Annotated in this window: 51 protein-coding genes and 1 pseudogene (2 of these 52 cut by a window edge); 23 read left to right on the plus strand and 29 right to left on the minus strand. The window is 45.9% G+C overall.

What is annotated here, in order from left to right; translation table 11 throughout:
- Positions 1-86, plus strand: the final stretch of a protein-coding gene (locus MHM99_RS07785; RefSeq protein ID WP_014947823.1) for a multidrug efflux SMR transporter. Its footprint begins 232 nt before the window's first position; 86 of the gene's 318 nt are visible here — the last part of the coding sequence; the start codon falls outside the window, past its left edge; its stop codon occupies positions 84-86.
- Positions 87-117: 31 nt separating this feature from the next.
- Here MHM99_RS07785 and MHM99_RS07790 read toward each other — a convergent pair.
- Positions 118-342 (minus strand): annotated as a pseudogene (locus MHM99_RS07790) (DUF1499 domain-containing protein); the annotation flags it as partial.
- 197 nt (positions 343-539) lie between these two features.
- Here MHM99_RS07790 and MHM99_RS07795 point away from each other — a divergent pair.
- From MHM99_RS07795 to MHM99_RS07820, 6 genes are all read left to right on the plus strand, one after another.
- Positions 540-1238: a DNA-J related domain-containing protein gene (locus MHM99_RS07795; protein WP_239218816.1), complete on the plus strand. Its 699-nt coding sequence runs from the start codon at positions 540-542 to the stop codon at positions 1236-1238.
- Positions 1239-1554: 316 nt separating this feature from the next.
- Complete coding sequence (locus MHM99_RS07800; RefSeq protein WP_014947826.1) at positions 1555-2700, plus strand: efflux RND transporter periplasmic adaptor subunit; 1146 nt, start codon at positions 1555-1557, stop codon at positions 2698-2700.
- Positions 2701-2721: 21 nt separating this feature from the next.
- The gene (locus tag MHM99_RS07805) at positions 2722-5820 is read left to right on the plus strand and encodes an efflux RND transporter permease subunit (RefSeq protein WP_239218818.1); all 3099 of its coding nucleotides are present in this window, start codon (positions 2722-2724) and stop codon (positions 5818-5820) included.
- 56 nt (positions 5821-5876) lie between these two features.
- Positions 5877-6374 (plus strand): alpha/beta hydrolase, encoded by a 498-nt coding sequence (locus MHM99_RS07810; protein ID WP_014947828.1) that lies wholly within the window; start codon positions 5877-5879, stop codon positions 6372-6374.
- Positions 6375-6487: 113 nt separating this feature from the next.
- Positions 6488-8329 (plus strand): bifunctional acetyl-CoA hydrolase/transferase family protein/GNAT family N-acetyltransferase, encoded by a 1842-nt coding sequence (locus tag MHM99_RS07815; protein ID WP_014947829.1) that lies wholly within the window; start codon positions 6488-6490, stop codon positions 8327-8329.
- On the plus strand, positions 8326-9306 hold the full coding sequence (locus MHM99_RS07820) for a histone deacetylase family protein (protein WP_168462698.1): 981 nt from the start codon (positions 8326-8328) through the stop codon (positions 9304-9306). Before MHM99_RS07815 ends, MHM99_RS07820 begins: the two co-directional genes overlap by 4 nt.
- A 95-nt stretch (positions 9307-9401) precedes the next feature.
- Here the strand turns inward: MHM99_RS07820 and MHM99_RS07825 are convergent, their stop codons facing one another.
- The 3 genes from MHM99_RS07825 to MHM99_RS07835 form a co-directional block, all read right to left on the minus strand.
- Complete coding sequence (locus MHM99_RS07825) at positions 9402-10142, minus strand: glutaredoxin (protein ID WP_069943519.1); 741 nt, start codon at positions 10140-10142, stop codon at positions 9402-9404.
- Between the two features lie 122 nt (positions 10143-10264).
- Positions 10265-10783: a DUF6436 domain-containing protein gene (locus MHM99_RS07830; protein WP_168462699.1), complete on the minus strand. Its 519-nt coding sequence runs from the start codon at positions 10781-10783 to the stop codon at positions 10265-10267.
- 36 nt (positions 10784-10819) lie between these two features.
- Entirely contained in the window at positions 10820-12301 is a 1482-nt protein-coding gene (locus tag MHM99_RS07835; RefSeq protein WP_049587106.1) for a methyl-accepting chemotaxis protein, read from the minus strand.
- A 173-nt stretch (positions 12302-12474) separates the two neighbouring features.
- Here MHM99_RS07835 and MHM99_RS07840 point away from each other — a divergent pair, with 173 nt between their 5' ends.
- Complete coding sequence (locus MHM99_RS07840; protein ID WP_049587105.1) at positions 12475-13347, plus strand: hypothetical protein; 873 nt, start codon at positions 12475-12477, stop codon at positions 13345-13347.
- 81 nt (positions 13348-13428) lie between these two features.
- On the opposite strand, the gene MHM99_RS07845 is transcribed toward MHM99_RS07840, so the two are convergent.
- The 4 genes from MHM99_RS07845 to MHM99_RS07860 all read right to left on the minus strand — a co-directional run bounded on the left by MHM99_RS07845 (position 13429) and on the right by MHM99_RS07860 (position 19006).
- The gene (locus MHM99_RS07845) at positions 13429-14871 is read right to left on the minus strand and encodes a DUF3300 domain-containing protein (RefSeq protein WP_049587104.1); all 1443 of its coding nucleotides are present in this window, start codon (positions 14869-14871) and stop codon (positions 13429-13431) included.
- A gap of 135 nt (positions 14872-15006) precedes the next feature.
- On the minus strand, positions 15007-15621 hold the full coding sequence (ribA, locus tag MHM99_RS07850) for a GTP cyclohydrolase II (RefSeq protein WP_049587102.1): 615 nt from the start codon (positions 15619-15621) through the stop codon (positions 15007-15009).
- Positions 15622-15753: 132 nt separating this feature from the next.
- Entirely contained in the window at positions 15754-18600 is a 2847-nt protein-coding gene (locus MHM99_RS07855) for an EAL domain-containing protein (protein WP_231514229.1), read from the minus strand.
- 88 nt (positions 18601-18688) lie between these two features.
- Complete coding sequence (locus tag MHM99_RS07860; RefSeq protein ID WP_014975341.1) at positions 18689-19006, minus strand: hypothetical protein; 318 nt, start codon at positions 19004-19006, stop codon at positions 18689-18691.
- Between the two features lie 105 nt (positions 19007-19111).
- Here MHM99_RS07860 and MHM99_RS07865 point away from each other — a divergent pair, with 105 nt between their 5' ends.
- Positions 19112-19780: a glutathione S-transferase gene (locus tag MHM99_RS07865; protein WP_014975342.1), complete on the plus strand. Its 669-nt coding sequence runs from the start codon at positions 19112-19114 to the stop codon at positions 19778-19780.
- 85 nt (positions 19781-19865) lie between these two features.
- Here the strand turns inward: MHM99_RS07865 and recQ are convergent, their stop codons facing one another.
- Positions 19866-21707, minus strand: coding sequence for a DNA helicase RecQ (gene recQ, locus MHM99_RS07870; protein ID WP_049587101.1), 1842 nt, complete (start codon positions 21705-21707; stop codon positions 19866-19868).
- A 213-nt stretch (positions 21708-21920) separates the two neighbouring features.
- On the opposite strand from recQ, the gene MHM99_RS07875 reads away from it, so the two are divergent.
- From MHM99_RS07875 to rarD, 3 genes are all read left to right on the plus strand, one after another.
- Positions 21921-22433: a thioesterase family protein gene (locus MHM99_RS07875; RefSeq protein ID WP_049587099.1), complete on the plus strand. Its 513-nt coding sequence runs from the start codon at positions 21921-21923 to the stop codon at positions 22431-22433.
- 86 nt (positions 22434-22519) lie between these two features.
- A complete protein-coding gene (locus tag MHM99_RS07880; protein ID WP_014977961.1) occupies positions 22520-23857 on the plus strand; it encodes a magnesium transporter in 1338 nt (445 codons plus the stop codon).
- 229 nt (positions 23858-24086) lie between these two features.
- Positions 24087-25001, plus strand: coding sequence for an EamA family transporter RarD (gene rarD, locus MHM99_RS07885; protein ID WP_014977962.1), 915 nt, complete (start codon positions 24087-24089; stop codon positions 24999-25001).
- A gap of 66 nt (positions 25002-25067) precedes the next feature.
- On the opposite strand, the gene MHM99_RS07890 is transcribed toward rarD, so the two are convergent.
- Together MHM99_RS07890 and uvrD are read right to left on the minus strand one after the other, a co-directional pair.
- The gene (locus tag MHM99_RS07890; RefSeq protein WP_014977963.1) at positions 25068-26345 is read right to left on the minus strand and encodes a diguanylate cyclase; all 1278 of its coding nucleotides are present in this window, start codon (positions 26343-26345) and stop codon (positions 25068-25070) included.
- Positions 26346-26387: 42 nt separating this feature from the next.
- Entirely contained in the window at positions 26388-28559 is a 2172-nt protein-coding gene (uvrD, locus tag MHM99_RS07895; RefSeq protein WP_014977964.1) for a DNA helicase II, read from the minus strand.
- A gap of 463 nt (positions 28560-29022) precedes the next feature.
- Here uvrD and cysE point away from each other — a divergent pair, with 463 nt between their 5' ends.
- The gene (gene cysE / locus MHM99_RS07900) at positions 29023-29835 is read left to right on the plus strand and encodes a serine O-acetyltransferase (RefSeq protein WP_049587097.1); all 813 of its coding nucleotides are present in this window, start codon (positions 29023-29025) and stop codon (positions 29833-29835) included.
- On the opposite strand, the gene MHM99_RS07905 is transcribed toward cysE, so the two are convergent.
- The 9 genes from MHM99_RS07905 to MHM99_RS07945 form a co-directional block, all read right to left on the minus strand.
- Entirely contained in the window at positions 29828-31336 is a 1509-nt protein-coding gene (locus MHM99_RS07905; protein ID WP_049587095.1) for a diguanylate cyclase, read from the minus strand. The two genes, cysE and MHM99_RS07905, sit on opposite strands and share 8 nt — an antisense overlap.
- 168 nt (positions 31337-31504) lie before the next feature.
- Positions 31505-32245 carry an HAD-IA family hydrolase gene (locus MHM99_RS07910; protein ID WP_239218820.1) on the minus strand — a complete coding sequence of 247 codons (741 nt, stop codon included), beginning with the start codon at positions 32243-32245 and terminating at the stop codon, positions 31505-31507.
- Positions 32246-32265: 20 nt separating this feature from the next.
- Positions 32266-33186 carry a tyrosine recombinase XerC gene (gene xerC / locus MHM99_RS07915; RefSeq protein WP_049587093.1) on the minus strand — a complete coding sequence of 307 codons (921 nt, stop codon included), beginning with the start codon at positions 33184-33186 and terminating at the stop codon, positions 32266-32268.
- Between the two features lie 5 nt (positions 33187-33191).
- On the minus strand, positions 33192-33887 hold the full coding sequence (locus MHM99_RS07920; protein WP_049587092.1) for a DUF484 family protein: 696 nt from the start codon (positions 33885-33887) through the stop codon (positions 33192-33194).
- Complete coding sequence (gene dapF, locus MHM99_RS07925) at positions 33884-34714, minus strand: diaminopimelate epimerase (protein ID WP_049587091.1); 831 nt, start codon at positions 34712-34714, stop codon at positions 33884-33886. Before dapF ends, MHM99_RS07920 begins: the two co-directional genes overlap by 4 nt.
- 35 nt (positions 34715-34749) lie before the next feature.
- Positions 34750-36000 carry a diaminopimelate decarboxylase gene (lysA, locus tag MHM99_RS07930; RefSeq protein WP_039226879.1) on the minus strand — a complete coding sequence of 417 codons (1251 nt, stop codon included), beginning with the start codon at positions 35998-36000 and terminating at the stop codon, positions 34750-34752.
- Positions 36000-36236, minus strand: a complete 237-nt coding sequence (locus MHM99_RS07935) for a lipoprotein (RefSeq protein ID WP_275445463.1) — start codon at positions 36234-36236, stop codon at positions 36000-36002. The genes lysA and MHM99_RS07935 overlap by 1 nt, the downstream gene beginning before the upstream one ends.
- A 12-nt stretch (positions 36237-36248) precedes the next feature.
- On the minus strand, positions 36249-37316 hold the full coding sequence (locus MHM99_RS07940) for an MJ1255/VC2487 family glycosyltransferase (protein WP_014947853.1): 1068 nt from the start codon (positions 37314-37316) through the stop codon (positions 36249-36251).
- A gap of 1 nt (position 37317) precedes the next feature.
- Positions 37318-37836: a phosphatase PAP2 family protein gene (locus tag MHM99_RS07945; protein ID WP_014947854.1), complete on the minus strand. Its 519-nt coding sequence runs from the start codon at positions 37834-37836 to the stop codon at positions 37318-37320.
- 351 nt (positions 37837-38187) lie between these two features.
- Between MHM99_RS07945 and rraA the strand changes: the two genes are divergently transcribed.
- Positions 38188-38673, plus strand: a complete 486-nt coding sequence (rraA, locus tag MHM99_RS07950; protein WP_014947855.1) for a ribonuclease E activity regulator RraA — start codon at positions 38188-38190, stop codon at positions 38671-38673.
- A 117-nt stretch (positions 38674-38790) separates the two neighbouring features.
- Here rraA and MHM99_RS07955 read toward each other — a convergent pair whose 3' ends face one another.
- From MHM99_RS07955 to mpl, 3 genes are all read right to left on the minus strand, one after another.
- Complete coding sequence (locus MHM99_RS07955; protein WP_239218822.1) at positions 38791-39600, minus strand: S1/P1 nuclease; 810 nt, start codon at positions 39598-39600, stop codon at positions 38791-38793.
- A 2-nt stretch (positions 39601-39602) separates the two neighbouring features.
- Positions 39603-40235, minus strand: a complete 633-nt coding sequence (locus tag MHM99_RS07960) for a flavin prenyltransferase UbiX (protein ID WP_239218824.1) — start codon at positions 40233-40235, stop codon at positions 39603-39605.
- A gap of 71 nt (positions 40236-40306) precedes the next feature.
- Positions 40307-41665, minus strand: a complete 1359-nt coding sequence (gene mpl, locus MHM99_RS07965; RefSeq protein ID WP_239218826.1) for a UDP-N-acetylmuramate:L-alanyl-gamma-D-glutamyl-meso-diaminopimelate ligase — start codon at positions 41663-41665, stop codon at positions 40307-40309.
- Between the two features lie 311 nt (positions 41666-41976).
- On the opposite strand from mpl, the gene MHM99_RS07970 reads away from it, so the two are divergent.
- From MHM99_RS07970 to MHM99_RS07985, 4 genes are all read left to right on the plus strand, one after another.
- The gene (locus tag MHM99_RS07970; protein WP_014947860.1) at positions 41977-42954 is read left to right on the plus strand and encodes a class 1 fructose-bisphosphatase; all 978 of its coding nucleotides are present in this window, start codon (positions 41977-41979) and stop codon (positions 42952-42954) included.
- Positions 42955-43084: 130 nt separating this feature from the next.
- Positions 43085-43615 (plus strand): inorganic diphosphatase, encoded by a 531-nt coding sequence (ppa, locus tag MHM99_RS07975; protein WP_014947861.1) that lies wholly within the window; start codon positions 43085-43087, stop codon positions 43613-43615.
- A 141-nt stretch (positions 43616-43756) separates the two neighbouring features.
- Positions 43757-44242 (plus strand): DUF3299 domain-containing protein, encoded by a 486-nt coding sequence (locus MHM99_RS07980; protein ID WP_014947862.1) that lies wholly within the window; start codon positions 43757-43759, stop codon positions 44240-44242.
- 27 nt (positions 44243-44269) lie between these two features.
- Positions 44270-45217, plus strand: coding sequence for a dihydrodipicolinate synthase family protein (locus tag MHM99_RS07985; protein ID WP_168533014.1), 948 nt, complete (start codon positions 44270-44272; stop codon positions 45215-45217).
- On the opposite strand, the gene MHM99_RS07990 is transcribed toward MHM99_RS07985, so the two are convergent.
- Both MHM99_RS07990 and MHM99_RS07995 read right to left on the minus strand, forming a co-directional pair.
- Positions 45214-45912 carry a 2OG-Fe(II) oxygenase gene (locus tag MHM99_RS07990; RefSeq protein WP_039236833.1) on the minus strand — a complete coding sequence of 233 codons (699 nt, stop codon included), beginning with the start codon at positions 45910-45912 and terminating at the stop codon, positions 45214-45216. The genes MHM99_RS07985 and MHM99_RS07990 overlap by 4 nt on opposite strands.
- Positions 45913-45934: 22 nt before the next feature.
- Positions 45935-46354, minus strand: coding sequence for a thioesterase family protein (locus MHM99_RS07995; protein ID WP_014947865.1), 420 nt, complete (start codon positions 46352-46354; stop codon positions 45935-45937).
- Positions 46355-46566: 212 nt separating this feature from the next.
- Between MHM99_RS07995 and MHM99_RS08000 the strand changes: the two genes are divergently transcribed.
- The 3 genes from MHM99_RS08000 (at position 46567) to MHM99_RS08010 (ending at position 49869) form a co-directional block, all read left to right on the plus strand.
- Entirely contained in the window at positions 46567-47043 is a 477-nt protein-coding gene (locus tag MHM99_RS08000; RefSeq protein ID WP_014947866.1) for a hypothetical protein, read from the plus strand.
- A gap of 11 nt (positions 47044-47054) precedes the next feature.
- Positions 47055-48290 carry a S41 family peptidase gene (locus MHM99_RS08005; RefSeq protein WP_239218828.1) on the plus strand — a complete coding sequence of 412 codons (1236 nt, stop codon included), beginning with the start codon at positions 47055-47057 and terminating at the stop codon, positions 48288-48290.
- A gap of 76 nt (positions 48291-48366) precedes the next feature.
- The gene (locus MHM99_RS08010) at positions 48367-49869 is read left to right on the plus strand and encodes an Hsp70 family protein (protein ID WP_239218830.1); all 1503 of its coding nucleotides are present in this window, start codon (positions 48367-48369) and stop codon (positions 49867-49869) included.
- A gap of 77 nt (positions 49870-49946) precedes the next feature.
- Here the strand turns inward: MHM99_RS08010 and MHM99_RS08015 are convergent, their stop codons facing one another.
- Entirely contained in the window at positions 49947-50114 is a 168-nt protein-coding gene (locus MHM99_RS08015) for a hypothetical protein (RefSeq protein ID WP_012516741.1), read from the minus strand.
- 203 nt (positions 50115-50317) lie between these two features.
- Positions 50318-53149 (minus strand): excinuclease ABC subunit UvrA, encoded by a 2832-nt coding sequence (gene uvrA / locus MHM99_RS08020; RefSeq protein WP_049587075.1) that lies wholly within the window; start codon positions 53147-53149, stop codon positions 50318-50320.
- A gap of 368 nt (positions 53150-53517) precedes the next feature.
- Between uvrA and MHM99_RS08025 the strand changes: the two genes are divergently transcribed.
- Entirely contained in the window at positions 53518-54855 is a 1338-nt protein-coding gene (locus MHM99_RS08025; RefSeq protein WP_239218832.1) for an MFS transporter, read from the plus strand.
- A gap of 10 nt (positions 54856-54865) precedes the next feature.
- On the opposite strand, the gene MHM99_RS08030 is transcribed toward MHM99_RS08025, so the two are convergent.
- Positions 54866-55480, minus strand: a complete 615-nt coding sequence (locus MHM99_RS08030) for a hypothetical protein (RefSeq protein WP_230633747.1) — start codon at positions 55478-55480, stop codon at positions 54866-54868.
- Between the two features lie 232 nt (positions 55481-55712).
- Here MHM99_RS08030 and MHM99_RS08035 point away from each other — a divergent pair, with 232 nt between their 5' ends.
- Positions 55713-56576, plus strand: coding sequence for an alpha/beta hydrolase (locus MHM99_RS08035; RefSeq protein WP_239218834.1), 864 nt, complete (start codon positions 55713-55715; stop codon positions 56574-56576).
- Between the two features lie 411 nt (positions 56577-56987).
- Here the strand turns inward: MHM99_RS08035 and MHM99_RS08040 are convergent, their stop codons facing one another.
- Positions 56988-57671: the 3' portion of a LacI family DNA-binding transcriptional regulator gene (locus tag MHM99_RS08040; RefSeq protein ID WP_014947876.1), read on the minus strand. It continues 318 nt past the right edge of the window; only the last 684 of its 1002 coding nucleotides appear in the window; the start codon falls outside the window, past its right edge; it ends in the stop codon at positions 56988-56990.

Raw genomic sequence — 57671 nt, forward strand, 5'->3', positions numbered from 1 at the left:
TTTATGGCGACCCCTCGTCATTGGCACGATATTTCGGCGTAGCACTTATTGTTGCAGGAGTCGTTGTCTTAAAGTTGGCCCACTAAAGTTAGGTCCAATTACAAAAAAGCCCGTTAGCTTAGTGACTTCACCGCCTTCATAAGCGATGGAGTTAGGCGCACCTTCGCATAGCGGTGTAATTGCAACGAATTCCGGCGGATTAGTGACATCGGTAGTAATGTTATGGATTGGAGGAACTGCGCTGGCTTTGCTCATCATGCTCACCGGCATACTGGTAAAGGGGGCCGGGTAGAACAACATAAGAAACCCGACAATGCTGGTGAGGGCAATGAGTGCTTTCAAGTGGGCTCCAAAGTTATTATTTTATTTTTACTAAGCTACTTTAACCGTGAACGTTGCGTTTTGGATTACTTCCTAGCAATAAAGTCGGTACTAGGCCAATATTTAACATGTTTGTACACTAGGGCCTGCTGGTCTTTAACGTACATCAATGACCAGCGAGCCCTGGATGAACCCTATTTAAAGCAAGGTAATTGGTTTTGCAAAATCAGCCTGATGCCAGCGAAGTTTACGTGCTTCAAGCCGAACTACTTGTTGATACGTTATCGACACAAAAGCCGCTTTTTCAACGTGGTGTAAGCGAGTATGAGCTCATTGAAATTCTGAAAAAAGCGCCATATCAATTTTTTGATGACGCTTCGTTACGAGAGCCTTTAATGCTCTTTAAAACCCATTTCATTGTGTTTCACGCCCTTTATCAACTTAAACGTCGTTGGATAGAGCAGGGCGAAGGCGTGCTAGACATTCATACTCTTAATATTAAGCTAAACCAAGAAAGTGCCCACAGCGACAAAAATAGTACCCACGGCGACAATTATAAAGATAAAGAAAGTCAGGATAAGGTTGGAGCAATAACCGAAGCTGATGCCTTAGCTGAATACTACTTGGACTGGGGCAATTTTGAGAAGGCCGACAGAAAAAGTGTAGATGCACTGCTCAATGCGTTTTGGCATCGCATGGCCTCAGGAAACGCGCACACCTTTGAGCAGGAAGATATTGCTGATGCCCACGCGCTTCTGGGCCTGCCCCAAGATGAACATGTTTCTTTGTCGGTACTAAAACGAGTATATAAAAAAGCCCTGCAGTTGGTTCACCCTGATAAGGGAGGAACGCAACAGGAAGCCCAAGACGTCATTCACGCCTACCAGTTATTGCTGGGTTATTATTCGTTAAAATAGAACGTTAAGTGCGCTTTGATTTCGCTTTATTCGTATAACGTATACACGCTCAGGTATTTGACCGACAACTTCAGTAATTTCAACTTCATTGACTTTTATTATCATCTATAAATGCGCACAATATGACCTATAAGAGCGTAGATCCGTATCAATGATCGCTTAACTATGCCACTTCAAAACCAATTATCGCAGTTTCAGGCTTTGAAATGCGCTAGATAATTCGGTGCACCGGAAGCAATAAGCTTTAATTTTAATATTGGATATGCAGAGCAAAGGCCGTGTTCTGTACAAAAAGTTATTGGGAAATAGAAAATTTATGAGTCGCATTTTTTATGTTACTGCAGCATTAATAACCCTTGTCGGCGTTATTGGGTGTTCGAATGAAGGCGAGCAAGCACAGCAAGGTGCTCAGCAAGGTATGCCTGCACCCTCAGTATCGGTAGTTACACTGAAACAAGAACCTGTAGTACATGAAATGGTGTTACCGGGCCGAGTAAGCCCGTCTCGTCAATCTCAGGTGCGTCCTCAGGTAGATGGTGTTATTACGGAGCGCTTGTTTGAAGAAGGCGCACATGTAGAAAAAGGACAGCAGCTTTATCAAATTGACGAAGCCCGTTATCTAGCACAGTTAAATAGCGCAAAAGCCGATTTGAAAAGTGTTCAAGCGAACCTTAAAACGTTGGAAGCAAAGGCGCGACGCTATGACGACCTTGTTGCGCAAAACGCGGTAAGCAAACAAGAATATGACGACGTAATTGCTCAGAAAGATCAAGCGCAAGCGGCAATCAGCGTAGCTGAGGCTGCTGTTGACGTAGCGAAGGTTAACATGGGTTACACCAAAGTGTACGCCCCAATCAGCGGGCGTATTAGCCGCTCTTTTGTTACTGAAGGTACCCTTGTTACTACGAACCAATCTCAGCAACTTGCAACCATTACACAGCTTGACCCAGTTTTCATTGATATGCAGGAGTCAGGTGCGTCAATTATTACGCTTCGTCAGTCAATGAGAAACCAAGGTTCGATGGATGTTGAATTAACGGTAGATGAAGTAACAGGCAAGCGTTACGACCAAACAGGCAGCGTTAAATTTTCTGAGGTAACGGTTGATGAGACCACTGGGTCGGTAACACTTCGTGCTGAAATGCCAAATCCAGATGGTGTATTGCTGCCTGGCTTGTTTGTGAAAGGCCACGTCATTACTGGACGCGAAAATGCGCTGCTTGTTCCTCAACGCGCAACGACACGCCAACCAGACGGTTCGCTTTCAGTTTATGTTGTTAACCAAAACAACGAAGTTGAAGGCCGTACTTTGGAAATAGGCAAAATCTATCGAGACCAATATGTTGCCCTAAGCGGTGTGAGCGAAGGCGAAAAGGTAATTGTAACTGGATATCAGAAGGTGAAGCCTGGCGCGAAAGTTAATCCGTCAGAGTGGCAACCATCATCACGTGGCTCACGATAGCAAACAAGGGATTTAAGTAATATGGCTCGTTTCTTTATAGACAGGCCCGTGTTTGCATGGGTGCTGGCAATTATCACAATGATGGCGGGTGTGTTGGCAATTACCTCACTCCCCATTGAACAATATCCCAAGGTGGCACCGCCCTCGGTGACTATCTCAGCAACGTATCCTGGAGCATCTGCAGAAACCGTAGAGAACTCGGTTACTCAGGTGATAGAACAAAGCCTGACGGGAATTGATAACCTACGTTATTTCTCGGCAAGCAGTTCGAACAGCAGCATGTCTATTACGCTCACTTTTGAGCCAGGTGCTGACCCTGATATTGCGCAAGTACAAACTCAGAATAAGGTACAGGGTGCACTGCCGCTGTTGCCTACTCAGGTACAGCAACAAGGGGTAACCGTAACTAAAGCAAATAGCGCATTTGCATTGGCAGTTGGCTTCTATTCTGAAGACGACTCAATGACGCAATATGACCTGAGCGACCTTTTAGTTTCTCAATTTCGCGACCCGATTTCCCGTGTTAATGGAGTGGGAAATGTACGGGTATTCGGTGCGCAGCGTTCAATGCGTATATGGTTAGATCCAGATAAACTGTACAGCTACAATCTTACACCTACTGACGTTCAAGGTGCTGTTCAGGTACAAAATACTGATGTGTCTGCTGGTCAACTAGGTGGTATGCCTGCAATAGAAAATCAGCAAATTAACGCGACAATTCAAGCGCAAAGTCGCCTTCAAACCGTTGAAGATTTCGAAAACATCGTACTTCGCGTAAATACCGATGGTTCTCAGGTTCGCGTGCGTGACGTTGCGCGTGTTGAACTGGGTGCGCAAAGCTACGACGTTATTGTTCGATACAATCGTAAGCCTGCATCAGGTATGGCGATAAGCCTTGCTTCTGGCGCAAACGCACTAGACACCATTAAGGCAGTAAAAGCCCGTGTTGAAGAACTGCGCTCGAACTTGCCTGATACAGTTAAAGTGGTTTACCCCGTTGATAGTTCTCCTTTTATCGAGCTTTCTATCGAGTCGGTAGTACACACGCTTATCGAAGCGGTAGTACTGGTATTCTTGGTGATGCTACTGTTCCTTCAAAATTGGCGTGCAACGTTGATTCCTACCATTGCGGTACCTGTGGTATTGCTCGGCACCTTTGCTGTGCTATTAGCATTTGGCTTTAGTATTAACGTGCTAACCATGTTCGCTATGGTACTTGCTATCGGCCTGCTCGTGGATGACGCCATCGTGGTGGTGGAAAACGTCGAACGTATTATGGAAGAGGAAGGCCTCTCACCTGCCGAAGCCACCAAAAAGTCGATGACTCAAATCACAGGTGCACTTGTTGGTATTGCGGCCGTGCTTTCAACGGTATTTATCCCAATGGCGTTCTTCAGCGGCTCAGCAGGCGCTATTTATCGTCAGTTCTCGGTTACAATCGTGTCGGCTATGGCATTTTCGGTATTGGTCGCCATTATCCTTTCACCGTCTCTGTGCGCCACGTTATTGAAAAAGCATCCGGAAAACCATGACAAGAACAAAGGCTTCTTTGGCTGGTTTAACCGCACGTTTAACAAAGGCCGCGATCGCTATCAAAAGACTACAACTCATATGGCGCAACGCTTTAAGCGCTATTTCGTTGTTTATGGTTTGCTTGTAGGTGGTATGGCATTTATTTTCAGCCAGCTTCCTGGCGCGTTTCTTCCAGATGAAGACCAAGGGCGTATGATGGTGTTGGTAAGCACACCGCCTGGTGCAACAGCTGGCCGTACGCTCGAGTCTATCAAGCAAGTGGAAGACTATATTCTTGAACAAGAACAAGACGCGGTTAACGGCATGTTCGCGGTTGTGGGCTTTAGCTTTGCGGGTCAGGCGCAAAACGCGGGTATGGCTTTCTTAAACTTCAACGACTGGAGCGTAAGAGACGAAAATAATTCTGCGTTTGCAGTGATGAACCGAGCTTTTGGCGCGTTTAGCCAAATTCAAGATGCCTCAGCCTTTCCTATAGTGCCTCCGCCTATCATGGAACTAGGTAATGCAACGGGCTTTGATATGCAGCTGGTCGACCGTGGTGGAAATGGTCACGAAGCGCTGATGAATGCGCGTAATCAGCTGTTGGGCATGGCAGCGCAGAATCCAAAGCTGGCTGGCGTTCGCCCCAATGGTTTAAGTGACGTACCTCAATTTAAAATCAATATTGATAGCGAGAAAGCGTCGGCACTTGGATTGAATTTAAGTGAGATCAATAACGCGCTTCAAATAGCGTGGGGGTCCAGCTACGTAAATGACTTCATTGATAAAGGTCGAATTAAGCGTGTTTACATGCAGGCAGATTTGCCTCATCGCATGACCCCTGAAGACTTGGACAAGTGGTTTGTTCGCAACAGCGAAGGTGAGATGGTGGCGTTTAACACGTTCTCGACCACTGAATGGGTTTATGGCTCACCTAAGTTAGAGCGTTTTAACGGCGTGTCGTCTGTCAATATTCAAGGAAGTGCTGCTGAAGGTATCTCTTCGGGTGAAGCAATGGCTGAAATGCAGAAATTGGTTGAGCAGTTACCGCCAGGCTTCGCAATTGAATGGTCAGGCCTATCTTATGAAGAGCAGGAAGCAGGCTCGCAAGCGCCTATGCTTTACGCACTATCAATCTTGATTGTTTTCTTGTGCTTAGCGGCCCTGTACGAAAGCTGGTCTGTACCATTCGCCGTTATGTTAGTGGTGCCTTTGGGTATTCTTGGCTCGGTAACCGCTGCGTTTATTTTCAACTTGCCGAACGACGTGTACCTGCAAGTAGCGTTTTTGACTACCGTAGGTTTGGCGGCGAAAAACGCTATTCTTATTGTCGAATTTGCAAAAGAGCAGTACGAAAACGGCGAAGATTTAATGACTGCGGTTTCAAATGCAGCCTCTCAGCGTTTCCGCCCAATTCTAATGACGTCAATGGCGTTTATTTTGGGGGTAACGCCGTTAGCACTAGCTAGCGGAGCAGGCGCAGCGAGCCAAAATGCAATAGGTATTGCGGTTATGGGTGGTATGTTCGCCGCTACTTTCTTGGCGATTTTCTTCGTGCCTATGTTCTATGTGCTGGTAGAAAAACTCTTTCACAGGGAAGACAAGTAACAAGCAAGTGCGTTAGAGTGGGAAAAACTTTTCATTTTTGAATAGGGATATCGGTAATGACCACCGTTGTTTTTTCTCACGGCAAAGAAAGCGGTCCATGGGGCAGTAAAATAACAACGCTTTCAAATGTAGCGAGCGATATGGGTTTTGGCGTCGAGAGTATTGATTATCAAGATCTCGACTGCCCGGAAGCTCGCCTAGCGCGACTTAAAGAGTTTATTGCTGAAAAGTGCAATGATGTTGTTCTGGTTGGCTCAAGCATGGGCGGCTATGTATCACTTGCCGCAGCAAGCCAAATCTCGGCACGAGGCGTATTCCTTATGGCTCCTGCACTGTATTTGCCAAACTACGAAATTCAACGGTTCCCCTACGACGGCTACGTGAGCCTAGTGCACGGCTGGAATGACGATATCGTGCCTATCGAAAATAGCTTAAAGTATGCGCGCCATCAAAAAGCTCAGCTCTTGTTACTTAATGACGGCCATCGCCTAGCGAATAGCAAATCTGTTATTTCTCCGTTTTTCAGAAATTGGTTGGAAAAATTTCGATACTAATGATGAATCGGTAAGCCTACGACCAATCGCTTATAGTTCACGCTTAAGCAAATGCGGGAAAGCGCCTGTTTTTATGGCATGATGAGTTATTGCTTAAAACAGGGCAGATGGAAATGACATTTAGTTTACCTCAAGCGCCACAATGGTCGTCGCTGATAAAGTCTGGTTGCCGTGTCTTTGTTGGCGGAAATGCCTCGGTGCCGCATGCACTAGTGCAGCATCTCATTGATAACAGCGAAGGGTTTAGCGACATCGAGCTGGTTCATATGCTGGCTTTAGGCGACACCCGATGGGTGAAAGAAGAGTATAAAAACCTCTTTAAAGCGAATACATTCTTCATTGGTGGCGAAGCCATGCGTAAGGCGGTCGATGAGGGCCGCGCTGACTATACCCCCGTTTTCCTGTCTGAAATATCAAGCTTATTTAGCGACGGTACGCTAGCACTGGATGCTGCGCTGGTTAACGTAAGCCCACCCGATGAATTCGGTTATTGCTCACTAGGTCCTGCTGTGGATATTGCTATGTCGGCAATCAGACAAAGCAAAAAGGTCATTGCTCAAATTAATCCTCAGGTGCCAAGAACCGCCGGGCACTCTTATATTCATATCAGCGAAATAACGGCCTGCATTGAAGCCGAAGAGCCGCTTGTGGAAGTAACGCCGCCGCCTATCGATTCGGTGGCAGAGCGAATTGGTCAGTATGTTTCAATGCTGGTGGATGATGGTGCAACGCTGCAATTTGGTATTGGGAAAATACCGAGTGCCACCCTTAAATATCTGTGTAACCACAAAGACTTAGGCATTCACAGCGAAATGCTCACCGACAGTATTATTGAACTGTTGGAGTCGGGTGCTATCACCAACAAGAAGAAGACTTTTCACCCCGGTAAAATTGTTACTAGCTTTGCTATTGGTACTCGCCAGCTTTACGATTTAATCGACAGCAACCCTCACATTGAATTTTATCCAAGTAGCTACGTAAACAAACCCACCAATATTGCCAAGAACGATAATATGGTTGCCATTAATAGTGCGCTTGAAGTGGATTTAACCGGTCAGGTCGTCGCCGATTCATTGGGCTACGACTTTTACAGTGGCATAGGCGGGCAAGTTGATTTCGTAACGGGCGCGTCTATCAGTAAAGGTGGGAAAGCGATTATAGCGCTGCCTTCTACTGCCAAGAATGAAACCATTTCCCGTATCACACCCCGTATCAGTGAAGGGGCGGGTGTTGTTACTTCGCGGGGGAATGTTCAGTACGTGGTGACCGAATACGGCATAGCATCGCTTAAAGGCAAAAGCATTCGAGAGCGTGCATTGGAACTTATTCGTGTGGCACACCCCAAATTCCGTGCAGCGCTCTTAGAAGAAGTAAGACAGCATTATTGGGTACCTCATTATCAGGAAAAGTATCCAACCGATATTCCAGAACTGGGTGCTATTCAGCTTAAAAAACTGAATATTCAGGGGGAAACCTATTACATGCGCCCGCTGAACCCCGCCGATGAAAGGCGTTTGCAGGAATTCTTTTACTCCCATACGAAAGAAACACTAAGGCTGCGTTACAACTACGACCCGAAGCAAATGTCGCGCGAAAAGTCGTGTAATTTAGTGTCGGTGGATCAAAGCTCAGATGCTGCGTTATGTATTGTAAGGCAAGAAGGCTCCCGTATTACCATTCACGCAGTAGGGCGGTTTTACTTCAATCCAAATGACAATACCTGTGAAGCAGCGTTTGTTACCCGTGAAACCCAGCAAGGGAAGGGGATGGCAAGCAGGCTGCTAAACGAATTGATCAACGTTGCGAAAAAAAGAGGCATTGCAAAGATGATGGCCTACGTGCGTGGCGATAACAGCCCGATGATTGCCATTTTCGAGCAAGCGCAATTTAAACGGAAGTTCACTGGCGACCCCAGTGACATAGAGTTAGTACTAGATGTGGCATCACTCGCATGACAATTAAAATTTTTCGCGGCAAACACGGCACTAAACACGACTTGGGGAAAGATCATCCCGAGTCACCGGACCGCCTGTTCGCCATAGACGACCAATTACTGTCTTCTGGACTCGATATGGTGTGTGAGCACGCTGATGCTACGCCAATTGCTGAAGCTTATCTTAAGTTAGCCCATGACCCTTACTATGTGAAAAGTGTGTTTGAGCATGCGGCTCAGTCCATATTTAGCGACCACGAAAAAACGCTCTATTCCGAACGCAAGGATAACGTGGCATGGTTAGACGAAGATACCGGCTTGATGCGACACAGCTTAAATGCAGCACTTGAGTCGGCTGGTGCGGGATGTAACGCGGTGGATTGGGTTATGGAAGGCAGTGACAGGCAGGCGTTCTGCGCGACAAGACCGCCAGGTCACCACGCTACATACGACAGCGCCATGGGCTTCTGTATTTTTAATAACATTGTTATAGCCGCGCGCTATGCCCTTCAAAACTATGAACTAAAGCGCGTTGCCATAATCGATTTTGATGTTCACCACGGAAACGGTACCGAGCAAATTGTTGCTGGCGATCAACGCATCATGCTTTGCAGCAGTTTCCAGCATCCTTTTTATCCACACAGTGGTTCACCGGTGTCGGCAAGTAATATTCTTTCTGTACCGCTAGAAGCAGGCTCTACAGGTGAGGTATTTAGAGAAAAAGTGCAGCACTGGTTTAACGCATTGTGCAACTTTCAACCTGAGCTGATTTTTATCTCAGCGGGTTTTGATGCCCACGCAGAAGATCCAATGGCGCATTTGCGACTGGTGGAAGACGATTATTTCTGGATAAGCCAACAACTTCGCGCAGTGGCTGACGAGTGTTGCCATGGTCGCATAGTCAGCATGTTAGAAGGTGGCTACGATTTAAGTGCATTAGGCCGCAGTGTGGTGTCGCACCTTAAAGGTATGAGCCGCCCTATTGAAGAAACTCAATAGGGCTTCATAGCAAGTGAATTATCGTGTTGTTAATTCAACGGGTAAACACGGTAATAGATACCAGCTCAACACCGGTGCATCAGCCTTCATTTAACTTAGGCTATCCATCGTGTAAGCATGTAAAGGCCAGCACCTAACATGGCAAGGTTTTCGGTAAGCGAGATAAACCCAAGAGGAAGGTCTGAATTACCGCCCACACAGGCGCACTTAAGTTCACGTTTATCGATATATACCGCTTTAATAACTGAAACTGCACCTATTGCACCGATAAAAATAGAAACAGGTGAAACTAATAGTGCGGGAAGCCCCGCTAGCATACCAAGCCCAGCAAACGCTTCTGCGAAAGGGTACACATACGCGTACCTTACGTGCTTCATTGCCAGTAAGTCATAAGTAATGAATTGATTTGAGAACGCTACAATGTCCTGTAGTTTTTGCAATGCGAGGATCACCATGGTGACGCCAATGAAATTCATTATGAAAGGTTCAATACCTGTCGGGAGTCCACCTTTTAGCATGAGCGCAAATACCACAAGGGCGGCTAAAGAAAAAATCACAATGATAGGTGTGTAGCGCGAACCGAACTCACTTTCTTGCTTCAAATTGAAATAATCTCGTAAGTCATCATAGCCACCAATTCGCTTATCATCGATAAACGTTTGCGGCGTGGTTTTCACATTGTGCTTCTCTTTAAAAGCGTCAGTTTCACTTCGGTTGGACAAGTGATGGTCTTCAACATCGTAGCCCTTCCTTTCTAGCAAATCTTTCGACTTAAGTCCGAAGGGACAAATGTGATCAGGGGTAACCATGCGATAAAGAACGGCGCGCTTTGACATTGTGGACTCCTTGTAAACCTTTCACGAAACGGCACCTAGTGCGCAAAATATGCGCGCCTTCTGCCATATTTATAGTGGTATCACGATATACAAAGATAAATTACATAATCCATGCCAAGGGTTTAACAGAAGCATCCAGTTGCATCAGTGTTAATTACCGCACCGTTGTAGGGGAGTAGTGTGGTATAGCTTACAACCTGTTCGACAAGGTTCTTTCCGGTAAAGCATCCGTAGCCCGTTGCGTATGGACCTAAATAGCGAAGCTGATTTTGCATGTCTAAAACTATAAGCGCGGGCACTGCATCAAGCATAGCGGCGAGTTCTGGTACGTCTTCTATATTCACTCTGACTTGATGAAAGTCATTTCCTAGCTTTGTTAATAGCTGAGTTTGGTGAGGTGTAGTTAACGTTTCACAGTAGCAACGAGACTGCGTTCCCACATGAATAACAGAACCAGGGGCAATATTTTGTTCGTTTAGTAGTTCGACAAGTGAAGCGTCAAAATTAGGCGCTGTTGTGCGGTGAAGTAAATCACCATTTGGGTCGAAGGAAGAAAGCTGGCGCTGACCGTAAACCAACAAGGCGGTGAGTAAACTCACCGCCCATAACAACAAAAGTATCCAGCTTGTTTTTTTATGCATAACCCAAATGCCAACAGCGTGCTTCTAGCGCTTTGGTTAAAGCTTAAATCGCTCGATAGCACTGCGCATGCGTTGAGAGATTTGTGACAACACCTCAACTTCGCCTGCTAGCGATTCAGCGGTAGCCAGTTCCTCAGAAGTGAATTCGCTTAATCGCGCCGTACTTTGCGCTATAGAAGACGATGCGGTTTCTTGCTCCACCGCTGATGTCGCTATTTCGGTCATGCTTTCGCTCGCTTCGCGAATTTGCTGCATGATCTGGGTCATGGCTGAAGTGGCGTTATCGCTCGATACAACGGCTTCATCAACCAGCTGAATGCAGGTTTGCATTTGTTCGACTGAACTGGCGGTTTGGGCAACTAGCTGCTCAGTAATACTTGTGATTTGGTCTGCACTTTCTTTTGAGCGAATAGCCAAAGTGCGTACTTCATCGGCAACAACGGCAAAACCTCTGCCGTGTTCCCCTGCGCGGGCTGACTCGATTGCTGCGTTCAACGCAAGCAAGTTAGTTTGCTCGGCAACGGCGGTGATGGAGCGCATTGCGTCAGAAATATGCGCGCACTGCTCGTTAAGCGCCGAGTTTGTCTGCGCTGCCGCATTTAATGTGTTGCGCAGCGAATCTATGGTGCGGCTTGTGTTGGAAATAGAGTCTCGCGTAGTCTGCGAAGAACTTTGTGCCGCAGAGGCTTTGTCGCTGGCAAGGGTTGTTTGTTCGGTAGACAGCTGCATCGTTTGTGCGATTTCTTCTGACGATGCCGATACCATGGCAATCTCTTGGTCAGTGTTTCTGCTGATTTCAAACATGTTGTTTGCCGCCAGCTCCATCTTGTCACAGCCTCTAACAACTTCGTCTGTTAAATTTGAAGCAAGCTCAATTAATGCTTTTACTTGGTCGATGAGCTCTGCGAAAGGTCTCACAATCTTGTGGCCTCGGTTAAGTTCAATAGATAAATCGAGTCTACCGTCACCCTTTTGCATGGTCTCAATAGCTAAGCGCAGTTCAGCCGCACCGGCACCTTCTTGATGACTTTGTTTAGCCATGTACATCAAAACACCGCCCTCAGAAAGCGCGAATACGGCGTGCATCAGCAAGATAGGAAAGGTTACGTGACCTTCTTCAAAAATAAATAACGGCGCGCCGCCCGCTTGTAAAAAGAAGAACGAAATATGATGTACAGCAACGACTGCGGTGCCGGTTGCCACCACTTTCCAGTCTCTAAAGTAGGAAAGAAATGCCAGAAGAACAAAGATTTCAAAGTGGACTTCAATTAACCCGAATGACTGGTGGATGTGGAGGGCTGTCAGCAGTTGAACACCGATAGCCATCGCATGGCGACTTATCGCTGAATAGGGGGTTTGCAAACTAAGGACAAGTGGTACGGCAGCAATTGGAATACCAAGAACAAATGCAGGAAAAATTTCGCCAGTATAAAAACCGATGCCAATCGCAATCAGCAGTTGGATAACAATTACAACGCGAAAAATCTTGTGACCTTCTAGGAGCCAAGGGTACTGCATGCCAATCTCCGACAAGTATTTGGGATTAAGTGTAGGTTAAAAATGAGGGGTGTGCTAACTTCGCCACAGTTTACGTAAGTCACGGTTTTTACGCCATTTAACTTTTGTATAGAAGTTACTGTTATTAAAAAAGTTTAATCTTCGAATGCCTAAATAAGCTAAAGGACACAATCATGCCTGCCATCGCCTTTCTTTCTACTGACCACCTTGAAGACTTTTTTGTGTACGACGAGCTTTTGATCCCGTTTTTCAATGATAACGGTTGGTCTGTAGAAACCATATCTTGGCATAGTCAGTCAGAAAACTGGGATAGGTTTGACTACGTGATTGTGCGCAGTACATGGGATTATCAGCAGCATCCAGAGGCCTTTCTGGCTTGTTTGACTCAAATTGATGCGTCGAGAGCAACCTTGCTCAATCCATTGCCTCTTATGCAGTGGAATATTGAAAAGCACTACTTAAAAGACCTACAGGACAAGGGCGTGCCTATTGTAAGTACACGGTGGAGTAATGCATTTAATAACAGTGTTATTGATGAGGCCTTTTCCCATTTCAATTGCGACACTGTGGTGGTTAAACCTACGCTTAGCGCTAATGCTGATGATACGTTTAAGCTCTCGGTCTCAAATTGGCATGAACAGCAACAGGTGCTTTCTGATACGTTTAATCAACGTGATTTCATGATTCAACCTTTCTTAAATAGCGTGGTTGAAGAAGGGGAGTACTCGCTTTTCTATTTTGGCGGGAAGTACAGCCATGCCATTAAAAAGATGCCGCAGAAAGGCGATTTTCGCGTACAAGAAGAACACGGGGGGAGCTTACATCCCATTGCCGTAGATGAAGAACAACTTGATATTGCCCAGAAAGCATTGTCAGAAATGCCTTGCGAAGCACTTTATGCACGGGTTGATTTAGTCAGGCAGGGCAGTGGCTGGGCGATAATGGAACTTGAACTTATTGAGCCCTCTCTTTACTTCAATTTAGATGAACAGTCTCCCCTGCGCTTTGTCGACGCATTGATAAGCTTTCATTTGAATAGGGCCTAAGCGTTGAATAAATGAAAAGTGAAGCCAGCAAATTATAGGTTTGCTGGCTTACTGATAGGAAACTAACTTTTTAATTTAGTGCTAACGCAGCGTCTTCTCAGTTCGTCCCTGCTTTATCGTCCTGTTTCTGCTTGATTCATAATTCTTAACTTGAGCACGGCTTACTGAAGAAGTACTCGCCCGCTCAATTCGTCTTGGCTTACTGCTCTCTCGAGCCACCGGCTTGTTTTGCGGACTCGTTCTTTCAAATCGCTCTCGATTTATGTTTTGTTTGGCTGGGCGCTTTAGCGTGTTTTCTCTATTAGCATATCGCTTCGACTCTGACGGTGTTGATATCCGAGCGGGTTTGTCCCGCTTTAACTGGCTTAGCGTCCGGTCCCTAGTCGGCTTCTCGCTTCTGCTCGCCGCTTGATTGCGTTTTAGCGCGTGCTCAATGGATTGTTTGCGGCTTACCGAGTCTTGTTTGTTCTGAAAACGACTTTCTCTAAGTGGCGTTACCTTTTTTGGTTCAATAGTGCGTCTTACTGCCTTGATATTTTCCGTGCGCGCAATGGGTCTTACGGTATTTTTGTCATTGTGGCGTTTCGATGTGTTTACCGTGCTAACGTGTTTATTAGACAAGTGCTTTGCCCGCGACACACCCGCATGTTCATATCGCGAAGGCGCATTGTGAACTACTTGAGTAGAGTAACGCGCACGACGATGCACCGTGTTGTGTTCCCAGCGACGATAGTCTCGGCTTATTACGCGTTTTCTTGGGCTACCGTGATAATACCGGCGTACAGGCTCGCGGTGAATAACCACATGGCGGTTATGCCAGTGCACGCTGCCAAAGAAAAAGAACGTAGAAAGATGAATACTAGGAGACCAATAGACATTGCTATGATGATGATAGCTTACGTGATGACGCCAGCGAACTGGTGAAGTTGTGTGCCACCAGTGACCGTACACAACATGAGGGTCATAATAAGGCACATACACCACTTCCCGCTGACGGGGCTCAATGTAAATTATTTCGCGAGTAGGCTCACGTTCCCGTTCAACTTCAATGTAGTCATTGGTCACCAGATTGCCAGTGTTGAAGGCGTGTTGTCGAAGCACCTGCACGCGGTCTAGCACACGGCTTTGATCAATTAATACGTTATCACCAAGTTGCTGTAACCACTGAAGATCATTCGCCATGGTGCTGAGTAAGTCGGTAAACGGAGCAAGTGCTTTTACGCTGGGATCCCAGTTAACACTCGCCAGCACATTTTCCACCTGTTCCGGGGTTAAATGTTTGTTGCTTTGGCGCCAGCGGTCGGCTGCAACTACATCAAGCGGGTAGGTAGCCGCAATCAGTATGTGAGTAAGCAGGGTATCAGGATAAAGCGCAATGGGCGCAAGTACACTGTCTAATTCAGCGTCAGAATATTGCTGCGTTGACGCAGAAACATGTGCAAGGTTGGCGTTCGACTGAGCGATGGCAGGTAGCGCTGAAACACTAGACAATGCGACAATCACAGATAAGGTTATGTTTTTCATACATTCTCCTTAGCGCATGAGCAACGGCTTTTCGCGCGCTAAATGGTAAGTCTGTATACGTTATAACCAGTCTATGATTAACCCAAGCTGAATAGAAAACGCCCACATTGGTGTGGGCGTCTTTAAGGAACTCGTCTATTTGAAAACGTGGGGGTCGAAAGCGTGCCCAAGCTTTTCTGTTTTCGTCTTTAAGTAATGCTTGTTGTCTTTGGTGATACCGTGGTCAATAGGCTTACGTGCAACCACGTCTATACCAAGTGCTTTTAGTGCTGCCAACTTTTTCGGGTTGTTTGTCATAAGCTCAACATGCTTCACACTCAGCGTATCTAGCATCAGCTTGCAGATATCGTAACTTCTTAAATCGGCGTCAAATCCAAGATGTTCGTTAGCTTCTACCGTGTCCATGCCGCTATCTTGAAGGTTGTAGGCGCGAATTTTATTTAAAAGACCAATACCGCGACCTTCTTGGCGAAGGTATAAAAGCACACCGTGGCCATTATCGACGATATTTTGCATGGCTTTTTCTAATTGAAAGCCACAGTCACAGCGAGTGCTAAATAAAGAATCGCCTGTTAAGCATTCTGAATGGATACGAATTGGCACAACGTCGTCTTCTTTCCACTCTCCATAAGAAAGGGCAACGTGTTCTTGGCCGCTGGCTTCAACAAAGCCGTGTATTTTAAAATCACCCATGCGAGTGGGTAATTTTGCGGTACTGACATATTCGTATTTAGGCTGTTTGCTACTCATGTTACTTCTACACTTTGGACAGTAGGCAATAAGTGGGGATGACTTCTTTTTTTGCAAGTCTACCATTTTATTATACGCGAGTTGACGCTAGTGCTATCACTTTTTTCGTAAGACGTATATTAAGTGCCGTTATTAAAGTGGCGTAAACTCTCGCAGCGGGGCAGGCTTTGCAACGCTATAGCCTTGGGCAAAATCAACGCCCATTTTGCCAAGTTGTGCCATGGTGCCTTCATTTTCAACGAATTCCCCGACGGTTTGCATACCCATGGCTTTCGCTACATCATTGATTGACGCAACCATAGCCGTATCTACACTGTCGTTCAGCATATCCTTGATAAACATACCGTCAATCTTTACCTGATTAACCGGCAAGCTTTTGAGGTAACTGTACGAAGAGAAGCCGCTACCGAAGTCGTCAAGAGCAAACGAGCACCCAAGGCGATTAAAGGTACGCATAAAGGCAAGGGTGTCCTCCATTTTTATTATCGCTACCGACTCGATCACCTCGAAACAGATCTTGTTGTAAGGAATATTAAAGGTTTCGAAAGCGTTTAAAATGAATAGCGTAAAATCTCTGTCTGCTAATGAATGGCAGTTAAGGTTTATACTGCATCGCCTTAACTCAGCGAGATGTTCAGGGTTTTCAGACAGCCATTTGAACGTATTTGTGACTACCCATTTGTCGACATTTACATTCATTTCAAAGCGCTCGGCCGTGGGTAAAAAATTAGCGGGCTCAACAATTTTCCCGTCTTTTTCCCTTAGGCGCAATAGCACTTCATAATAGTGACCATCGCTGGCTTTGCTCAAAGGCCTTAATGACTGGTAATAGAGTTCAAAGCGCCCTTCTTCCAAGGCGTTGTTTATAGAAGAGACCCAGTCCAACTCACGCTGATAGCGCTGCATGTTCTCGTCATCTTTATTATATTTATGCACCTGATTTCTGCCTTGCTCTTTGGCAAAATAACAGGCGGCGTCAGCCATACTTAAATACTGCCCTGAGCTAACGTTACTATCATCGCACACAACCATGCCAATACTCACGCCCAGATTGAATATTCGGTTATCCCACATGAACCGATAGGCCTGTACTGCATTGAGTATTTTCACTGCATTGAGATATACCGCATCAGCATCTAAATCTGAATAGATAACGCCAAACTCATCACCCCCGAGTCTTGCTAGCTGCGCGTTGGGTAGCAGCGTATTTTCAATCAGGCGAGCGACGTCTTTTATGAGTACATCTCCCGCTTTGTGACCGCAGGTGTCGTTAACGACTTTAAATCGGTCTAAATCTAAAAAGAGTATGCACACAGGTAACGCGCTGTGGTTATGTACTTTTTCCTTGAAAACAGATTCAAATTGCCGTCTGTTGTATACACCGGTTAGTGAGTCGTGAGTAGCCAAATACTGAAGGCTTAAATCGGATTGCTTTTTTTCCGTGATATCAATAATTGAGCCGTACAGGTAAGTTCCTTCATCGTTCTCGCGGATCTGGCAAGACAATGAAAACCAGAACTCTGTGCCGTCCCGACGTTTTCCCCGTATCTCTTTTCTGGTGACATGGCCTTGCTGTGATATCTCACCTAACAATACATGTCTGTCTTCTGGTGATGCGTAAAAGGCTTTTGTGCTTGCCCCCTCGCTAAGCATTTCTTCCTCATTCTCATACCCAAACACCTTGCACATCGCAGGGTTAACTGAAATTAGCTTTCCGTCCCAGGTTGATGTGTAGTGTCCTTCAGCGGAGTTTCGGAACAAGTCATAAAAGTGATTTAAGCTAGAAATCGTTTCAGCTTGTGAGGAGAGCTTATGTTGATTGAGTACCTGCTCTTTTGTGATGACCGCAAATCCAAAACACAGGAAACCCAAGGTTAAGAAAAACAGCATACCCATCGCGACATCGACAGTATAAATAAGGTCGCTGAAAAGGTTTTGGGTCACCAAAGCGTAAAACGCAAAGAAAGATAGCCAGGCCAGAATATAAGTGGTGCTGACAACACTACTGTCTTTGTCTTTAAAGATAAGAGCGAGGGTAACGTGATACAAACCCATCGCCGCTGTGAGTATAAGCAGCGTGATTGTGACCATATAAGCATTTACGGTAAAACAGTAAATGGTAGCAGCAAGAGGTAGAGCATAATTTAGCAGTCTTAAAACGAATGGCACACGAGAGAACAGGTGATGAGTCACTTTTCCAATACACAGTAGTAATACGCCGAAGCATACGGCGTAAAAATGCTCGCTGGCGTTAGTCAGGCTAGGCCAAAACGCGAGGCCACCCTCTGTAATGAACAGCAACGCAATAAGCACCAATGACGACATGGTTAGCCAGAAGCGGGTAGGAATGCGCTGACATAAGTAGGAAAAAAGAAAATAGGAAGCAATGAGTGCCATCACACCCGACACAGCACCAAGTAAAGTCAGCATATTAGTGTCGTGTTGAGCAAGCAGGTCTCGCTCCCATAGTGACATTGGAAAGTACTTTAGCCCTTCGTCTTTCACTGCGATTAGTAACCGAGCGTCTTGGTATGGTTGAAGGGTGAAAGCAAGCCTGATATTTGGAAGCGGTTGTCTTAACGAATAGTCACCTTTACCAGCTTGATAACGGTACGATTTTATAATTCGCTGGCTGCTGTCTAGAAGATAAATCTGCAAATCATCAACGTTTAGACGGTCGATATTAAGCACTAAGGGAATGGCACTATAGCCAGAGTGGACAAGCTCTGTTGAATACCACACACGTTCTGTTGAAGAAGCCGTTGCTGTTGGTGTTTTTGTGGAGCTTCCCGTCAATACATCAAAATAGGTTGCGCTATTAGGTGCAATTGATACCCGTGCATAATGGTTGATGATTTCCCTTTCGAAAGACTCATCGATAACAAGCCGCGGGCTGGCAAAGGCGTTTATGCTTAGAACCACCCAACTAATGAGCAAAGCTGCAACGTACTTTGTTAGCTGGGAGATTGGCACTAGCATGATCCTTGAAGCGCTAATTATGTGTTTTCTATAGAATAATACTAGTCTGTCCTAAAAGCCAAACAGAAAGAAAAAGGCACGGTAATACTTACGTGTTTTGAAGATACTGGTAGATCGCATTCGGTGATTGTTGTGTGCCTACCGGTTCCAGCCATATCGCCTCGCAAAGCCACTCAATGCATAGTATGCATTGAAAATTTGTATTGCTGGATTGGGTGGTAACAAGCGCCTGAAAGCGATCGGCTCCCCAATCTGCGTCGGATAGTGAAAAGTGAAAAATTTCACAAAACTGCTCTGCCCACTGCTGAGTTTTAAGAGGCGTTAAAGGTAATGCAACGCGGATTTCTACGCTTTGTTCGTTAACCACGGCGTGCTGTTGAATGTCTTCTTTGGTGAGATTTTGCATAGAACTTATCAATTCGCCGGTTATTGTAAACCTGCTTGCTTTATAAAGTGTATATAGTACAACACAAAAACAATAGCGTTAATCTAAGCGTATTAAGGACGGGGTATGCTAACACTTCACCATTTAAATAACTCTCGCTCGCAGCGAATTTTGTGGCTTCTTGAAGAGCTAGGCGTAGAGTACAAAATAGAATTCTATCAACGAGACAGTAAAACAAACCTAGCGCCGGATTCATTGCGCGCTGTTCATCCGCTGGGACGCTCTCCGGTGCTTACTACGCCGCACGGTGCTATTGCCGAGTCTGGTGCTATTGTGGAATACCTTGTTCGCCATCACGCTACAGACGCATTTTCTGTACCTCAAGACCCAGAGGCACTTCAACAGTATTGGTTTTGGCTGCATTTCGCTGAAGGTTCGCTAATGCCGCCACTAGTGGCAAACTTAGTACTGGAGAAAGCGCGTCAAAAAGGTTCGAAGCCTTTCTTTATTAAGCCAATTACTAACAAACTGATAGACGGTATTTTAAATGCCTATTATGGCCCTAATTTAGCGCAGAGCTTACGCTATGTGGAATCTTACTTATCGAAAAATACTTGGTTTGCGGGTGACGCACCCAGCGGCGCTGATGTTCAAATGATATTTCCGTTAGAGTCGTTGGTAGCCAGCGGGCGTGCGAAGGACTTTACTGCCATTCAAGGTTACGTAAAACGAGTTCATGCCAGAGAAGCCTACAAAGCTGCGCTTGAGAAAGGGGGAGAATACGCTTACGCCTAGTGTGTTTATCTCTACTGCGTGCACTTTTACTTTGTGCAAACCCTGCGGCCAGCTGGAAAACAGAATCTAGTTGGCCTGCAAGCCCTCAGTGCTCTCGATTTATGTAATCATCAATAAGCTGGATAAAAGCCTCACCATAGCGCTCGAGTTTGGTTTGGCCTACGCCGCTTACATCAAGCAAGGTGTTGCGCGTAGTGGGGAGTTTACACGCCATATCCACTAAGGTGGCGTCACTAAATACCACATACGGCGGCACTTCATTTTCTTCGGCCAACACTTTGCGTAGGTGCTTAAGACGGGTGAACAACGTTCTATCGTAATTGGCAGGCGCTTGTTTTGCTTTTTTCTTGTCGGGCTTAAATTCAAGTCGCGGAACGGCAAGCTGAACCGCTACTTCACCTTTTAGCACAGGCCGAGCGGCCTCGGTTAAGCGCAATGCGGCATGGGCGGTAATATCAACGCGTATAAGGCCTTTATGAACAAGCTGGTTGATAATGTTGTGCCAGTAGCTATCCGATTTATCTTTACCTATGCCGTACGTGGAAAGCTGGTGGTGACCTGCTTCCTGAAGGCGCCTAAGCTGCTTGCCTCGCAAGACATCAATGACATACTGGCTAGAGGCTTGCTGTGAGAGCCGAAGTACACACGACAGTACTTTTTGTGCAATCACCAAACCGTCGATCATCTTAGGTGGGTCTAGGCAAATGTCGCAGTTGCCACAGGCGCTGTCACTGAACTGCGAAAAGTAATTCAGGAGTACTTGTCTACGACAGGTTTGCGCTTCTGAAAAAGCTTCCATAGCCGCAAATTTTTGTAACTCTATTTGGTTGCGCTCGGCTATTTCCCCTTGCTCTATCCACTGTTTTACGCGGGCTGCATCTTTTTCATCAAACAACAATAAAGCTTCTGACTCCAAGCCGTCTCGCCCCGCTCGGCCGGTCTCTTGATAATAGCTTTCAACACTGCGCGGAACGTCGTGGTGAACCACATAACGCACGTTCGATTTGTTGATACCCATGCCAAAGGCAACGGTAGCCACCACAATATCAATTTTATCGTTAAGAAACTGGCGTTGTACCAGCTCTCGCTCGTCGTTATCCATACCCGCGTGATAGGCCGCGCAGCGAAAACCTTGTCTGAATAATTTAGCGTGCAGATCGTCGACTTTCGCGCGACTGTTACAGTAAATAATGCCGCTACCTTCTTGTTGTTTTACGTAAGCAACAACTTGATCAAACGCTTTATACTTGCTCATTACGCGGTAGCGGATATTAGGTCTGTCGAAGCTGCCTTTATAAACCAGCGGGTCGTTAAGGTTTAGCTGCGTCAGTATGTCTGCTTGGGTCGCTGAATCTGCAGTCGCTGTGAGTCCAATCACAGGAATAGAAGGGAAGCGAGATTTTATTTGCCCCAGAGCGCGATAATCCTGCCTGAAATCGTGCCCCCAATGGGAAACGCAGTGCGCTTCATCAATGGCAAATAAGGCAATGTCGGCGTGCGCAAGCGACTGCTGAAAATAGTACTGCATTAAACGCTCAGGCGACACGTAGAGCAAGTCGAGCTTTCCTGCTTGAAGTGCGTCATTTATGCGTGCTTGTTCGTCTGTTTCTAGCGTTGAATTGAGATAGGCAGCTTTTACGCCCAGCGCTTTAAGCTGTTCTACTTGGTCCTGCATAAGCGATATAAGTGGTGACACAACAATAGCGGTGCCTTGGCGCACTAACGCAGGAATTTGATAGCACAGCGACTTGCCACCACCTGTTGGAAGCAAAACAAGTGCGTCTTTACCTTCACATACTTGGTGAATGACTTCGCCTTGACCGTCGCGAAAAGCATCGTAACCAAATACATCTTTTAAGACGGTTTCTGGTGCTTTTACACGTTGCGTTTCTGGCGCTAATTCTGATGGAGCTATTGCAGTTGTCATGGCGCTGGATTTTACGCGTTTTTGGCGACGTCTTCACGGGGCAATTTAAAAAACTAGACTAAAATTCAGCGATAGTCCTGATCAGAGGGGCAGCAGCTCTTATAATTTATTTTGATTCAACATCATTGGTTGGATGAATTTCCGTCAAACTTACGTTCGGTAGTAATGTTGCTTATAAGCACATTACAAATATCAATTCATCAAGGAAAGCGAGTGGATAACAAAACGACTAATAAAGACGAAGCTAAGGGCAGCGAAACACTAAACCATGAACTAATGATTAAACATGTAATTGCGCTTTTTCGTGATACTATGCCGTTTAACCAGTTGCTGGGCTTGGAATTTGTTACTGAAGGAGAGGGGCTGGATACAAGGATCTCCCTGCACCTTGATTGGCAACCAGCGCTGACCGGCAATCCAATGCAAAAAATCCTACACGGCGGTGTAACAGCGACTATGCTAGACACCATCGGTGGTTTAGTTTCAATTGTAGAAACCATCAAACAAACCGCACGTGAACACCTTGCGGACCTTCAAGTTAGATTGCCCACCATGGGCACAGTCGATATGCGCGTTGACTACTTAAGGCCGGGAAGAGGCGAGCGCTTTGTTGCGACAGCCACGATTATACGCAAGGGCAGTAAATTAGTGGTTTGTAGAATGGAATTGCACAATGAAAAAGGCGATCATATAGCCTTTGGCACGGGTACATATATGCTGGGATAGCAGTGTCTTAATAGGTTTGCATCATCCCACAATGCCTGTTGTTACGTTGTGTAAAGGAAGTGAGCGGTATTAACGGGAGGTGTAGCATGGCAGAGCCATTACCAGATTTAATTGAAGAGATTGTTACCGAAAGTATGGGTGACGATCCGGCGACCTTGTTAGCCACCCTTGCGGGGCAAGACGAGGTATACATCGCATCACTGTTAGAATCGTTGCCCGTAGAAAAACGTTTGGCGGTATGGGAAGGCATTCCTCGCGACCGTAAGCTCGACGTATTGGTTGAGATGCGTAGCGACCCCCGTGAAATTCTTATCGACAATACGCCGCACGACGAATGGGCATCTATTTTTGCTGATATTGACGCAGAAGATTTACTGGAACTACTTGATTCATTGCCAAAACGCCTAGTCGACATGGCCTATGAATCACTAGATTCTAAAGAGCGTAAGTACTTCAGAGAAGCGACACAATTCCCCGATAACCAAATAGGGCACTGGGTTAACCACGAGCAGTTAGTGTTACCTTCGAACGCGAAAGTGCGCGAAGGGCTACGCTTATTAAGACGTGACATACCTCAGCATTGTGACAGCATTTTTTTGGTGAACCGCTCAGGTCAATTTTCCGCGCTGGTTAAAATTAGCCACCTCTTCAATGCGCAAGATCACGTGTCGCTATTCGACTTGTCAGAAGAAAGTGTGACGACCATTCAAGGGGCTGACGACACTATGAATGCGTCGCTACTTGTTCAACGTTCTGGGCTTGCGTCGCTGCCGGTAGTTGACGAAAACAACAAGCTTCTCGGCCGATTAGATGTGACCTCTGCAAGTGAGTTGGTTAACGAGTTTTACGAACGCCAAGTGATGGCTTCGGCCGGTATGGATGAGGACGAAGATTTATTCTCGCCTGTGGCGAAAAGTGCGAAAAATCGTGCCCTTTGGCTTGGCATTAACTTGCTTACCGCATTTTTAGCTTCGTGGTTTATTGGATTGTTTGAAGGCACCCTTCAACAAGTGGTTGCCCTTGCGGTACTGATGCCGGTAGTGGCAAGTATGGGAGGCATTGCAGGTAGTCAAACGCTAACCCTGATTGTACGCGGCTTGGCGTTGGGGCAGGTCACGCCTGCCAACTTACGGGCGCTGATGGTGAAAGAGCTTAAAGTAGGCGGCGTAAATGGCGTGATTTGGGCCTTGGTAATTGGCGTTGTTGCTTATTTCTGGTTTACCGATGCCATGTTAGGGTTGGTTATCTGTTTGGCCATACTGTTCAACATTGTAGCCGCCGCACTTGCAGGCGTATTTGTGCCTGTAATATTGGACAAGCTGAAAATAGACCCAGCACTGTCGGGGTCGGTCATTTTGACTACCGTAACCGACATTGTAGGCTTTGTAGCATTCTTAGGTTTGGGCACACTGTTTCTGCTGTAGCACCATTCCCGCGATAAACCTTGTCCTGTTTTTTCATGAGGAACGCATCTTAGGCCCCATTGAATGAGCACATTTAGTGGGGCTTTTTCATTTTTTGTTAATTACGTTTCATTAATTATGCCGCTTGTTACACGTGCTTTGCCGCATTGGAAAGCGTTAAGGGTTGTGTATTCACCAAACCTGATAAACAATACGCGCCTTCTTCCCCCGAATTTCGTTGGAGTCAGTCTTGTCTAAGCAAGCCAGTGCCGCTCAAGTCGGCGTTATTTGTGCAATTGCCGCATATAGTATGTGGGGTGTTGCACCTGTTTATTTCAAACAGTTGATGGTATTGCCGGCTGCTGAAATCCTAATGCACAGGGTAATTTGGTCTGTGGTGCTTTTGGTTGGGCTTATAGCCGCGCTAAAGCAGTGGCCCAAAGTGGGCGCCGCCCTTCGCAATAAGCGCGTTATGCAGATTTTATTCGTTGCTGGCTTGTTACTCGGGGCGAATTGGCTCTTGTTTATTTGGGCAATTAATAACGACCATATTCTTGATGCAAGCCTTGGTTATTACATCAACCCTCTTATCAACGTATTTTTAGGGCGACTTTTCTTAGGTGAAAGGTTGCGTAACTTACAGCGTGTAGCCGTTGGGCTTGCCGTTATTGGCGTGGCTATTCTTATTTTCTCTTACGGCCACGTGCCGTGGATTGCGCTGGTGCTTGCGGGAAGTTTTAGCGTGTACGGCTTATTGCGCAAGCAAGTGGCAGTAGATTCGCTACCCGGCCTGTTCATTGAAACTTTAATGCTCTCGCCATTCGCTATTATTTACTGGGTCTTCTTTGGCTCTGAGTACAGTAACTTATTTAATAACGACGCCACGCTAAATACCCTTATTTTAGCGGCTGGCATTGTAACTACCGCGCCACTACTTTGTTTTACCGCTGCAGCAAGGCGCATTATGTATTCAACGCTGGGCTTTTTTCAGTACATTGGCCCAACGCTTATGTTCATTCTGGCGGTTTACCTGTACGGCGAACCGCTTGAAGAGTCGCGCTTGGTAACCTTCGGCTTTGTGTGGTTTGCGCTTATCTTGTTTAGTGCCGACTCGCTAGTTAATTACCGCAGTCAGCGTAAAGCGCGAAAGCTAGCGGTGGAGTAGGGGCTTTTGCGCACAAGTCTTTATTTAAACGTCGGACAGCTTAGCGCCGGTTGATTGAGTGAAAAGCTAAAGCAGTGAAGCTTGCTCTTGCTGAGGAACATCTGGTGGTTCGCACTTCACTTGGTTACGCCCACTATTTTTGGCGGCGTAAAGCTGCTTGTCGGCAAGGCTTAGTAGCTTATCTACGCGCTGCGTGTGGGCGCCACTTACCCCAATACTGCAGGTCACTTTAATGTCGCTTTTAGGCAGCTGAATAATTTCCGCTTCCACCACTTTTCTGAAGTCGTCTAAACGCTCACAGGCTTCTTTTAGTGGTGTTGACGGCATGTATATACAAAACTCTTCGCCACCAAAGCGGGAGATAATTTCGTCCGGAAAATAAAACTCAATAAGGGCCGCCATGGCTTTTAGCACAATGTCACCGGCGTCATGGCCATGGGTATCGTTTATCGATTTGAAAAAGTCTAGGTCAATAAGGGCGAGAGCGTGATCCTCAGACAGGTTTTGGTGTTGCACAGTAACCATGTAGAAGAAGTGGCGCCTGTTAGGCAAACCTGTTAAATAGTCGGTGTTGGCCACACGGCGAATTTCTTCAACGCTCTCAATATATTCCACGTTCTGCATCACGCGACACAAGAACTCTTCATGACAGTAGGGCACTCGCAAGAAGTCATTTGCACCACTCTTAATAAAGTGCGCAGACATTAACATGCCTTTGCCTCCAGCAACGCCCATAATTGCCAGCTGCTCTTTCGAAAAGGCTTTTCTTAAACTGGCGACAAAGTGCGTGCCTGTCATATCAGGTAACGTGTTGTCAGTGATAACAAGACGTACGTTTTTGTGTTCAGACAAGCATTGCATAGCGTCTGTAGCCGTTAGGCATTCAAACGCAATAAAATTGTGGCGCTGAAGTAATGAAACGGTTTTTGAGCGCAACACCCGATTAGTGCTTACCACGACGACACCAGTAGACTTGTTTTTTTCTAATCGGCTAATAAGACGATTGAGGTAGTCGTAGTTCTGCGAATTTTCTTTGGGAATGTAATCGACAACGTCACGTTCTAGGACTTTATCGCGAATGGCGCTATCTAAACTTTCTGTTGTAGCAATGGTGGGAATGAAAGACTCAACCGTAAAGTCGATGGCTTCGCCTTTTGGTGCATCGGGAAGCGAGTATGCCACAATTGCACACAGAAAGGTTTCCGGCATATTTTGCGAAAACCGTGCTTTGCCTTCTGTCAGCGACGTCGCGCCAACGGGGGTAAGGCCTGCCCGGCGTACTAATTTCGCTATAAGTTCAAGGTTGCCTTCACCATTTTCGATGATCAGCACGTGTTGCTGCATACATTTCAACTTAGGTTTAGGCTACCTTGCCTATTAACAATGTTACGCTTTCTCCAGCTTTGCGTAAGCAAGTACCAGCCATTTGCTGCCAAATTCGTCGAAGTTTACTTGAACTCGACCGTGCTCACCACTCCCTTCGTAGTTAAGTACGATCCCTTCGCCAAATTTACGATGTACAACTCGCTCACCTAAACTAAAACCCGTTTCTTCAAAACTGGCGTGCGACGTCGCTTGGCTAAAGCGGTTGTGCACGGGCCGCGAAATAGTCGATTTCAGCCTAACCTCTTCAACGCAGTCTGCTGGCATTTCGCGAATAAATCGAGAAGCAGTATGATACTTATCTTGGCCATAGAGTCGACGACTTTCTGCATAAGTAATATACAACTTTTGCATTGCTCTGGTCATACCAACATAGCAAAGTCTGCGTTCCTCTTCCATTCGACCTGGCTCGTCGTTGGTCATTTGGCTAGGGAACATGCCTTCTTCTACACCTGCTAAGAATACCAGCGGAAATTCAAGGCCTTTGGCGGTGTGTATGGTCATCATTTGGACGGCGTCCTGGTCTTTATCCGCCTGGGTTTCACCCGCTTCCAGCGACGCATGAGCTAGAAAGGCTGCCAGAGGCGACATTTCTTCGGCTTCTTCAGGCACGATAAAGGTCTTACATGCAGTAACCAATTCTTCTAAGTTTTCTAGACGTGCTTGAGCTTTTTCTCCGCGCTCTGCTTGGTACATAGCGTACAGACCAGATTGGCGAATAGCTTTATCGGCTTGTTGGTCAAGGGGCTCATCTAACGTGGATTGCTCTAGCTCAGTAATTAGCAACACAAAGCTTTGCATAGCGTTTAGCGCGCGGCCTTTGAAGCCACCTTCATTAATGAGCAACTGACACGCCTGCCACATTGAACAGTTGTGCATTCGCGCGGTGTCGCGCACTTGCGATAAGGTTTTCTCACCAATACCGCGACTTGGGGTGTTTACTACACGCTCGAAAGCTGCATCGTCGTGCGGGTGGCTCACCATACGCATATAGCCAAGGGCGTCTTTAATTTCTTGGCGTTCGAAGAAGCGCAGACCGCCGTATATGCGATACGCCAGCCCTTCGTGTAGCAAGGCTTCTTCCAGTACTCGAGACTGGGCGTTGTTTCGATAAAGAATGGCGGTATCAGTAAGGGCGTTGCCTTGATTAAGCCAATCTTTGATTTTCGAAACAATAAAGCGCGCTTCATCTAGCTCGTTGAAACCCGCATATACAGAAATAAGCTCGCCTTGCGCGTCTTCCGTCCAAAGTTCTTTCCCTAAACGGCCCGTATTGTTGTCGATAACTGTGTTCGCCGCTTTAAGAATGTTTCCTGTAGAGCGGTAATTCTGCTCAAGGCGAATAGTAGTAGGCTCGTTGAAGTCTTTCAGGAAGTGCTGAATATTATCTACGTTCGCGCCGCGCCAGCCGTAAATAGACTGATCGTCGTCGCCAACAATCATAATGTTATTATTACCACCACTACACAGCATACGAAGCCATGCATATTGGATATTGTTGGTATCTTGGAATTCGTCTACCAACACTGCACGGAAACGACGTTGATAGTGGGCTAATACTTCTGGGTTTTTAGCCCATAATTCATGTGCGCGTAGCAACAGTTCAGCAAAATCTACCAAGCCTGAACGGTCGCAAGCGTCTTGATAAGCTGCATAGACTTCGCGCATGGTCTTTTGAATATGATCGCCGTGGGTTTCAATGTGCTGAGGGCGCAAGCCTTCGTCTTTGTTGCCATTTATGTACCACTGAATTTGACGAGGTGCCCAATGCTTTTCGTCCAGGTTCATGGCCTTCAGAATGCGGCGAATAAGTCGATACTGATCATCCGAATCAATTATCTGGAAATTCTCAGGCAAGTTGGCTTCTGCATGGTGCGCGCGTAGTAAGCGATGCGCAAGCCCGTGGAAGGTACCAATCCACATATTGTGCAGGCTGCGACCCATCAACGACTCTATTCGGCCGCGCATTTCTTTGGCTGCTTTATTGGTAAAGGTCACTGCCAAAATAGAAAAAGGAGCGATGTTTTCGACTTCCATTAACCACGCAATGCGATGCACTAATACGCGGGTTTTACCACTGCCCGCGCCAGCCAAAACTAGGGCGTTAGATAGTGGGGCTGCTACTGCTTCACGCTGTTTGTCGTTTAGCTCGTCTAGCAGTCGAGATACATCCATAGTGTGGTACCTGTTAGTTGATAGTGTTATACATTCAGCAGCGCGCTATTATGCCACCTGCCTGTTAATTTATACAGTCCAGTTTTTCCCAGTGAAGATAAACATCAACGGCATTATACGTTCGTGTGCAATCATGATTTTAAGTATTAGTTAATGAAAGATACGAGTGCTCTAAACGTTCTATTAAATTAATGGAAGCACTCAATTAGACGCAGCGAGAGAGCAGAGTGCTTCAACGATGTATACATGTACGATACGGTTATTAGCTATAACGAATTAATTCGATAAATTGATCGAATTATGCGCTTGGTCGGTATCACATCGGTATTGCATCACATCAAACTCAGGTAAACTTTTACGCGTTCCCTTTTGTCAGCATAGATATGCCCAGCAAGGAACAAGTTTAGATTGCTTACCCAATTTTCTGATAGAACACAGCATTTATATATAACGGGACATGCTCATGACCGCACTTACAACGCCCATCGATTTTTGGTCTACGCTAAAACAAGAAGCGCAAGTTGTTGCTGAAAAAGAGCCTTTGCTGTCTAGCTATGTGCATGCCAGTGTTCTTGCACATCACAACTTTGAATCGTCGCTTAGTTTTATTCTGTCGAACAAAATGGCAGACGACGTCATGCCTGCGCTCGCCATTCGTGAAGTTTTCGATGAAGCTTACTTACTTGAGCCTGGCATCAGCGAAGCGGCTATTGCTGACATTCTAGCGATTAAGGCGCGGGATGCGGCGGTCAACGATTACCTTACTCCCTTACTTCACTTTAAAGGTTTTCATGCTGTGCAAGTACATCGCATGGCGCATTACCTTTGGGTTCATGGGCGTCATCAGCTTGCTTTATTCTTACAAAGCCGCAACTCGGCAAGCTTTGGTGTAGATATCCACCCTGCTGCGCGTATAGGTAAAGGCGTCATGTTTGACCACGCAACTGGTATTGTAGTGGGCGAAACTGCAGTAGTTGAAGACAACGTGTCTATTTTGCAGAGCGTTACATTAGGTGGTACCGGTAACGAGTCGGGCGACCGTCACCCTAAAATTCGCCAAGGCGTGTTAATTGGCGCTGGCGCCAAGATCCTTGGAAATATTGAGATAGGTGAAGGCTCAAAAGTAGGCGCAGGTAGCGTTGTACTTAATAGCGTTCCCGCTCACGTTACTGTGGTGGGTGTTCCAGCTAAAGTGGTTGGGAGACCGGTTTGTCAAAGCCCATGTGAATCCATGCGCCAAAACGTACTAGAAGATAACTCCCACCCCATTATTTGAGGGTTATTGTGTTGCCACCTTTTTCTTTTGATGCGTAGAGCGCGCGGTCGGCGCGCTGAATAAGTGTCTCGAGTGTATCGCTTTGCTGCATAAGAGTGACGCCGAAGCTCGATGATAATGACACTTCTGAAATAACGATTGCGTTTATTCCTTCACGTACTTTTTCCACCAAATTAAGGGCGTTTTGCTCGCTGATATTAGGCAGAAGCAGTACAAATTCGTCGCCGCCGAAACGGGCAAAAACATCCGCTTTACGCACAATATCCTTCGTCACCTGACTTAGTCGGCGCAATGCGTTGTCGCCGTCTACATGACCTAATTCGTCATTAATACGTTTAAACTTATCTAAATCAAACATAACAAAATAAAGCGAACTTCCCGATTCACGGCTCTGAGCCATTTCAAGTGCGCTGCGCTGGGCCAAATACTCCCGCGTATAAGCTTGGGTTAAGGTATCCACAAAAACACGGTCTTTGAGCAGAGCATTGTCTGCTTGTAACTGAGGAATGGCTATACCAAATAAAGCGTTGGCTGCAATAACGTTGAGTGCAAACTGATACACTTTGACGTAATCCATTAAAGCGAATATATGCACCAGCAAAACAATGCTTAGGCTGCTTATTGCAAGGCTTATAACATTGCGCTTCGTACTTTCAGTACACGCTATCCACATGTGGGTAATGGCGAGAAAAAAGATAGCAAATGCACTGTCACGAGACTGGGTAAGTTTTGCCAGTAACATGACGAATAGTATGAGGGCCAAATTGACTGCCACTTTTTTAAAGTAGCTGTGTAAATCGGATGAAGCGCAGTTAGAAAATGCCAAGAGGTCTATTTTAGAAGCCGCACTTATTTTTACTAACAAGCCAGCACAAAGAGGTGCAAGCACTACAACACCAGCCATATCCCCTATCCAAAAGGGCAGCATTGCCTCTTTAATATCCGCAGCTGACATCTGATTAGTGAGAACAAGTGAACCAATGACAAGTTGCGTGGCAACTAACGACGAAATACAGCCGATAATTAAGAACGAGACGATTAATTGGGGTGTGGTGACGTCGGGTTTTCTCAATAGATGGCCGAGAACACTGGCTCCTGCATAGTAAGGGAGCATATGTGCAACGCCGAATAACACGCCGCCCCACATCATTTCTACGTTACTTAACGGCAGCAAGTAGTTATGACCATTCCAGACGGTAATCGCAATGGCCGCCACCATAATAGGCACTACCGCGCGCCAACCTAAAACTAAGAAGCATGCAAGGGTGTAGCCTGCCGCAGGAAACCAAACACTGGCGTGTTCAGTGTATTCAACAATGCGTCCAATTTGCCATATGGCAATCCAAGACAAGATAATAAATATATCTTGATACAAGCCAGACAGTGGCTTAAACGGCCAAAAAGAACGACCTGTCTCGGCATGTTCATGAACATTCGAGGTTGGCTTATCTACCTTGGACGCTTGTTGCGACCTTGACTTCGAGATAGCAGGTTTTTCCATGAGGACACAAAAACTACGACTTCAGTTTTCAGTGTATAACGAGTGAGCGTTAAAATCTATACACCCTAAGTGCGGCTCTCTAGACCTTTAATAATGCGGCTTACTCAAAGGTTCACATCCCGTAAAAGAATGAGTAGTAAAGGTCTGTATTTTCGAGATAAATAGCGCCTAGACAAATTGAATAAGCTCTTCTAATGAATCAAGCTGAACGTGTGGAAGTACTGAAACGGGTTCTAATTTCAACTGCATTGGACGATTACATGCAAACCATGCCGACTGATAGCCTGCATTAATGGCACCGAACACGTCTTTAATAATATTATCGCCCACATGTAAAATGTGCGGCGGCGTTACCTTTATCAGTGAGGCCGCTTCATCAAACATGTTTTGAGCAGGCTTCATAGGCCGTTCCACACTGGCGTGTAAGATCGCCGTGAAGTAACGGTCTAACCCTACTTTTTGCGCGTTTACATTGCCGTTAGTAATACCAACGAGCGGTAAGTGCTGGCTAAGTTTATCGAGGGTGTGGTGCACATTACTGGCTAATGCAAAATCGCTTCTAGCGTCATAAAAACAATTAAAGCAGTTGTCTACAGCAGCACGTAATGCAGTGTCTTCTGTAGGGACTATTGATAACTGGTTTGCTGGCGTGCCAGATAGTGCAGCGCTTAAAACAACGCGACGAAGCTGCCCCATATCAGAAGCCAACCGCGCGTCTTTGGCGATAGCCGCACGTTTAAGCTGTAGCCAATCAAGTGATGTTAGCTTAGCTGCCTGTTGGTGATGTTCAGCAATATGCGCTTGAAGGGCTTGCTCTGCGCATCGAATAATAGGTTCATTATTGTAAAGGGTGTCATCAAGGTCGAAGGTCATAGCCTCGACACTATTGATAGACCTGAAAAACTGCATTGGGAAACCTTCTAGTAGCGTTATTTCTTATGTGCGCGAGGGTGAGCCGCGTCATAAACATTAGCGAGATGCTGAAAATCCAGATGGGTATAAACTTGTGTCGTTGACAAGTTAGCATGACCTAATAGCTCTTGAACCGCACGCAAATCTCCGCTGGATTCTAATACGTGGGTAGCAAAGGAATGGCGCAGTTTGTGAGGGCTTACTTTTTGTGACAGAGACTGTTCGCTTGCCATTTTATCGAGGCGATTAGCGACTTGTCGATTGGATATGCGGGTTTTGCGCTTACTCACAAAGACCGCACTTTCGTATGGTGATGCGTAGGCAGGGCGTACCTTTAACCACGCGTTAAGTGCTTTTTGTGCGTGTCGGCCTAACGGAAGTATTCGCTGTTTACTTCCTTTACCCATGACCTTCACCGTACCGTCCTTTAGACAGTCGGCCAAATTGAGCCCAGTCAGTTCGCTTAAGCGCAGTCCACAGCCATAAAGTAGCTCAAACATAGCCACATCACGTAATTGCATACCCTCATCGTCGTCACTGCTTCGGGGGGAGGCATTAAGAAGCTGCTGCATTTCATCCACGCTTAGTTGCTTAGGCAATGGCTTCCCTTGCTTCGGAGCTTGAATACCTTCTACAGGGTTGCTGAATAGTTGCTGATGATCGATAAGATATTGGCAGAAGGTTCTAAGTGCCGATAGGCGCAATGCTATACTGCGCGGGCTGTGCCCTGACATCTTTGCATCAGCCATTACCCGCTTTATGTCGCTTGGCGTTAGTCCCGACCACTCGTAAAGCCCAAGTAACTTTGCAACTTCGGTAAGCTGGCGCTGGTAGTTTTTGATGGTGTGAAGAGATAGCCCACGCTCCACCTGTAGATGTAGCAGAAACTTATCTAGCCATTGCTGGCAAGGCTCGCTTATCAATGCGTCCGTAGACACTACACCTAATATCCCATCATTTCAGGCAAGATGATATTAAGCACTTGCTGAAGCTGTTGAAGTAACAGGGTGTCCATATCTGGAGTGAAGTGGCTGGCGTCACTGCTGCTAATACCTAAAATACCGAGTTCACGGTTGTCACCAAGCAGCATTAGCGCTACAGACTCCGCAGGGCTTTCTCCGAAAAGAAGCTGGCGTTCGTGCTGAGATAATCGACCAAAGAAAAAGTTGGTACTTTTAAAGCGTTTTTCAGTAAATAAACGTTGCTGTAGTTCGGGGATCGCGTGCGGACCTTTAAAGCTTTTAATGACCGCCGCCGACAATTGTAAACGCTCTTGAAGCACATCTTCCAAAGTAAACTGAACTTCGGCAACACTTTCACAGCGCAGAAGCTGCACGTTTAAATCGGTGTAAACGCGATATATTTTTTCGTTTTGTTTAGCGATGCTCACCAGCTGATTGAGTTTAAAATTAAGCTGCCTAACTTTCTTTCGAAGCTGATCGCTTTGAATTTCTACCAGTGAAACACTGCCTTTCTGCTCGTGGGGAAGCTTAATTTTTTCAAGAAGGTCGGAGTGCTCGGCAAAGAACTCAGGGTTTTGTAACAAGAACGCGCGCACATCGGCACTCGACAATTCCGTTGTGTCGTTAAATGGCTCAATCAATTGCGTAGCGTTAGACTGCCCTGATAATTCGCTCATAGATTTATATGTCCGTCGTACACGTGCTCAGCAGGCCCTGTCATTTTTAACACGTTATCTGGGCCAGGCCAGCGTATACGTAAACTGCCTCCGGGTAAGTCTACCCGCACATCTTTTCCTAATTTACCCTGAATCTGGCCAATTGCAACCGCCGCACAAGCGCCGCTACCACAGGCCAAGGTTTCACCTGAACCTCGTTCAAATACGCGAAGTTTAATGTGTGACTCATTGATTATTTGCATAAAGCCAACGTTTACGCCTTCAGGGAAGCGTTCGTGCTTTTCAACAAGCGGACCAATCTCGGCCACATTAGCAGTATCAACATCGTCGACTTCCATCACGCAATGTGGGTTACCCATCGATGCCGACCCAATGAATAGCGTGCTCTCGCCGACTCGCAATATGTAGGTGTTTTCTTGCTTATTGGCTTTAAGTGGAATATTCGCAGGTTCGAATTCAGGTTTACCCATGTTCACAGTAACCTGACCATCTTTCTCAAGATACAGCACCATTTTTCCAGCTTTGGTGCTTACGATAATTTTGTTGCGATTAATGAGACCTTTTTGCTTAACAAAACGTGCGAAGCAGCGTGCGCCATTGCCACACTGTTCTACTTCCGAACCGTCCGCGTTGAAGATACGATAGTGGAAGTCTTGTTCAGGATCGTAAGGCGGTTCCACCATCAACAGCTGGTCGAAGCCAATGCCGAAGTTTCGGTTAGCCAGTTGCTGAATTTTTTCTTTAGAGAAAAAGACGTTCTGAGTAACGTTATCAATAACCATGAAATCGTTACCCAAACCGTGCATTTTAGAAAATTGAACCTGCATTAAACGCGCATCTATCTTGTTAGTTTGTCTCTAGTTTACGGAAGTTTGTACTCACCTTGCCAGAGATCTTTTTGTTTTTCTCTTTCGCGAACCACAATTGCTTTGTCACCGTCTACCATAATCTCGGCTGGACGACAGCGGCTGTTGTAGTTTGACGCCATAACAAAACCATAGGCACCGGCGCTGCGAACTGCAAGTAAGTCTGTTGGTTCAATGGCTAATTCACGATCTTTTCCTATAAAGTCACCAGTTTCACACACTGGGCCTACTACATCGTAAATACGTGGTGTTGCCGTAGTTTCTTCTTTTACAGGAATAATTTTTTGCCAAGCTGAGTAAAGTGCAGGGCGTAATAAGTCGTTCATTGCAGCGTCGACAATGGCGAAGCTTTTTTCTTCACCTTCTTTAATGAATTCAACTTCGGTAACTAAAATACCAGCGTTTGCTGCAATAGCGCGGCCTGGCTCAAGAATAAGCTTTAGGTTTTCACGGCCTACCATTTTTTCAGCCATGGCTTGTGCATAGGCTTTAGGATGAGGTGGTTGCTCGTTGTTATAAGTAACGCCAAGACCACCGCCCACATCTAAATGTTCAATGATAATGTTACGTTCAGCTAATTCATCAATAAGCAAAAGTAGGCGCTCCAAGGCGTCTACGAATGGGCCGATTTCTGTGAGCTGTGAGCCGATATGGCAGTCCATACCAACAACATTTAAATGAGGTAGCGATGCGGCCAATTCATAGGTAGCAAGCGCTCGCTCACGGGCAATACCGAATTTATTTGCCTTCAAGCCTGTAGAAATATAAGGGTGAGTTTTGGCATCCACATCCGGGTTTATGCGCAGTGAAATAGGGGCTTTCGTGCCCATTTCGCCTGCAACCTGGTTAATTCGATGAAGCTCTGGCTCTGATTCTACGTTGAAACACATGATGCCTTGTTCTAGCGCATAGCGAATTTCATCATGCTTTTTACCAACGCCTGAAAATACTACCTTACTTGCATCGCCACCGGCCTCGATTACGCGAGCGAGTTCACCTGCTGAAACGATATCAAAGCCTGAACCTAATTTGGCTAGAACGCTTAATACACCGATGTTCGAATTCGCTTTTACCGCATAACACACAAGGTGAGGATGCTCACCAATGGCATCATTAAATGCGTGCCAGTGACGCTCTAACGTTGCACGTGAATAGATGTAAACCGGCGTTCCATGCTGGGCTGCAATATCAGAAACAGCCACTTGTTCAGCATGAAGCTGACCTTGGCTGTAGGCGAAATAATCCACTAGTTCAGCTCTCCAGAAGTAGTTACGGGTGAAGTGTTATTGGTGTCAGAGTCGGCGCCGGTTTCTGCATTTTCAGAAGACGCTGGTTCAGCAGACGTGTTTTGTGCAGGCGCCTCAGGAATGTAGAGCGCCCCTTTGTAACCACAGCCACATAATGCTGTGAGTGTTAGCAAGAAAACAACTGACTTTTTAAGCACGAAAAATCCCGCGAAGAATACGATAAATGCCGCTATCATCGCATTGCGGCGTTAAATTGCAAGAGCCAATAATCGTTCTTGTGTTTTATCGCCATATCGAACGTTTTTCCAAAGCGCATCGCACAGGCTTTGCGTATCAGAAAAGTCTTTGTTTTTAAGCCAATCGATAAGAATGTTGGGGTTGTCTGGAAAGGCAATTGCTTCGTTGTCGGGAGCTTCTAGCCACTCTTCAACAATGTCGGTATCAAGTTGAAACAGGGTGTGGCATAAATCCAATTTATTTAATGTAAGCACATTCGATAGTTGCTCAAATTGGCCGTGTAAAGGTTTTATAAGCAGCTTCTTGCCCAGTTGAAGTGCCTCACTCGATAGCTCAAACCCCCCATTGGCGATTACGCCACTGGCGTGCTGTAGGGCTTTTTGAAAGTGCTTCTTAGATGTAGGGTGCCAATGAATATGTCCCACTTCTTTCGCTTCATCGATGTTCGGGTGAAAGCATTCGAAAACCTGATCGCTTAGCGGTTCCAACATTTGTTGAACATCTTCAATATCTTCAAAAGGCAAGTAAACAAGAACGTGGCCATTTCCCGAAGACACAATCGGCTTTTCTGCAACGAATGGCGGAATAATCGGTTGATTGAAGTGATACCAGTGCACACCTAGTTGAATCTCTGTTGGCGCAAACACTTTCATTAGCAAGGAATCGAAAATCGTGTTGCCACTTTTAGGGACGTCGTAGGCAAATGCAGCCTGATGGCTAATCGAAATAGATGGTAGACCTTGTTGTTTAGCTGCCCACGCCGTGACGGGCTCAAAGTCATTGACCAGCAAATCGTAGTTGCTGGTATCAAAGGCTTTCACGTCTTTAATAAACTGGCTTACATTTGCATCTTTAACGGTCGCCCATTTATCAACCCGGCCTCCTTTGGTGATAAAGCTCAGGCCAGTAAAGGTTCGGTATTCTCCGAATATTTCCATGTCGAAATACTTCTCAGGGGGACGACCGGTAAATACAAAGTCAACGTTAATGTCATCGCGCTGTGCCAGAGCTGCAGCCATTATTCGTGCACGGGCGATGTGTCCGTTACCGGTGCCTTGAACACCATACAATAATCTCATGCTACCCCAGAATAGAAATGCTCAACGTTGCTATTGTAACGCCTAAAAGTGTCCCTGCGATCACGTCTGACGGGTAATGAACACCCAGTAACACACGTGAAAGACCAATTAACGCGGCCCAGCTGTAAGCCAATACCGCAAACGACGGATAATAATGAGCCACTATGCTCGCCATCAATGTGGCTGCTGCCGTGTGGCCTGAAGGAAGAGAGAATTTATCAGAAGGCGTGACATGTGCTGTTAAATTCATTAGAAAATCGCAAGGGCGAGGGCGCTTGAACATTTTCTTAAGCAGCACATAAATGGGTAATTCCAGCGCATAAGCCATCAGCGCTGTGTAGAGGAAAAGCTCACCGTGTTCAGGCTCAAATGCCCAAAGCAGCGCACCGATAACAAGGTACAGGTAACCATCGCCGGTTTTCGACAGCCAGATAATACTTCTGCAGTCTCTTTTTTGCGTCAGTTTGTACAGGCGATAAAACAAGTCAGTATCGTATTTGGTCAAGGATTTAATCAACATCGCCTTGTCCCCTATCGGTTAATTACTGCACAGGCTAAAGTTCATCTGTGACCAGTGGGTGACGAAAAAAAGAAACTTTTTTGACAGCGAGCTTCGCTTTTACTTTTTCTTTTGTCCTGGCGAACAGATATTGGGAATGGCTGTAAAAGACAAAAGCTAAGCAAAATATGTGCTCATTTGGGGGAGGGGAGAGCAAGTTTTGATGAGTTTTGAAAAAAGTAGAAAATTCGACGAAAGGCGTGAAATCAAACGTTTGCATTGCCACATTTAATGCTATGCTAGTTTTAGAAGCGTAAGCAGCGCTTTGTTTTCACTTAATTTTAGTCTTCTCAATTTTAGTAAGGCAGAACGATGGAATACAACACATCTGAATTATGCGATTTGTTTGCTGATAGCGTAGACGTGGTAGATCCAATTTTCGCGAGCTTTGGTGGCCGGTATTCTTTCGGTGGTGAAATTACCACAATTAAATGCTTTGAAGACAGAGGCCTTATCGACCGAGTACTTGCTCAGCCCGGCGCTGGAAAAGTACTGCTTATTGATGGCGGTGGTTCTAGCCGTCGTGCACTGTTCGATGCATCCTCTGCTCAAGTTGCAATCGACAACGATTGGGAAGGGGTTGTGATATACGGCAGCGTGCGAGAAGTTGATAGCCTTGCCGAATTAGATATCGGTGTTTTGGCGGTAGCCGCCATTCCAGTAAATGCTGAGTGTGAAAGTATTGGTGAGGTAGACGTGCCCGTTAACTTTGGTGGCGTTACGTTTTTACCAGAAGATCATTTGTATGCTGATAGCACGGGCGTTATTCTCTCTCCTGAGCCGTTAGATTTAGACTAAACCTTTTGGGTTAGCCAAACGCTACTGGTAGCGAAATAAATGATTAATTAAAAAGAAAACGGAGGCCAAAAGCCTCCATTTTTTATCTTTTACTGCGCCAGCCAGGTTGAAGCGAGACTATTTATTCGCTTCTTCGAACACGCTGTTCAAATACATGGCAATGCGAATTCCCGCCATCTGCAAACGCTTTTTAGCAGTAGGCAGGTGGTTGTATAAGTAGTCATAGCTCATATTGTTTGCGTCATCAGGATAAATGGTATCGCGAATAGCGGTGCTTTCTTCAATCCACACCATAGGGTCGGTGGTGGCCCAACTGCGAATATCCTTAGCCGTAATAGCTTTTGTTAACCAAGACGTCCACTCCGAATAAGACAGGTCGCGCTGATCTAGCATTTGCGAGTCCCACACGCGATGTAAGTTAGAGTCTTGCCAGAAGAAGCGCACTTTTACATCGTTACCGCCACGATCAGTTCCGTTTCCGGCATGAAGCGGCTGATGAAGGTCGCCAATAATATGCACAATGAACTGAAGGGCCAGACGCTTTTCTTCAATGGTGGCGGTGTCGCTTTTTAACGTTTCAGTAAACTGCTTTAACGCGGTAACCGCATCACCTTGCTTTGGTGCGCCAACTTCTTCGTAGGTCTTTCCTTCAGGTACAGATACATAGTGCCAAGGGCTAGCGGTTTTCTGCCAAAATTCGCTGGGGGCAGAACGCATTTCGTCAGCGTGAGTTGAGGCTTCAGCCAACGAACCGTGTGGTAATAACTCCATTAGTGCAGCTTGTGAAAGAGGGCTAAGATATTGCTCGGCAATAGCGCCAGTCACTCGGTGACCGGTTTGCCCCCATCCGAAAGCGGGTGATGAAATACACAATGTAAATAGCGTGCTCAGCGCAACTGCGCAAATCCTGTTTGCAAACGCGAACATGGTTAATCCTCAGAATGTTTGGAAGACTGGTAGCCCCATCTTGCGACAAGAGACTGCTCAATACCTAGGTGGTCTAATATGCGCGCCACCACAAAATCTACCAAGTCATCGATAGTTTTAGGATTGTGATAAAAGCCAGGCGCTGCAGGCATAATAGTAGCACCCATTTGCGAAAGCTTGAGCATATTTTCTAGATGAATAGAAGAAAGTGGCATTTCACGAGGCACCAAAATAAGTTGTCCACGCTCTTTTAGAATGACATCAGCTGCGCGCTCAATAAGGTTGTCGCTAGCGCCAATACTAATGGCCGAAAGCGTACCTGTAGAACACGGGCAAACCACCATTTTTGCGGGGGCCGCTGAGCCTGAAGCTACCGGTGAAAACCACTCTTCTTTTCCAAATACCTTGATTTGGTCAGGTTTTGCATTGCAATGCTCGGTAAAGAACGCAGCTGCATCTTCGGGACGCCCGGGTATCTTGACGTTCTCTTCGGTGGTAAACACCACTTTGGCAGCGGAAGAGATTAATACATACACTTGGTAATCGGCGTTAACTAGCGATTTCAATAGTGTAAGCGCATAAGGCGCGCCAGATGCGCCTGTGATAGCAAGCGTGACTTGCTTGTCATGTTTCATTGTATAGCCTCTGTAGATGACAAGCGTAATGCGCTTGTCTATCGGGTAACACTTCGTTTTATTCTGTCTATTTACAATTTGGACTTCATTTTTAGGGCGTCGAGTATTCGGCCATGAATGCCTTCAAAACCGCCGTTACTCATTACAAGAATATGATCGCCCGGTTGTGCTACGTTGCAAACGCCTTGAACGATCTTCTCTACATCTCTGAAGCAGTGCGTAGGCGCGTTGCTGTGCGCTACCGAATCGACTAACGACCAGTCCATGCCTTCAGGTTCATAAAGGTAAACCTCATCGGCTTTCTGCCATGAGTTTGCCAGCGTATCTTTGTGCACGCCCATTTTCATCGTATTAGAGCGCGGCTCTAGCACAGCCAGAATACGGGCATTACCCACTTTCTTGCGCAGTCCATCAAGTGTAGTCGCAATTGCAGTAGGGTGGTGTGCAAAGTCGTCATAAAGGGTGATGTTGTTTACTTCACCCTTTACTTCCATGCGACGCTTAACATTCTTAAAAAATGATAAGGCGTCTATGGCATCAGGTAAGGTAACACCTGCATGGTGGGCAGCAGCTATGGCCATTAAAGCATTGTCCACATTGTGTTGACCAACCAAAGCCCAGGTTACCGTACCAGCTATAACGCCGTTATGTAATACATTGAATTCACTGCCGTCTTTCTTTAACAGTTCTGCATGCCACTCTTTGCCCAACGATTGGCGAGAAGACCAGCAACCTTTCTTGAGCATATCCTCAATTGCGGACGTATTGTTAGGTGTAAGAATAAGCCCGTTTTCTGGCACCATGCGAACCAAATGGTGGAACTGGGTTTGAATAGCCCCAAGGTCAGCAAAAATATCTGCATGGTCAAACTCAAGGTTGTTAATTACCAAGGTTTTTGGGCGATAGTGTACGAACTTAGAACGCTTATCGAAAAATGCGCTGTCGTATTCGTCAGCTTCAATGACAAAAAAGGGGCTTTCACCCACGCGAGCCGATACGCCAAAGTTCTCTGGAACGCCGCCAATTAAATAACCAGGGTTAAGACCAGCGTGTTCTAAAATCCACGCGACCATACTGCTGGTGGTTGTTTTACCGTGGGTACCTGATAACCCAATGACCCAACGATCTTTTAGTAAGTTATCAAGCAACCATTGTGGGCCACTGGTATAAGGAAGATTTCTATTTAACACGTATTCGACGGCGGGGTTACCGCGCGACATCGCGTTACCAATCACTACCATATCTGGCGCTGGATCAAACTGGCTTTCGCAATAACCTTCGGTCAACTCAATGCCTAATGCTTCAAGCTGGGTGCTCATGGGCGGATAAACGTTTTTATCAGACCCTGTTACTTTGTGGCCGAGTGATTTAGCAATAGCGGCGATGCCGCCCATAAAACTTCCACAAATGCCTAAAATATGTACATGCATAGCGCATTCTCAATGAATTATCATGTTATTGGGGTACTGTATCAGAACCCCGTGGCCTATAGATAATTCAATTTAAATCATTCAATAAATGCCTTAAGCCGTTGTAATACGCTAAACACCTAAGAATCTATGATGTGCAAACTGGTATGGTGTGTGTATGACATTTTACGGGCGTGTTCCACTTACCCAAGAACACGGTTACAATCTAACCACAGATTTAAAACCTGTGTGTGCTTCAGACAAACGCCGGTAAGGAAAGCTGAGCGACTGGTAGCACAACACCCTACACACGAAAAAAAGGCTTACATTCAATGAAACGTTTAAATTCCCAATTGCAACAAGACGGTGCACCGCTTGAGTTAATTTTACTCATTCGTACACTGCTAGCGGGCTGTAAAGAAATTTCTTTCCGCGTGAGTCAAGGCGCACTTGCTGGCGTGCTCGGTTCAACCCTTTCAGAAAACGTACAGGGCGAAACACAGAAAAAGCTCGACGTTATCTCTAACCACATTTTAAAAGACACGCTAAGGGAATCTGGCTACGTAAAAGCCATTTCTTCTGAAGAAGAAGATGACGTTGTGCCGTGTAATCCAGACGGTAATTACTTAGTAAGCTTCGACCCGCTAGATGGGTCGTCAAACACTGAAATTAACAGCCTAATCGGTACTATTTTCTCTATTACCCATGCGCCTCAGTGGATGAAACCAGATGATCCGTCTGCTTTCTTACAGCCTGGAACGCAGATGGTAGCAGCAGGCTATGTGCTGTATGGCCCGTCTACTATGCTGGCGTTGACGACGGGTCGCGGCACGCATATTTATACGCTTGATAAAACCCACGGTGGTTTCCTGCTTACTCACCCTAATATTCAAGTACCTGAGCAAACCTCAGAGTTCTCGATTAATGCGTCGAACCAGCGTCATTGGGAACCTGCAATGCAGGCATACATTGCCGACCTTCTAGCAGGTAAAGATGGCCCTAGAGGCAAAAACTTTAATATGCGCTGGGTAGCGGCAATGGTGGGTGATATTCATCGTTTGCTTTGTCGCGGTGGCATCTTTATGTATCCATTCGATAACAGGGACCCGTCTAAGCCAGGTAAATTACGCTTACTTTACGAAGCCAACCCGATGGCGTTCTTAATGGAGCAAGCAGGTGGAAAAGCAGAAACTGGCACTGGTCGAATTCTGGAAGTTATGCCTGAAGAAATTCATCAACGTGTACCGTGCATTATCGGCTCCAAAGAAGAAGTTGAGATGTGCTTGAGCTACAACGACAACGCGAAATAGCGAAAAAGCAGCAAAATTTAACGAAAAATAAAGAGATTAGTACGACATGGGTCGTAAAGCGTTTTTATTTTGCTGCTGTCACCGTATACTTAACCCAAAATTTCTTATACATCATTGAAAGGACCAAAGAATGAGCTTGAGTGCTATTTCTGCTGGTAAAAACGTACCAGACGAAGTAAATGTGATCATCGAAATTCCAGCACACGCTGACCCGGTGAAGTACGAAGTAGACAAAGACACAGGTGCACTATTTGTTGACCGTTTCATGGCAACTTGCATGCACTACCCAACTAACTACGGTTACGTGAACAACACGTTGTCTGAAGATGGCGACCCAGTTGACGTTCTAGTAATGACTCCGTTCCCACTACTTGCAGGTTCTGTCATTAAGTGTCGTCCAGTTGGCGTACTAAACATGACTGACGAGTCTGGTAAAGACGCAAAAGTACTAGCGGTACCAGTAGACAAGCTTTCTACTATCTATCGTGACGTTAAAGAAATTGCAGACGTACCTCCGCTTCTTCTTAAGCAAATTGAGCACTTCTTCGAGCACTATAAAGATCTTGAAGAAGGCAAATGGGTGAAGATTGACGGTTGGGCAGACGCTGCCGCTGCAAAAGAAGAAATTACCGCAAGCATCGCGCGTTTCGAAGCAGAATAATTCACGCTGCTTTAAATTGATGATACAAAGGGCTGGTGTAATACCAGCCCTTTTTGTATGTGGCTAAAAAGTGAAGATTGAAAACGACAAGCAAAAGCCGATACAAAAAAGCGAACAAAATACTCAACGATAGAGAGCAGTATGATCCACCATAAATTATCCATGACTTCATTGTTTGCTGTAATAATGATGGTTGTAACTTTTAACTCTTTGGCAGATGAAACTCCTACTGAAGTATATTGGGAAGACCTAGTGCCCGAGGGCTTTAATGAGCTCGCGCCACCTTCAGTTCAACACAATGGCGAGATGAGTCAGCTTCAGCCTGACGCACCGGTTGTCGATACCTTTGATGGTAAACGGGTGAAAATCCCGGGTTTTGTTGTGCCGCTAGAAGGTACGGCAGAGCTAACCACTGAGTTCTTACTTGTTCCATATTTCGGAGCCTGTATTCACGTACCACCGCCGCCGTCTAATCAAATTGTTTACGTAAAATTTGAAGAAGGTGTGCGCATAGATAATATTTACGATGCAATTTGGGTAACCGGCGAACTGTCGACTGACGGTTGGAAAGGCGATATTGCGTCTGTAGGTTACCGTTTGAAAGGCGAAGCCGTAGAAGGGTTTTAAGCATAAAACGTTTAAAAAGGATATCAGGTGTTTACAGGTTTATCAGCGTTTCCCATTACCCCCTTTAAACAAGAAGCTATTGATTACAAAGCGTTTAAAGGGCTTGTTGATAATTTGGCTTCGGCGAATGTAGATTCAATTTGCGCGATAGGTTCAACTGGGCTGTATCCTTATCTAACGCGAGAGGAAAAGTACGACGTAGCAAAGCTCGCCGTTGACCACGCAAATGGCATTCCTGTTATGGCAGGCGTTGGGGCGCTTCGTACCTATGACGTGCTAAAAAACGTTGAAGCTGTGCAGCAAGCAGGTGTTAATGCTGTGCTGTTAGCACCCGTTTCCTATCAAGTGCTTAACGAAGAAGAAGTGTTTGGCCTATATGAGGCCGTGAGTCACGAGGTATCTGTGCCTATCTGCGTTTACGAAAATCCTCGTGTGACTAATTTTACCTTCAGCGATGATTTATACCGCCGTATTGGAAAATTACCGAATATCGGAGCGATTAAAATACCCGGAACTCCATTTGCCAAAAGCGCAATGGATAATAGTTCTAACAAGGATATCTCCCCCTCTGGAGCAAGCAATAGCGAAGGCGCTCGCCGATTAGCATCATTACGAGAGATAGTGCCTGCACACATTGCTATAGGCGTGAGTGGTGATAGTTTTGGCGCAGCAGGAATGAGTGAAGGTTGTGACCTTTGGCTTTCCGTTATAGGGGGAATATTCCCGCGAACCGTAATGCGTATTATCGACGCCGCTCAGTCTGGTAATGCTGTTGATGCACAGGCTCAGTCACAAGCGTTAAGCGGAATATGGAGCATGTTTGCGCGCAATGGCGGCGGCTTGCGTGTGGTTGCAGCCGCGGCAGAAATTTTGGGCTATTGTGAAACGCCTAGCTTGCCTGCACCCTTCTTACCTATCGACAAAAATGAGTACAGCGAGCTAGAGCACATCATCACGAAGTTATCGTTAAGCTAGCCCTGCGTATAAATCTGTTCAGCGCGGTTAAACAGAAGCCAAGACGTTAAAATGTACTTGTCGTTACTTTTTGGAATTTGGCCGCGATGCGTGTGAGTAAAATAGGCAGGCGCAATCACCATTCTGCCTGCTTTAGGCTTAACCGCACGGTTTTGATAATAAAACTCCGTCTCGCCGCCTTCTTCCACATCGTTTAAGTAGTACATAAACAGCAATACGCGGTGCAGTGCGTCGTTATGTTGAAGCTGTGGATAGACCTCTGAATGCCAGTACGGGTAGCCACCATTGCCCGCGGTGTAGCGCTGTGCATTTACATCGCCGACCCGAAACAGGTAATTCACCAAATTCGCCAAATTGGGTTTGCCCACTTCATTAAAATTTTCACCTGTTACTTTTACCGGTTCACCAGTTTTGGGATGGCGTACGGTCAAGCCAATAGGCCCAACAAGCGCAAAGTAGTACTTTTCAATGTAGGAGACCAGCTGCTGCCCGGTGTGCTGCATCACTTGTTGAAATAAGTCTTTAAATTCCGGGTTGCGACTTATCGATACATCCATGCTGCGCTTTTTATCTAAGTCGACGCCACCACCGGTGCGGCCTTGAGACAAATTAGGGCTGCTTTCAAAGCGTTCCATGAGTTGTTTGCACAGCTCTGGTGGTAACACATCATCAATAACTTCAATTAAATCGCTCATGGAGACCTCGTACTGCGCTTTATTACTGAGTTGGTACTTCTTTAAAGTGAGACTGTAGTTCTGATTTCACTTTATCCGGGATAGGCGCAGAGCGCTGTGTTTTATAGTCAAAATGTACCATGGTGGTGATGCCTGTTGAGCACAGCTTATCGTCTTGCCATAACTCTTGAAACACGTCGAATGCACTGTTGCCTAGCCGGCTAACGTAGGTTTTAACCGTCACAGGTTTGCCATAAAAAATTTGAGCTAAAAAATCGACTTTGTAGCTGGCTAAAATTAACGGCCAATTTTGTAAGTCTAGTTCAGGGGTAAACATTCTGAAAATAGGCTCTCTGGCTGCTTCAAACCAAGCGACTAATGCTGTGTTACTTACATGCTGTAAGGCATCTGTTTCACAAAAACGTACGTCGAATGACGTAACTAATGGTACTGAATGGCTCATATTTTTTAGTAGGGTTCTTTGTTTATTTAGCTTTCACTCTAGCATTATGCCGCAGCTATTTCAGTCATTTATCAAACAGTAATTGATCCGGATGGAAAACATTTTTAACACCTAACCAAAACATACACATTCAAAAACAAGTTGATTTATGCAAATTTTTGCGCAAATATTTGCATAAATGAGTTTGAAGAAAAATCACAAGGTGCCTATTTATGATCAGAAGTCCTCAGTTTGGCGCGATACTGTTGCGTGCTAGCGAGCTTATTGCAACTCAAGGCCAAGAGGTATTTGAAGCACTTAATATTAGTCTGCCTGCAAATCGTATTTCTCTGGTACTGGCGATTCATACTCAAGGGCCTCTTTCGTCAACTGAGCTAGCAAGTCACATTGGTCTTTCACGTCAACTTATTGAAAGTCGGTTGAAGCAAAGTGTTGCAGACGGCTTTTTTGTTTCTGTGCCCGATGAACGAGACTCGCGAAAGCGCGTGTACGATATTGCGCCTAAAGCAAAGGCCGAGGCGGCGCAGATAGTGACGATAATGCAAGAATTTGAAGACGTATATGATGCCCTTTGGGAAGAGATAGAGGTCAATCTTGAAGCCTCTCTCAAAAGCATGGAGCAGGCGCTAAAAAAACAATCGCTTCTTACGCGCTTAAATGAACAATTTCCTTATCACTCCAATTCATAATAGGGAACATTATGATTTATCGAATTATTATATTGCTGTCATTACTCCTTCCGCTAAGCAGCTGCGCACAAAGCCAGGGTTTCAATACGAAAGAAAGCTGGCAAGCCTTTGTTCAAACTGTTGAAGATAACTACGCCTACTTAGATACGGCACCTACCGACTGGGAAGCTTTAAAAGCGTACTACCAACCCCTTGCAATAAACGCGACAACGCAAGAGGAATTTGTCGACGTATTGCAGGTGGTGAAGCAGTTTTTTATCGACCCGCATTTTAACGTATCACCGCTAAACGAAGCGGACTACAGCGTCACACCAACGGGGTCTGATATTTGGGTGGAAAAGCAAGGCGATGACTTTGTTATAACACGTATTAAAGCGGGCAGTGCTGCTGCCAAAAGCCAGTTAGCCTTAGGTGACATGATTGTAGGTATTGACGGCGAGTCTACAGAAGCCGCAATACAACGCGTTTTTGGAAACACATCGCTACCGCTTACTGACGCACATAAAACGTGGGCGGTTAATGTGGCTTTAGGTGGGCGTCGCAATCAAGAAAGACACATTGAAGTGGCGTCTGATTTTGATGATGCCAAACGCGTGCAATTAGCAGCTAGTTACGAAGCTATTAATCTACTTCGAACAAAAGCTCCTCTGGTAGTTAAGCAGGAAGAGGGAATCGGGTACATCCGCTTTAATAATAATCTAGGTAATTCTGAAACCGTTCGTGCGTTCAAAGAAGCTCTTGAGTCACTTGAATCAACACAGGGGTTAGTGATTGACCTGCGTAATACGCCGAGCGGGGGAAACACTGGTGTAGCTGAGCCTATCTTGGGGCACTTTGTAAATGCCAAAACCGCATATCAAGGTTACAAAATTCAAAATGCGGGAAAACCCTACCAAGAAGCAGAGCTACACTTGGCCTATGTTACCCCTTCATTACCTTATTACAGTAAGCCAGTAGTGGTACTCGTTGGTCATTGGACCGGCAGTATGGGAGAAGGTATGGCTATTGGCTTTGATGCCATTGGTGCAAAGGCGGTAATCGGCACACCCATGGCTGATTTGCTTGGCGGGATAAATCAATTTCAATTACCTGATTCGACCATAACTTTAGAGCTGGGTTTTGAACGTCTTTACCATGTGAACGGCTCATATCGAGAGGACTTTGTGCCCCAGGCGGTATCTTGGGACGGGCATACAGCCAGTGACTCAGAATTAAATGCTGCAATAGCTCTGTTAAAAGCAATATAGCTCAATTACATACAAAGCTAGAAAGCACTTTCGTATTTACTTACAATCCGCTTCTAACTTTTTGAGCGAACATACTATGACTGCGATTGGGATTGACTACGGTACATCAAATTCTGAGGTTGTGTATTTTGATGGAACGGCCCATCAGCACATCAAACTCGACCCGTTAGATAAGAAGGGCAATAAAATCCGTTCTTCGGTGTTCATCTATTTTGAAGATGAACTGCCGCCGCCTCCTGATGCCATGGTCGAAGCGAAAGTGGCGCAGTTACAGCGCGTTATCAGTGAGCAAATAGATAAGGCGAAGGACGGCTATTATTCGGCAAAAGATCCAAAAGAACAGGCGATGTATAGCGACCGTATCGACTCGCTGCGCGGTGATTTGCACAACAAGCCTGCATTACAGCGTAAAGCTATTGCACAATTGATGCATGCCATGTCGCTAGACGAAATCCCTTTGCTGCGCTTAGTAGAGCACGGCAAGTTTGCGTTTGGTGAAGAAGGGTTTAGGCGCTTTCTTAAAATGCCTGATAAAGGCCGTCTAATTTATTCACCTAAGAACTTTCTAGGCGCCTCGCTAGACGGTGACCAAAAACAAGCATTCATCGGTATTATTGCTAAGCAGTTGGCGTACTTTAAACAGTGTGCAGAGCAGCAGCTAGGCAAGGTTGTTAATAATGCGGTAATTGGCCGTCCAGTTAAGTTTCACGGTACCCGTGGTGAAGAAGGGAACGCGCAGGCCATTCAAATAATGACTGAAGCGGCGACGAAAGCTGGGTTTTCAGGGGTTAACTTCTTAGATGAACCCATAGCAGCGGCGTATAAAATTGAGCAAACCCTACCAAGGGATACCACTACGCTGATTGTCGATATTGGTGGGGGGACCACGGATATTTGCTGTATTAAGCTTTCCCCAGAGCGTTCAAATCAGCTTGATCGCAAAGAGGATGTTCTGTCGGTAACAGGCAGGCGTTTAGGCGGCATGGATTGCGACAAAAGCTTGGTGCTAAAGGCTATTGCCCCAGAAATGGGAATGGGCCTTAAGATGATTAACGGGCTTCCTGTTCCTCCTACGTACTTCTCTGATATGTGCGCGGTTGATAACATTCCTGCACTCACCCGCTTTTTCTCTGACGATTACGGGTTAGATATTTCTCAAACCATGTCTGTGATTAAAGAGCCAGCCCAATTAGAACGCTTGCTTATTGTTCAGGAGAACAAGTTGTCTGCCCGCGTGGTGAACTCGGCTCGATTAGCCAAGGAACTACTGTCGAGTAAGCAGAACATTACCTTGCCGCTGCACTATATCGAAGATGATTTTGACGTGGAGATTTCGCAAGACTCGCTCAAAAAGGCATTAAAACCTTGGCTTGATAAAGTGAAAGCGCTAGTGGTGGAATGCTTGGAAAATAGCAGTGAAAAGCCAGAAGTGGTGATGATCACAGGTGGTATGAGTTTATCGCCAATCGTGGTTGATGCGCTATATGAAAACCTACTTACCGGTTTACCTCGATTAGAGAATGACGCTTTCAACTCGGTGTGCGAAGGATTAGCTATTCAAGCGGCGAAGCACGCTTAACCTTTTCTATTCTTTTTTCGATATGAAAAACACTAAGCCTTAGCGTAGTAGCGTTTACTGCGCTAAGGCTTTTTTGATCAGTGCTTAAGGATATTGTGTTCTTTTAGATAAATCGCGATGGCCTCAGGCGACTCGAAGGCTTTTAACAGCATTTCTTGTGCGCGTGCTTTCACATCATTGTCTTCTGATGATGACAGTAGGTGATACCATGTTTTCACTAAGGCTAATGGCGGCGTTTGGTTCATTAGTTGTCGCTCCAGCAATTCTTACTGCAAAAATACACAAAAATCATCGTAACGTATGATTTGCCAATACAAGCTCTGACCAGCATGGAAAAACGTGTAAATAAACGTCATCGCGCACTTCTTACAAGCTGCTGTGTAAATTACACAGCAACAAAATAGAAAACGAGTGCGCTTTACGCTAACGGATTTACCTCGTTACCGGCTCAAGCTTGTGTGAGCATGGGTTTCAGGAATCGACCTGTATGTGAAACTTCTTGTTGTGCCACATGCTCAGGTGTTCCCTCTGCAATAATCTGGCCACCTCCGGATCCACCTTCGGGTCCAAGGTCAACAATCCAGTCTGCGGTTTTAATCACATCTAGGTTATGCTCAATAACCACAACGGTATTACCGTGATCGCGTAGTCTGTGAAGGACGGCTAATAACTGTTTAATATCGTGGAAATGCAACCCGGTGGTTGGCTCATCCAAGATATAGAGTGTTTGCCCAGTGTCTCTTTTTGACAACTCTTTCGCCAATTTCACGCGCTGTGCTTCACCACCCGATAACGTAGTGGCTGCTTGACCTAGTCGAATATAAGACAAGCCCACGTCCATAAGGGTTTGCAATTTACGTGAAATAGCCGGAATAGCATCGAAGAACTGACGGGCATCCTCCACCGTCATTTCTAATACTTCGTGAATGTTCTTATCTTTGTACTTTATCTCTAGGGTTTCACGGTTATAGCGTTTGCCCTGACACACGTCACAAGGCACATATACGTCTGGCAAAAAGTGCATTTCCACTTTAATTACGCCGTCACCCTGACACGCCTCACAGCGACCGCCTTTCACGTTAAAGCTAAAGCGGCCAGGCTTGTAACCCCGTGAACGCGACTCTTGAGTGCCGGCGAACATTTCACGAATAGGTGTGAAAATGCCAGCGTAAGTCGCTGGGTTAGAGCGCGGGGTTCTGCCGATAGGGCTTTGGTCAATATCGACCACTTTATCTAGCTGGTCTAATCCTGTCATCGACTTATGCGGCGCCGGTTCAGAAGTAGTCGCCTTGTTCAGCTCGCGTTGCGCTATTTTGTAGAAAGTGTCATTAATCAGCGTTGATTTACCCGAGCCCGATACACCGGTTACACAGGTCATTACACCGGTAGGTATACGTAAATCAACAGACTTCAAGTTGTTACCGGTTGCGCCTAAAAGCTCTAGCCACTTGTCGTCTTTCACCGGTGTACGTGTTGCAGGGATATCTATTTTCTCTCTGCCAGATAAGTACTTTCCAGTAAGTGAGTGTTCACTGTTTTTAATGTCTTCCAGTGAGCCTTCGGCAATAATCTCACCGCCATGCACACCTGCACCTGGGCCAATATCTACAATGTAATCGGCTTCGCGAATGGCATCCTCGTCGTGCTCTACAACTAGAACAGTGTTACCCAGGTCACGCAAATGCGTAAGCGTACCAAGTAAGCGCTCATTATCCCGTTGGTGAAGTCCGATAGAGGGTTCATCCAGCACGTACATAACGCCCACTAAGCCTGCGCCAATTTGACTTGCCAGTCGAATACGCTGAGCTTCACCCCCTGACAGGGTATCGGCGCTGCGCGACATAGAAAGATAGTTAAGACCTACGTTTACCAAGAAGCGCAAGCGGTCCATGATTTCTTTCAAAATCTTTTCAGCTATCTGAGCGCGTTGGCCTTCAAGGTTGAGTGTCTCGAAAAAGCCATACGCGTCGGCAATTGACATGTCAGCAATGGCAGGCAGGTTGGTGTCTTGTATAAATACATTACGTGCTTCAACGCGCAGACGGGTGCCGTTACAGCTACTGCAGTGCTGCTGGCTTAAATATTTTGCTAACTCTTCACGCACCGAGTTCGACTCGGTCTCGCGATAGCGGCGCTCCATATTAGGGATAATGCCTTCAAATGGATGCTTGCGCTCCATCACGTCGCCACGCTCGTTTATGTACTTAAACGACAACGACTTGCCCTTAGACCCATAAAGCACAATGTCCTGGTGCTTTTTATCGAGCTCTTCAAATGGTGCGGTAAGGCTAAATTTATAATGGTCTGCTACTGCCTGTAGCATTTGGAAGTAGTAATAGCTGCGCTTGTCCCATCCGCGAATAGCGCCGCCAGACAAACTTAATTCGGTATTGCCGACTACGCGTGCTGGGTCAAAAAACTGTCTTGTACCTAGCCCGTCACAAGTTGGGCATGCACCCGCTGGGTTATTAAATGAAAACAGACGAGGTTCAAGTTCACTAATGCTGTAACCGCAGTGTGGACAGGCGAAGTTGGCAGAAAATACAATTTCTTCTGCGTCTTTATCGTCCATATCAGCCACAACCGCGTTACCGCCAGCAAGGCTCAGCGCCGTCTCGAACGATTCAGCTAAACGCAGCGCCATGTCATCGCGCACTTTAAAGCGGTCAACCACAACTTCAATGGTGTGCTTCTTGTGCAAATCGAGAGGCGGCGGATCAGACAGGTCACACACTTCACCGTCGATACGCGCGCGAATAAAGCCTTGAGCAGACAGGTTTTGCAGCGTCTTAACGTGCTCGCCTTTACGCTCTTTAACAATAGGCGCTAGCAGCATTAACTTACTGCCCTCGGGCATCGCTAACACTTTATCGACCATTTGGCTGACCGTTTGTGCATCTAGCGGCACATCGTGGTCTGGACAGCGTGGCGTGCCCACTCGCGCGAACATCAAACGCAGATAGTCGTATATTTCAGTGATGGTACCCACCGTTGAACGAGGGTTATGCGATGTTGATTTCTGCTCAATGGATATTGCTGGTGATAAACCCTCAATATGATCAACATCTGGTTTTTCCATCATAGATAGAAACTGACGAGCATAGGCAGACAAAGACTCAACGTAACGACGCTGGCCTTCTGCATAAAGCGTGTCGAATGCAAGAGACGATTTACCCGAGCCAGAAAGGCCGGTTATCACCACCAGTTTGTCTCGTGGCAGTGTTAAATCGATGTTTTTCAAGTTGTGGGTGCGAGCACCGCGAATTTCGATTTTATCCATTGAAGCCTAAATGAGAGAAAAAGAATCAGTATGCCATAGGTGTCAAGTAAAGTGATATGACATTCAAGTTATACTGTAAGCGGAGTAAGCAGATCACCTCACGGACATAAGCTTACGATTAGTTCTCGATTATCGACATTGCAAAATGGTGATTTTATCCCCACTTTTAAACCCCTAGTAAGGCAAAAAGGCTAAATCGACCCATTGAGCGGGAGAAAACGCCAATTGTATTAATCGAATTTAAGGTAAGTGGGCGCAAGAGCAATTTATGCTACACTTCGCGACCTTATTCTTGATGCTGCAGAAACAAGTGTTCTCTGCGCGCTTTTACGTTTTTTTGATTTTATTTATTGAGGGAAAAAGACGCTTTGAACGCTTTGGAATTACGCGCCGCGCTTGCACTCGCCTCCGTTTACGTATTACGCATGATGGGGCTGTTCATGGTTATGCCCGTGTTGGCTGTAGCCGCAATGGACTACCCAGATTATTCGCCGCTGTTGGTAGGGCTTGCCGTGGGTGGATATGGCCTAACCCAAGCTGCGCTGCAAATTCCTATGGGTATGATGTCTGACAAATGGGGGCGTAAACCCGTTATTTTGCTAGGGCTTGCTGTATTTGCATTAGGAAGCTTTGTAGCAGCAAACGCCGACAGTATGGCCATGATGATTGTTGGGCGTATTCTTCAAGGCGCTGGGGCTATTGCAGGTGCGATAATGGCGCTAGCTACCGATGTAAGCCGGGAAAGTCAGCGAGCCAAAGTGTTAGCTATTATAGGAATAGCCATTGGCTTCTCATTCTATTTAGCCGTTATTTTAGGACCTCTCATTGCGAACAGCTACGGGCTTGCAGGTGTGTTTGGTATTACTGGTATTCTGGCCATTCTTTGCATGCCGCTGGTTAAATGGGTAGTGCCAAACGGTGTGCAGCTGAGCAGTGGCGATACACTCCCACAAAAAGACCAGCTAAAGCGCTTAGTCTTCTCTTCTCAGTTATGGCGTTTAAATATCAGCGTGATGATTCTACACATGATGATAACGCTGCTGTTTGTTCAACTGCCCGTTACGCTACTGAATTTTGATATGACGCTAGACAGTCACTGGACGGTCTACTTACCCGTTTTAGGCGCGTCAATTGTAGGTCTAATTATAATGATGGGAGCAGCAAGAGGCCGTACGCCTAAATCGCTCCTTGTAACCGGCGTTGTATTCATGGGCGGCGCGTTTTTGGCGCTGAGTTTAGAGGACCATAGCTGGTGGTGGGTTACCGCGGCCGTAGTGCTTTTCTTTACCGGCTTTAATTATTTGGAAGCGAATTTCCCTGCATTGGTGTCGAGCATTGCGCCTGCGGGACAAAAAGGAACGGCCATGGGCCTCTACGCCAGTTTTCAATTTTTCGGTGCGTTTTTGGGCGGTGTAATTTCAGGTTTCGTCACCGATATTTGGTCGCAAGAGTTAGCTTATGGCATTGGTGCTGCTAGCACTCTGCTTTGGCTTTTTATTATTCTTGGTGTTAAAGAAGTGAGCCGGGTTAAGCGTGTGATGATGAATGGAGATTTTGATAGTTCAAATGTTTCCAGCATTGAAGCCGAGCTGCTGTTAGTGCCTGGTGTGTTGGAAGTGACATTAAACAGTCAAAATAACGCGGTATACCTGAAAGTTGATCGTGATTTTGATGCGGTAAAAGCGCGAGACGTGTTGTCTGGATAGTTTCTTAGGCTTATACCGCCTCTAGTTCGCTTAGCGCATTTCCGCAGTTGTGTAACAGTGAAGACTTTATACGTTTGGTGGCATCATCAATGGCGGTTTTCATTGCATCGATAGCAATCTGATTGCTCTCTTTTTCACTGACACTGGCGTTCACATTCATGCTTTGCCCTCTGAAGGTGGTGGCGGGTGAATACTCATCGGCATAGTCAGGTTTGTACTTAACATTAAGCACCACGGTGGCAACCATATTACTTCCTAAGGTTTTTATAAACGCGCGGTTTAGTACTACTTTTACGCTGTTGGCTGCTTCAATATCTGGGCTGACATTCATCGCTTCTAAGCTTTGCTGTAACAGTGAATAGAGCGTGTCTTCTGTTACATTACTGCTTCCAACGAGCAAGTCTTTACTCGACCGTATGTCGATTAGTTCTGCCAAGTTAATTGGACAAGCTTTCGCTTTAGACATGGTTAGCTGATAGTCTTTTCTCTGCGACGCAGGAATTAATGATGAGTCAAGCTCGGGTGGCGTAGACTCGCAGGCAATAAGTAAGGGTAGGGCACAGCAGGCAACAATAAGTCGAGCTGGTGATGTAGCGTAAGACATGGAAAATGTTCTACTTTTCATTAAATTATTTTTGTTTTATGCAGATAAATTATGCAAGTAATATTGTCTTTAGTATAAGAAAGTTTGTATCGCTAAGAAACAGAACAACTGTTGCAAACTGTTACAGCTTGTTTAGCATAGGCGTGGGACTGTTGATTTTGCTGAGCGAGTTTTTGATCAGCGACACAACCATTACACCTATGTAACCTGAATAAAAATTTCGCCATAACCATTCAACACGGACAGTTCTTTAATGATGAGCTTAAAAAACGCGGTAATTAGTGTAGTTGCAAGTGTGTCACTTATTGGGTGCGCAATTAACGTGTCCCCTTCGGCCTTCTTTTATCAAGACACTCAGCAAAAGCCCCTTGATACTACGAAGCTACACGCGGCAATTCAAAAAGACAAAACCTCAGCGGGCATAACCCGTGTTGAAGTTAAAAATGACGCTGGGTTAACTTTGAGAGGCGTTGCTGTTTCTTACCCTGACCCTATTGTTAACATTGTTTTCTTTGCAGACAATCGTATGCCTGTAAGCGAAAACAACAGCGTTATTCATAGACTGGGTAAGTTGCCCGCTAATATATTGTGGCTCGATTATCAGGGAGTAGGAGCCAGTGATAAAGCGAAGGACTTAAGTATTAACGCTATTAAACAAGATGCGTTAACCCAGTTTGACTATGTAGCAAGTGCGTTTGACGCCTCAATTCCCACTATCGTTCACGGCCGAGGTATAGGCAGCTATTTCGCAAGCTATGTTGCTGCAAATAGAAAGATAGACGCTTTAGTATTAGACGGCGCTTTCAATAACATCTCTGATTTAATTGCCAACATGGTGCCAGGCTTCTCTAATTCATTCACAAACATGAAGCTTCACGATGAAGTCCATAGTATGCAAATAGCCCCAATCTTACGTCATTATGAAGGGCCGCTATGGCTGGTGGTGGGTGAGGAAGACAAAATAACGCCTTACCCGATTAGTCAGCAGCTATTAGAAGATGCATCAAGTAGCGAAAAGTATATTTCAGTCATTCCTGGTGCGACGCACAACGCAACGCTAAAAAGTGACTATGCCATACAAGAGTACAAACAGTTTTTAGCAAGATTCACTCACTAATAGAAACCTTACTCGCTGTGGATAAGTAGTGGAAAACCTTGTTGGTAAGTCTGTTAATAGCCATATAGAACAACAGATCACGATCTTTTCATCACTTTCTGGTCGGATCACGAAATGTCAGTTAAATCAAGCGCTGTAGAGCAACTGTGCTCGATCTTAATCTTTTTTGATCGTAAAGCTGTGCAGGATCAGGCAATTTTGCTCTTTGGGGATAAAAGTTCGAGGCAAAACGATCAAGCGGGTATTTTTGTCAATAGTTTCGTGTCATGAAATTTTTAGAACACAGTTGCTCAACTATACATCGAATTACGATTAATCATCCATCAAACTGGCTTGTAAGTGATTAAATAAAATACCCGCCATAGGCGGGTATTTTTTTGGTCTATTAATTTTTGAAAGGAAAACGAACAGCTAAACCCTAACCATTGAATCTCGTTTTACTACTGTAGGAGTATATTTAAAGGTAAGCCCATCTTCTGGTTTGCTTCCCGATGCATACTTCAATGCAAGTTCCGCCGCTTTTGCTGCCATCATTTCTACTGGATAACGCAGAGTCGTTAATTTAGGACGACAGTACTTTGCTAACAGCACATCATCGTACCCCATCACAGAAACTTGTTCTGGAACTGAAATACCATGGTCCTGCAGCATGGTCATAGCACCAGATGCCATAGCATCGTTATAAGCCAAAACAGCAGTGAATTTTGCACCAGTAGCAAGCAAGTTTTGCATTGCCAGTTCACCACCTTCCTGATCGGGCGTAGCATACTCAATCATGCTTTCAGGCAAGCTTAAATTCGCATTGTTAACTGCGTTTCTAATCCCTTCGAGGCGATGATTAGGATCGTCTATGCGATACTGACTGCTTATCACCGCGACATGTTCATGGCCTTGGTTGATGGCATATTCCGCCATAAGGCGACCACCGGTTACGTTATCAAGCCATACACAACGATTTGCTATCTCTGGTATATAGCGGTTAATTAATACAAAGCCTGGAACTTGGTTTGCAAAACCGATCAGGGTCTCGTCATCAAGTGCTTTGCTGTGCACTACCATGGCTTCTACTCGATGCTCTAGCAGTGTTTCAATAGC

The organism is Alteromonas sp. MmMcT2-2, assembly GCF_022348305.1.
In the GTDB taxonomy this organism is placed as follows: Bacteria; Pseudomonadota; Gammaproteobacteria; order Enterobacterales; family Alteromonadaceae; genus Alteromonas; species Alteromonas macleodii.

Excerpts from the sequence above, each read along its gene's own strand:
- MHM99_RS07800 (WP_014947826.1), top strand. The coding sequence starts at position 1,555 with ATGAGTCGCATTTTTTATGTTACTGCAGCATTAATAACCCTTGTCGGC.
- MHM99_RS07805 (WP_239218818.1), top strand. The coding sequence starts at position 2,722 with ATGGCTCGTTTCTTTATAGACAGGCCCGTGTTTGCATGGGTGCTGGCA.
- MHM99_RS07810 (WP_014947828.1), top strand. The coding sequence starts at position 5,877 with ATGACCACCGTTGTTTTTTCTCACGGCAAAGAAAGCGGTCCATGGGGC.
- MHM99_RS07815 (WP_014947829.1), top strand. The coding sequence starts at position 6,488 with ATGACATTTAGTTTACCTCAAGCGCCACAATGGTCGTCGCTGATAAAG.
- MHM99_RS07820 (WP_168462698.1), top strand. The coding sequence starts at position 8,326 with ATGACAATTAAAATTTTTCGCGGCAAACACGGCACTAAACACGACTTG.
- MHM99_RS07825 (WP_069943519.1), bottom strand. The coding sequence starts at position 10,142 with ATGTCAAAGCGCGCCGTTCTTTATCGCATGGTTACCCCTGATCACATT.
- MHM99_RS07830 (WP_168462699.1), bottom strand. The coding sequence starts at position 10,783 with ATGCATAAAAAAACAAGCTGGATACTTTTGTTGTTATGGGCGGTGAGT.
- MHM99_RS07835 (WP_049587106.1), bottom strand. The coding sequence starts at position 12,301 with ATGCAGTACCCTTGGCTCCTAGAAGGTCACAAGATTTTTCGCGTTGTA.
- MHM99_RS07840 (WP_049587105.1), top strand. The coding sequence starts at position 12,475 with ATGCCTGCCATCGCCTTTCTTTCTACTGACCACCTTGAAGACTTTTTT.
- MHM99_RS07845 (WP_049587104.1), bottom strand. The coding sequence starts at position 14,871 with ATGAAAAACATAACCTTATCTGTGATTGTCGCATTGTCTAGTGTTTCA.
- ribA (WP_049587102.1), bottom strand. The coding sequence starts at position 15,621 with ATGAGTAGCAAACAGCCTAAATACGAATATGTCAGTACCGCAAAATTA.
- MHM99_RS07855 (WP_231514229.1), bottom strand. The coding sequence starts at position 18,600 with ATGCTAGTGCCAATCTCCCAGCTAACAAAGTACGTTGCAGCTTTGCTC.
- MHM99_RS07860 (WP_014975341.1), bottom strand. The coding sequence starts at position 19,006 with ATGCAAAATCTCACCAAAGAAGACATTCAACAGCACGCCGTGGTTAAC.
- MHM99_RS07865 (WP_014975342.1), top strand. The coding sequence starts at position 19,112 with ATGCTAACACTTCACCATTTAAATAACTCTCGCTCGCAGCGAATTTTG.
- recQ (WP_049587101.1), bottom strand. The coding sequence starts at position 21,707 with ATGACAACTGCAATAGCTCCATCAGAATTAGCGCCAGAAACGCAACGT.
- MHM99_RS07880 (WP_014977961.1), top strand. The coding sequence starts at position 22,520 with ATGGCAGAGCCATTACCAGATTTAATTGAAGAGATTGTTACCGAAAGT.
- MHM99_RS07890 (WP_014977963.1), bottom strand. The coding sequence starts at position 26,345 with ATGCAGCAACACGTGCTGATCATCGAAAATGGTGAAGGCAACCTTGAA.
- uvrD (WP_014977964.1), bottom strand. The coding sequence starts at position 28,559 with ATGGATGTATCTCGACTGCTAGACGAGCTAAACGACAAACAGCGTGAA.
- cysE (WP_049587097.1), top strand. The coding sequence starts at position 29,023 with ATGACCGCACTTACAACGCCCATCGATTTTTGGTCTACGCTAAAACAA.
- MHM99_RS07905 (WP_049587095.1), bottom strand. The coding sequence starts at position 31,336 with ATGGAAAAACCTGCTATCTCGAAGTCAAGGTCGCAACAAGCGTCCAAG.
- MHM99_RS07910 (WP_239218820.1), bottom strand. The coding sequence starts at position 32,245 with ATGCAGTTTTTCAGGTCTATCAATAGTGTCGAGGCTATGACCTTCGAC.
- MHM99_RS07920 (WP_049587092.1), bottom strand. The coding sequence starts at position 33,887 with ATGAGCGAATTATCAGGGCAGTCTAACGCTACGCAATTGATTGAGCCA.
- dapF (WP_049587091.1), bottom strand. The coding sequence starts at position 34,714 with ATGCAGGTTCAATTTTCTAAAATGCACGGTTTGGGTAACGATTTCATG.
- MHM99_RS07935 (WP_275445463.1), bottom strand. The coding sequence starts at position 36,236 with ATGATAGCGGCATTTATCGTATTCTTCGCGGGATTTTTCGTGCTTAAA.
- MHM99_RS07940 (WP_014947853.1), bottom strand. The coding sequence starts at position 37,316 with ATGAGATTATTGTATGGTGTTCAAGGCACCGGTAACGGACACATCGCC.
- MHM99_RS07945 (WP_014947854.1), bottom strand. The coding sequence starts at position 37,836 with ATGTTGATTAAATCCTTGACCAAATACGATACTGACTTGTTTTATCGC.
- rraA (WP_014947855.1), top strand. The coding sequence starts at position 38,188 with ATGGAATACAACACATCTGAATTATGCGATTTGTTTGCTGATAGCGTA.
- MHM99_RS07955 (WP_239218822.1), bottom strand. The coding sequence starts at position 39,600 with ATGTTCGCGTTTGCAAACAGGATTTGCGCAGTTGCGCTGAGCACGCTA.
- MHM99_RS07960 (WP_239218824.1), bottom strand. The coding sequence starts at position 40,235 with ATGAAACATGACAAGCAAGTCACGCTTGCTATCACAGGCGCATCTGGC.
- mpl (WP_239218826.1), bottom strand. The coding sequence starts at position 41,665 with ATGCATGTACATATTTTAGGCATTTGTGGAAGTTTTATGGGCGGCATC.
- MHM99_RS07970 (WP_014947860.1), top strand. The coding sequence starts at position 41,977 with ATGAAACGTTTAAATTCCCAATTGCAACAAGACGGTGCACCGCTTGAG.
- ppa (WP_014947861.1), top strand. The coding sequence starts at position 43,085 with ATGAGCTTGAGTGCTATTTCTGCTGGTAAAAACGTACCAGACGAAGTA.
- MHM99_RS07980 (WP_014947862.1), top strand. The coding sequence starts at position 43,757 with ATGATCCACCATAAATTATCCATGACTTCATTGTTTGCTGTAATAATG.
- MHM99_RS07990 (WP_039236833.1), bottom strand. The coding sequence starts at position 45,912 with ATGAGCGATTTAATTGAAGTTATTGATGATGTGTTACCACCAGAGCTG.
- MHM99_RS07995 (WP_014947865.1), bottom strand. The coding sequence starts at position 46,354 with ATGAGCCATTCAGTACCATTAGTTACGTCATTCGACGTACGTTTTTGT.
- MHM99_RS08000 (WP_014947866.1), top strand. The coding sequence starts at position 46,567 with ATGATCAGAAGTCCTCAGTTTGGCGCGATACTGTTGCGTGCTAGCGAG.
- MHM99_RS08005 (WP_239218828.1), top strand. The coding sequence starts at position 47,055 with ATGATTTATCGAATTATTATATTGCTGTCATTACTCCTTCCGCTAAGC.
- MHM99_RS08010 (WP_239218830.1), top strand. The coding sequence starts at position 48,367 with ATGACTGCGATTGGGATTGACTACGGTACATCAAATTCTGAGGTTGTG.
- MHM99_RS08015 (WP_012516741.1), bottom strand. The coding sequence starts at position 50,114 with ATGAACCAAACGCCGCCATTAGCCTTAGTGAAAACATGGTATCACCTA.
- uvrA (WP_049587075.1), bottom strand. The coding sequence starts at position 53,149 with ATGGATAAAATCGAAATTCGCGGTGCTCGCACCCACAACTTGAAAAAC.
- MHM99_RS08030 (WP_230633747.1), bottom strand. The coding sequence starts at position 55,480 with ATGAAAAGTAGAACATTTTCCATGTCTTACGCTACATCACCAGCTCGA.
- MHM99_RS08035 (WP_239218834.1), top strand. The coding sequence starts at position 55,713 with ATGATGAGCTTAAAAAACGCGGTAATTAGTGTAGTTGCAAGTGTGTCA.